Source organism: Cupriavidus sp. GW823-FHT06D04, assembly GCF_058795055.1.
Genome location: NZ_JBXAHL010000045.1, coordinates 1 through 51,138 on the forward strand (window position 1 = coordinate 1; position 51,138 = coordinate 51,138).

The 51,138-nt window shown below is 62.3% G+C and carries 41 protein-coding genes and 8 pseudogenes; 17 read left to right on the forward strand and 32 right to left on the reverse strand.

The window, feature by feature from the left end; genetic code table 11:
* Positions 1–362 precede the first annotated feature (362 nt).
* Genes AC1Q7H_RS34395 through AC1Q7H_RS34405 form a run of 3 tightly spaced genes read left to right on the forward strand, consistent with a single transcriptional unit; the run spans position 363 to position 3,209 of the window.
* Positions 363–1,337, forward strand: coding sequence for a Bug family tripartite tricarboxylate transporter substrate binding protein (locus AC1Q7H_RS34395; RefSeq protein ID WP_492382214.1), 975 nt, complete (start codon positions 363–365; stop codon positions 1,335–1,337).
* Between the two features lie 46 nt (positions 1,338–1,383).
* On the forward strand, positions 1,384–2,409 hold the full coding sequence (locus tag AC1Q7H_RS34400) for a zinc-binding dehydrogenase (RefSeq protein WP_492382215.1): 1,026 nt from the start codon (positions 1,384–1,386) through the stop codon (positions 2,407–2,409).
* Entirely contained in the window at positions 2,406–3,209 is an 804-nt protein-coding gene (locus tag AC1Q7H_RS34405; protein WP_492382216.1) for a TauD/TfdA dioxygenase family protein, read from the forward strand. Before AC1Q7H_RS34400 ends, AC1Q7H_RS34405 begins: the two co-directional genes overlap by 4 nt.
* Positions 3,210–3,524: 315 nt before the next feature.
* Here AC1Q7H_RS34405 and AC1Q7H_RS34410 read toward each other — a convergent pair whose 3' ends face one another.
* On the reverse strand, positions 3,525–3,683 hold the full coding sequence (locus tag AC1Q7H_RS34410) for a hypothetical protein (protein ID WP_492382217.1): 159 nt from the start codon (positions 3,681–3,683) through the stop codon (positions 3,525–3,527).
* A 177-nt stretch (positions 3,684–3,860) separates the two neighbouring features.
* Entirely contained in the window at positions 3,861–4,817 is a 957-nt protein-coding gene (locus AC1Q7H_RS34415) for a LysR family transcriptional regulator (protein ID WP_492382218.1), read from the reverse strand.
* A 51-nt stretch (positions 4,818–4,868) separates the two neighbouring features.
* On the opposite strand from AC1Q7H_RS34415, the gene glaH reads away from it, so the two are divergent.
* Together glaH and AC1Q7H_RS34425 are read left to right on the forward strand one after the other, a co-directional pair.
* On the forward strand, positions 4,869–5,798 hold the full coding sequence (gene glaH / locus AC1Q7H_RS34420; RefSeq protein ID WP_492382219.1) for a glutarate dioxygenase GlaH: 930 nt from the start codon (positions 4,869–4,871) through the stop codon (positions 5,796–5,798).
* Positions 5,799–5,861: 63 nt separating this feature from the next.
* Positions 5,862–7,136, forward strand: a complete 1,275-nt coding sequence (locus tag AC1Q7H_RS34425) for an alpha-hydroxy acid oxidase (RefSeq protein ID WP_492382220.1) — start codon at positions 5,862–5,864, stop codon at positions 7,134–7,136.
* Positions 7,137–7,486: 350 nt separating this feature from the next.
* Here the strand turns inward: AC1Q7H_RS34425 and AC1Q7H_RS34430 are convergent.
* From AC1Q7H_RS34430 to AC1Q7H_RS34480, 11 genes and pseudogenes are all read right to left on the reverse strand, one after another.
* A pseudogene (locus AC1Q7H_RS34430) lies at positions 7,487–8,392 on the reverse strand (quinone oxidoreductase family protein); the annotation flags it as partial.
* Positions 8,393–8,815: 423 nt separating this feature from the next.
* Positions 8,816–9,616, reverse strand: coding sequence for an SDR family NAD(P)-dependent oxidoreductase (locus AC1Q7H_RS34435; RefSeq protein ID WP_049800696.1), 801 nt, complete (start codon positions 9,614–9,616; stop codon positions 8,816–8,818).
* Between the two features lie 47 nt (positions 9,617–9,663).
* Positions 9,664–9,993 carry a Rieske (2Fe-2S) protein gene (locus AC1Q7H_RS34440; protein WP_080569622.1) on the reverse strand — a complete coding sequence of 110 codons (330 nt, stop codon included), beginning with the start codon at positions 9,991–9,993 and terminating at the stop codon, positions 9,664–9,666.
* On the reverse strand, positions 9,986–10,675 hold the full coding sequence (locus tag AC1Q7H_RS34445) for a DsbA family protein (RefSeq protein WP_492382221.1): 690 nt from the start codon (positions 10,673–10,675) through the stop codon (positions 9,986–9,988). The genes AC1Q7H_RS34440 and AC1Q7H_RS34445 overlap by 8 nt, the downstream gene beginning before the upstream one ends.
* A gap of 4 nt (positions 10,676–10,679) precedes the next feature.
* On the reverse strand, positions 10,680–10,895 hold the full coding sequence (locus AC1Q7H_RS34450; protein ID WP_492382222.1) for an alpha/beta hydrolase: 216 nt from the start codon (positions 10,893–10,895) through the stop codon (positions 10,680–10,682).
* 267 nt (positions 10,896–11,162) lie between these two features.
* On the reverse strand, positions 11,163–12,173 hold the full coding sequence (locus AC1Q7H_RS34455) for a zinc-dependent alcohol dehydrogenase family protein (RefSeq protein ID WP_492382223.1): 1,011 nt from the start codon (positions 12,171–12,173) through the stop codon (positions 11,163–11,165).
* A gap of 193 nt (positions 12,174–12,366) precedes the next feature.
* The gene (locus AC1Q7H_RS34460; RefSeq protein ID WP_492382242.1) at positions 12,367–13,638 is read right to left on the reverse strand and encodes an MFS transporter; all 1,272 of its coding nucleotides are present in this window, start codon (positions 13,636–13,638) and stop codon (positions 12,367–12,369) included.
* Between the two features lie 875 nt (positions 13,639–14,513).
* Positions 14,514–15,074 carry an RBBP9/YdeN family alpha/beta hydrolase gene (locus tag AC1Q7H_RS34465; protein WP_492382224.1) on the reverse strand — a complete coding sequence of 187 codons (561 nt, stop codon included), beginning with the start codon at positions 15,072–15,074 and terminating at the stop codon, positions 14,514–14,516.
* A gap of 9 nt (positions 15,075–15,083) precedes the next feature.
* Positions 15,084–15,995 (reverse strand): TauD/TfdA dioxygenase family protein, encoded by a 912-nt coding sequence (locus AC1Q7H_RS34470; RefSeq protein ID WP_211983081.1) that lies wholly within the window; start codon positions 15,993–15,995, stop codon positions 15,084–15,086.
* A gap of 217 nt (positions 15,996–16,212) precedes the next feature.
* The gene (locus tag AC1Q7H_RS34475; protein WP_492382243.1) at positions 16,213–16,749 is read right to left on the reverse strand and encodes a helix-turn-helix transcriptional regulator; all 537 of its coding nucleotides are present in this window, start codon (positions 16,747–16,749) and stop codon (positions 16,213–16,215) included.
* A pseudogene (locus AC1Q7H_RS34480) lies at positions 16,729–17,155 on the reverse strand (integrase/recombinase); the annotation flags it as partial. The gene AC1Q7H_RS34475 and the pseudogene AC1Q7H_RS34480, both read right to left, overlap by 21 nt.
* Before the next feature lie 65 nt (positions 17,156–17,220).
* Here AC1Q7H_RS34480 and AC1Q7H_RS34485 point away from each other — a divergent pair.
* Positions 17,221–18,290 (forward strand): annotated as a pseudogene (locus tag AC1Q7H_RS34485) (DNA-binding protein).
* Here AC1Q7H_RS34485 and AC1Q7H_RS34490 read toward each other — a convergent pair.
* Entirely contained in the window at positions 18,250–20,226 is a 1,977-nt protein-coding gene (locus AC1Q7H_RS34490; protein ID WP_492382225.1) for an aconitase family protein, read from the reverse strand. The pseudogene AC1Q7H_RS34485 and the gene AC1Q7H_RS34490 overlap by 41 nt on opposite strands.
* A 150-nt stretch (positions 20,227–20,376) precedes the next feature.
* On the opposite strand from AC1Q7H_RS34490, the gene AC1Q7H_RS34495 reads away from it, so the two are divergent.
* Together AC1Q7H_RS34495 and AC1Q7H_RS34500 are read left to right on the forward strand one after the other, a co-directional pair.
* Positions 20,377–21,267, forward strand: coding sequence for a LysR family transcriptional regulator (locus tag AC1Q7H_RS34495; protein WP_492382226.1), 891 nt, complete (start codon positions 20,377–20,379; stop codon positions 21,265–21,267).
* A gap of 128 nt (positions 21,268–21,395) precedes the next feature.
* Positions 21,396–22,376: a tripartite tricarboxylate transporter substrate binding protein gene (locus AC1Q7H_RS34500; protein ID WP_492382227.1), complete on the forward strand. Its 981-nt coding sequence runs from the start codon at positions 21,396–21,398 to the stop codon at positions 22,374–22,376.
* 367 nt (positions 22,377–22,743) lie between these two features.
* Here AC1Q7H_RS34500 and AC1Q7H_RS34505 read toward each other — a convergent pair.
* Both AC1Q7H_RS34505 and AC1Q7H_RS34510 read right to left on the reverse strand, forming a co-directional pair.
* Positions 22,744–23,887: pseudogene (locus AC1Q7H_RS34505) on the reverse strand (tyrosine-type recombinase/integrase).
* Positions 23,888–24,001: 114 nt separating this feature from the next.
* On the reverse strand, positions 24,002–25,462 hold the full coding sequence (locus AC1Q7H_RS34510) for an efflux transporter outer membrane subunit (protein ID WP_492382244.1): 1,461 nt from the start codon (positions 25,460–25,462) through the stop codon (positions 24,002–24,004).
* An 86-nt stretch (positions 25,463–25,548) separates the two neighbouring features.
* Here AC1Q7H_RS34510 and AC1Q7H_RS34515 point away from each other — a divergent pair, with 86 nt between their 5' ends.
* From AC1Q7H_RS34515 to AC1Q7H_RS34525, 3 genes are all read left to right on the forward strand, one after another.
* Positions 25,549–26,163, forward strand: coding sequence for a TetR/AcrR family transcriptional regulator (locus tag AC1Q7H_RS34515; protein WP_153954527.1), 615 nt, complete (start codon positions 25,549–25,551; stop codon positions 26,161–26,163).
* Positions 26,164–26,249: 86 nt separating this feature from the next.
* Positions 26,250–27,365, forward strand: a complete 1,116-nt coding sequence (locus AC1Q7H_RS34520; RefSeq protein WP_492379111.1) for an efflux RND transporter periplasmic adaptor subunit — start codon at positions 26,250–26,252, stop codon at positions 27,363–27,365.
* A complete protein-coding gene (locus AC1Q7H_RS34525; RefSeq protein WP_492382228.1) occupies positions 27,362–30,484 on the forward strand; it encodes an efflux RND transporter permease subunit in 3,123 nt (1,040 codons plus the stop codon). The genes AC1Q7H_RS34520 and AC1Q7H_RS34525 overlap by 4 nt, the downstream gene beginning before the upstream one ends.
* A 706-nt stretch (positions 30,485–31,190) precedes the next feature.
* Here AC1Q7H_RS34525 and catC read toward each other — a convergent pair.
* The 11 genes from catC to AC1Q7H_RS34580 all read right to left on the reverse strand — a co-directional run bounded on the left by catC (position 31,191) and on the right by AC1Q7H_RS34580 (position 41,306).
* Positions 31,191–31,466, reverse strand: coding sequence for a muconolactone Delta-isomerase (gene catC, locus AC1Q7H_RS34530; RefSeq protein ID WP_153957096.1), 276 nt, complete (start codon positions 31,464–31,466; stop codon positions 31,191–31,193).
* 89 nt (positions 31,467–31,555) lie between these two features.
* Entirely contained in the window at positions 31,556–31,900 is a 345-nt protein-coding gene (gene mmlI / locus AC1Q7H_RS34535; RefSeq protein ID WP_492382229.1) for a 4-carboxymethyl-4-methylbutenolide mutase MmlI, read from the reverse strand.
* Between the two features lie 69 nt (positions 31,901–31,969).
* A complete protein-coding gene (locus tag AC1Q7H_RS34540; protein WP_492382230.1) occupies positions 31,970–33,256 on the reverse strand; it encodes an MFS transporter in 1,287 nt (428 codons plus the stop codon).
* Between the two features lie 86 nt (positions 33,257–33,342).
* On the reverse strand, positions 33,343–34,005 hold the full coding sequence (locus AC1Q7H_RS34545) for a 3-oxoacid CoA-transferase subunit B (RefSeq protein ID WP_492382231.1): 663 nt from the start codon (positions 34,003–34,005) through the stop codon (positions 33,343–33,345).
* A 5-nt stretch (positions 34,006–34,010) separates the two neighbouring features.
* On the reverse strand, positions 34,011–34,706 hold the full coding sequence (locus AC1Q7H_RS34550) for a 3-oxoacid CoA-transferase subunit A (RefSeq protein ID WP_492382232.1): 696 nt from the start codon (positions 34,704–34,706) through the stop codon (positions 34,011–34,013).
* Positions 34,707–34,933: 227 nt separating this feature from the next.
* Complete coding sequence (locus tag AC1Q7H_RS34555; RefSeq protein WP_492382233.1) at positions 34,934–35,896, reverse strand: LysR family transcriptional regulator; 963 nt, start codon at positions 35,894–35,896, stop codon at positions 34,934–34,936.
* A 71-nt stretch (positions 35,897–35,967) separates the two neighbouring features.
* A complete protein-coding gene (locus AC1Q7H_RS34560) occupies positions 35,968–36,702 on the reverse strand; it encodes an MBL fold metallo-hydrolase (RefSeq protein ID WP_492382234.1) in 735 nt (244 codons plus the stop codon).
* 703 nt (positions 36,703–37,405) lie between these two features.
* Complete coding sequence (locus AC1Q7H_RS34565) at positions 37,406–38,323, reverse strand: LysR family transcriptional regulator (protein ID WP_492382235.1); 918 nt, start codon at positions 38,321–38,323, stop codon at positions 37,406–37,408.
* Between the two features lie 33 nt (positions 38,324–38,356).
* Positions 38,357–39,745, reverse strand: a complete 1,389-nt coding sequence (locus tag AC1Q7H_RS34570) for an iron-containing alcohol dehydrogenase (RefSeq protein ID WP_492382236.1) — start codon at positions 39,743–39,745, stop codon at positions 38,357–38,359.
* A gap of 43 nt (positions 39,746–39,788) precedes the next feature.
* Positions 39,789–39,995: a UTRA domain-containing protein gene (locus AC1Q7H_RS34575; RefSeq protein WP_080569680.1), complete on the reverse strand. Its 207-nt coding sequence runs from the start codon at positions 39,993–39,995 to the stop codon at positions 39,789–39,791.
* 447 nt (positions 39,996–40,442) lie between these two features.
* A complete protein-coding gene (locus AC1Q7H_RS34580; protein ID WP_492382237.1) occupies positions 40,443–41,306 on the reverse strand; it encodes a LysR family transcriptional regulator in 864 nt (287 codons plus the stop codon).
* Positions 41,307–41,500: 194 nt separating this feature from the next.
* Here AC1Q7H_RS34580 and AC1Q7H_RS34585 point away from each other — a divergent pair, with 194 nt between their 5' ends.
* The 3 genes and pseudogenes from AC1Q7H_RS34585 to AC1Q7H_RS34595 form a co-directional block, all read left to right on the forward strand.
* Positions 41,501–42,421: a DMT family transporter gene (locus tag AC1Q7H_RS34585; protein ID WP_211983105.1), complete on the forward strand. Its 921-nt coding sequence runs from the start codon at positions 41,501–41,503 to the stop codon at positions 42,419–42,421.
* A 420-nt stretch (positions 42,422–42,841) separates the two neighbouring features.
* Positions 42,842–43,807 carry a Bug family tripartite tricarboxylate transporter substrate binding protein gene (locus AC1Q7H_RS34590; RefSeq protein ID WP_013958763.1) on the forward strand — a complete coding sequence of 322 codons (966 nt, stop codon included), beginning with the start codon at positions 42,842–42,844 and terminating at the stop codon, positions 43,805–43,807.
* A gap of 196 nt (positions 43,808–44,003) precedes the next feature.
* Positions 44,004–44,240: pseudogene (locus tag AC1Q7H_RS34595) on the forward strand (transposase); the annotation flags it as partial.
* Between the two features lie 187 nt (positions 44,241–44,427).
* Here the strand turns inward: AC1Q7H_RS34595 and AC1Q7H_RS34600 are convergent.
* From AC1Q7H_RS34600 to AC1Q7H_RS34620, 5 genes and pseudogenes are all read right to left on the reverse strand, one after another.
* Positions 44,428–44,709: pseudogene (locus AC1Q7H_RS34600) on the reverse strand (short-chain dehydrogenase/reductase); the annotation flags it as partial.
* A 106-nt stretch (positions 44,710–44,815) separates the two neighbouring features.
* Positions 44,816–45,109: pseudogene (locus tag AC1Q7H_RS34605) on the reverse strand (IS4/Tn5 family transposase DNA-binding protein); the annotation flags it as partial.
* 119 nt (positions 45,110–45,228) lie between these two features.
* Positions 45,229–45,512, reverse strand: a pseudogene (locus tag AC1Q7H_RS34610) (tyrosine-type recombinase/integrase); the annotation flags it as partial.
* A gap of 22 nt (positions 45,513–45,534) precedes the next feature.
* Positions 45,535–45,939 (reverse strand): cupin domain-containing protein, encoded by a 405-nt coding sequence (locus AC1Q7H_RS34615; RefSeq protein WP_492382238.1) that lies wholly within the window; start codon positions 45,937–45,939, stop codon positions 45,535–45,537.
* A 4-nt stretch (positions 45,940–45,943) separates the two neighbouring features.
* Positions 45,944–46,696 (reverse strand): SDR family oxidoreductase, encoded by a 753-nt coding sequence (locus AC1Q7H_RS34620; protein WP_492382239.1) that lies wholly within the window; start codon positions 46,694–46,696, stop codon positions 45,944–45,946.
* A 186-nt stretch (positions 46,697–46,882) separates the two neighbouring features.
* Between AC1Q7H_RS34620 and pdxR the strand changes: the two genes are divergently transcribed.
* The 3 genes from pdxR (at position 46,883) to AC1Q7H_RS34635 (ending at position 50,784) form a co-directional block, all read left to right on the forward strand.
* Positions 46,883–48,400: a MocR-like pyridoxine biosynthesis transcription factor PdxR gene (gene pdxR, locus AC1Q7H_RS34625; RefSeq protein ID WP_492382240.1), complete on the forward strand. Its 1,518-nt coding sequence runs from the start codon at positions 46,883–46,885 to the stop codon at positions 48,398–48,400.
* A gap of 470 nt (positions 48,401–48,870) precedes the next feature.
* Positions 48,871–49,323 carry a hypothetical protein gene (locus AC1Q7H_RS34630; RefSeq protein WP_492379100.1) on the forward strand — a complete coding sequence of 151 codons (453 nt, stop codon included), beginning with the start codon at positions 48,871–48,873 and terminating at the stop codon, positions 49,321–49,323.
* A gap of 393 nt (positions 49,324–49,716) precedes the next feature.
* Complete coding sequence (locus tag AC1Q7H_RS34635) at positions 49,717–50,784, forward strand: porin (protein WP_492382241.1); 1,068 nt, start codon at positions 49,717–49,719, stop codon at positions 50,782–50,784.
* Positions 50,785–51,138: the final 354 nt, after the last annotated feature.

Sequence of the window (51,138 nt, forward strand, 5' to 3'; positions counted from 1 at the left end):
CTGGTGCGCATCTCGCACGAACTGGGACGGGGCGTCGCGTCGGCTCAGGAGGCGCGCGCAATCTTCAAGATCGGCACACAGTACCAGACGACCGAGCAGACGCTCGCCGAGTTGCGTTATCCCACCGCACGTCGTCCGATCAGGCCGGCACTGGCGGAACGCAAGGTGGCGCGATGAGCGACGCATGACAGTCCGCAGCACACTGCTGCTGGTTCCCGGTCTGCGTGACGAGGCACCGGGCCACTGGTCAGCCTACAGCGAACGAACTGGTCCGGCGAACTGGCGCAGGACGCGTCGATGCCTGGAATTAAATCGTCCGCAGAACACCCCGTCGTGTGAAAAAGAGAACCGAGGAGATATCCATGAAAGCTGCTAGCCTTGCGTCTTGTCGTTTCGCGCTCGGCGCGTTGTTGCTGGCCTGCTCATCGCTGGCCCAGGCCTGGCCCGATCGGGCCATCAAGATCATCGTCCCCGCGCCTGCCGGCGGGAACATGGACGCGCCGGCTCGCATCTTTGCCAGCTATTTGTCCAAGGAAGTTGGCCAACCTGTCATCGTTGAAAATAAGGCGGGCGCGGGGGGCTCCATCGGAGTGCAGGCCATGCTAAACGCGCCTGCCGACGGCCACGTCATCCTGTACACCAGCTCGAACGTGCTCACCGAAATACCGCACGTCATGAAGCCCCCCTACGACCCGATGAAGGACGTGCGGCCGGTGGCGGCGCTCACCCAGTACCGTTACGTGCTGGTCGTTGCGCAGGACTACCCCGCGAATGACCTGGCCGGCATGGTGCGGCATCTCAAGGCTGCGCCGGACAAGAGCAGCTTTGCGTCCCCGAGCCCCGGAACGATCGCGCAGCGCGGTGGTGAGATGCTTAATCTCAAACTCGGCGTGAACATGCAGCACGTGCCATATTCGGGTACTCCTCCCGCGCTGCTCGCGGTGATGTCCAATCAGGTCACGCTGTATCTGGACAGCGTCGTGACCTCGGGACCCCATCTGCAGAGCGGCAAGATCAAAGCGCTGGCCATCGCGGGCACCACCCGCTACCCCGGCATGCCGCAGGTTCCGACCTTCGCTGAACAGGGTTTTCCGGAGTTCAATGATTTCAGCAGCTGGCAGGGCATCGTGGTATCTCCCAAGGTACCGGCCGCCGTTGTCGAAAAGCTCTACGCCGTCACGCGCCGCATCGCCGGTCTGGCGCCGTTTCGCGACCATGTCGCCAAGCTGAGATTCGAGCCGATCATGCCCGATTCGCCGCAGCAATTCGCGCAGCGCCTGCAGTCCGACTACGACCACTTCGATGCGCTGAACCGCAAGTTGACCCTGAAGCAGTAAGACCTCACAAAACCTTGATGGAAATGATTCAGCTATGAAAGCAGCCATGATTATTTCGGCCCCGCAAGGCGGCCACCTGGAAATCCGGGAGATTCCCCGTCCGACGCCCGGTCCCGGCCAAGTAGTAGTGCAGGTGATGGCCTCGGGCCTGAACCGGGGCGAATTGGTCCGGGTGGGTGAAGCGAAAAGCGGCGGCCCGATACTGGCCGGCATTGAGTTCGCCGGCATTGTCAGCCAGGTCGGACCCGATGTGCGCGGCGTGCGTGAAGGCGAACGCGTCACCGGCCACGGCTGGGGCGGCCAGTCCGAGTATGTGCTAGCTGAGGCGCGCGCGCTGATCCCGATCCCGGCCACGCTGTCCTGGGTCGAGGCGGCCGCATTCCCCAATGTGTTCATCAGCGCGCACGACGCGCTGGTCACCAATGGCGAGTTCCGTGCCGGACAATCCGTGCTGGTGAATGCGGCCACCGGTGGCATGGGACTGGCCGCCGTCCAGCTGGCCGCCCAACTCGGCGCCAGCCAGGTCATCGCCATCTCGCGTTCGGCGGCCAAGCTGGCGCGGCTGCGTGAATACGGCGCGACCCACACCATCGATGTCTCGAAGCCGGATACCGTGCAGGCCGTGAAGGACGCCACCGACGGCCGCGGCGTGGACGTGATCATCGACTCGCTGGGCGGCGCGGTGTTTGACGCCAACCTGAAATGCCTGGCCGTGCGCGGCCGGCTAGTTATCATCGCGCGGATGAGCGGCGTCGATACCGCCCAGGTCGACATCAAGCACATGTGGGTCAATCGCCTGAAGGTGGTCGGGACCACCTTCCGCACCCGTACCGAGGAAGAGCGGCTCGCCTTGATCGAAGCGTGCGCGCGCGATGTGCTGCCGCTGCTGCGCGAGGGTCGCCTCAAGATGCCGGTCGACCGCCTATTCGCGCTCGACGACATCGCGGAGGCCCACGCCTACATGGCAACCAACCAGCACTTCGGAAAAATCGTCCTGGCCGTCCACAAGAGCGTGATGGCGGCCGCAGCGCCAATCACCATGTCGCAGACTGCGACGAAGGAGCCTGCATGAACGTAAACATCACACCACTCACCGGCTCGATCGGTGCCTCGATCGAAGGCATCTCGCTCTCGGAGCCCTTGACCGGCGAACTGTTCGAGCAACTGAGCAAGGCATTCCTGCAGCACTGCGTGCTAGTGTTCCGCGACCAGTCGCTCAAGCCCGCGGCTCAGCTGGATTTCATCCGTCACTGGGGCGAGCCGGTCGTTCCGGCCTTGCTGTCCAAGCTGCGGCTCGATGAGTATCCTGAAGTGGTCCAGATCCGAACGGTGCCGAAGGAGCTCATTTCGACCGAGGCCTGGCACTACGATGCGCCGCACACGCCCGTGCCGCCCAAGATCACCATGCTCAGCGCGCAGGTGGTGCCGGTGGGTGGCGACACGATGTGGTGCAACCAATACCTCGCCTACGAGAGGCTGACTCCCGTAATGCAACGCATGCTGCAAGGCCTGCGCGTCCAATTCCGCGCCGTGCGGCTGGCTCGCTCCCAAGGCGTGTGCGAGTCCGATGCGCCCGTCGCCGTGCATCCGATGGTGCGCACGCATCCGGAGACCGGCCGCAAGGCGCTCTACATTGGGCATCCGGACAACGTGATGGGCATCGAGGGCATGACGGAGGCCGAAGCCAGGCCCTTGCTGAACTTCCTGTATGAGCACAGCACGCAGCCGGACAACATCTACCGCCACATGTGGCGCGTCGGCGATGCGCTGATGTGGGACAACCGGTGCACCATGCACTATGCGGTCCACGACTACGGCAACCAGGAGCGCCTTTTGAACCGAGTCACCCTGGAGGGCGAAGTGCCCGCTTGAAAAGGGTTTTTGCCTGGCGGCGCGGCTGCTTTGGGTCAGCAAAACCCCAAGCAGCCGGTTTCGCCTTTTGGTTAAGGCGCTCGAGGCCGAGTCGACCGCGTGGATGGCATCCGGGACGTCAAGCATCCAGCGTGACAATCCCTCCTGCGCTATCCAGCGTATCTCGTAGGGCAACCCCGGCAGATAGAGTCCTTGCAGGCAGAGGTTCTTGCGAATCAGCGTGCAGCCGCTTGGGAACCTTGGCAATGCCTGCCGGCAGGTTCGTGCGCGGTGTCCTCGCTGGCTTGGCCCCACGCCCAACCGCGGTGTTCAGGCTTAGGCAGCCCAATCCGACGCTGCTGCTGGCAGGCCGACGGTAAATGGCGCTCGCGCCTCCCGGCCGATCTTGGCCAGCGTGTTGGGACAGACCAGGGTGAGGGCGTCGGAAGCGGAATCCGGCACGTCCAGCGCGGCCTCCACGGCCTCGGAATTCACGACAATGCTAACGGTCGCTTGGGGCGAGTCTACGCGCCCGGGCTAGCGCGGCGACGGTGGGCGCATGTAGAACGATGCGCAGGTCGTCGCTGTTGTCTTCCGTTTTCTCTCCTTGTGGTGGCCAGGTATCCGGCAGGGTTCGTCCTCCTTGATCAGGCGCTGGTGCAAATGGCGAGGCTAGGACGCCCGGCCATTGAACATCTGAGTTCCGAGTTGCACAAATGCGCGTACTGCTGGGGATATTTCCCGACGCCTGTGAGCCAGCACCAGTTGCACTGAGAATTTAAAGTCAGAGATCTGTGCGTAGAAGATTCCTGGCTGGGAGAAGTTCTGCATTGACTCAGGCACGATGGCCACTCCGTATCCCGCAGACGCAAGGCAAATTGCCGAGATGAAATCCTGGACCCGATATTCCAGATGCGGCGTGAACCCTCCGACTTCGCCCAGGGCGGATAACGCGGACCCGAATCCTTCCTCGTCTGCAAACTGAGGGACGATGAACGATTGATCTGCCAGCGCGCGCGCTGGAATTGTCGTTCGCCTTGCAAGGGGATGGCTTTCTGTCATGGCAGCCAGCAGACGTTCGGTCTGTACGACTTTGGTGACCACGCCAGCCGGATAGAGCCGCCTGGGCCTGACAATTCCCACATCAATCTGGCCATCGCTGAGCGCTTCAAGCTGCCTTGGCGTTTCCATTGGCACGACTTCGATCCGGACCATTTCGTGTGATTTCCGAAACTCGCTCAGCATCATGGACAACAGGCCGCTGCTTGCGCCAGATGCCACATAGCCGACACGGATGACGCCGGCCAATCCTCGGGCAGCCAGGCGTCCCACCTGGTCGGCGCGCTCAATGTGTCGCAATGCAGCGACAGCCTCGGCCTGGAACAGGTGCCCCGCGTCGGTAAGCGACACCGGCTTCCTTTTGTTTCGGTTCAGCAGCGTGACTCCCAGATCCTGCTCAAGGCGCTGGATCTGGGTGCTGAGCCCTGACTGTGCGACACCCAGGCGATCTGCCGCCTTCGCAAAGTGAAGTTCTTCCGCCACGGCGAGAAAGCACTGCAGCTGGCGAACGTCGATCATCGTTTTAATCTCGATTTCGGAACAAATATTACACACTTCTATCTGGATCATATCAAAGAATCCAGATGAAATAGCGCCATACCACATCCCTGAGAGCTATCGATGAATGCCCCGCTTCCCGCTGCAGTGCTTGCCAGCCAAGATGAGTGCCGCTTCCAGTTGTCTGCCCACCCTGATCACCATCGCATCCTGCATGTGACCGTTGAGCGCGATGCTCTTCTTGGGTTCCTGCATGACGTACGCAAGGTCGATGTCCAGAACCTGGAGTATGTCCCCTTCATGCGCTATGAGCTCGCGGACGTGCTCGCGAAGCATGTCGGGGAGGACTTCGCTACAACCATCAACAAGATTGTGAAGGACCGGCAGCACGGTGGCTTTACGGTAGGCCTCCAGGGACTGACGACGGACGCCGACGATTTCGTTCGCTTCGGCACTGCCATCGGGCACCTGCTGGGCCCCAGCAACCACGATTCGATGTCGGGCACTTACTATGCGCGCTTCGTGGTCAAGCATACGGACAATAGCGACTCCTATTTGCGCCAGGCCTATCGGCTCTTCACGATGCACACCGACGGCACCTTCGTTACCGAAGCGACGGACTGGCTGTTGATGATGAAGTTTGCAGAACAGAATGCAGTTGGCGGCGAGTCCCGGTTCCTGCATCTGGACGATTGGGAAGGGCGTGACCGCTTTGTCAGTCACCGTCTCGGGACGCAGCCTTTCCTCTACAAGGCGCCGGGGTCCAAGAATGTCAGCGACAAGGTCGAGCGCCCGCTCTTCTTCCAGAACGAGTCTGGGTTGTCGATGTCCTTCATCGATCAGTTTGTACAGCCTCGCAATCGCGAGGAGGCTGCATTCCTGAACGACCTGTCGACCTCCATGGAGGCTTCGCCGGGAACCAGGGAAGTGTCGCTGCCCGTCGGCGACCTGGTTGTCCTGAACAACTACTTCTACCTCCACGGGCGTGCGTCGTTCGAGAAGAGTGAGGCCCTGTTCCGTGAGCTGATGCGCCAGCGAGGCACGTTCGCCTAATTATCAATGTGATCCGGCGTGGCTGACAGTGACAGCGGTTGGGCCTGATAGAAGCTTCAAATCATGATGACATCTCAAACCGAAGTTGCAAGAAGCCAGGCCGTTCCGGGCGCCGGAACACCTGCCAAGCCTGCCTATGGCGTCAACCGTCAGCTTCCTCGACGACTGCGGCCGATCCTCTCGCTTGCCGATTTTGAGGTCGCGGCAAAGCGGGTGCTTCCGCGCCCCATCTTTGGCTATATTGCCGGCGCTGCGGAGGATGAAAAGTCGCTTGCCGCGAACAGGACCGCTTTCGACGAGGTCAGGTTTCGTCCAAAAGTCCTTGTCGACGTATCGGGAAGGTCGCAAGCGACCGAGATCTTCGGGCAACGTTACGCTGCTCCCTTTGGCGTGGCGCCCGTCGGAATCAGTGCGATTGCCGCTTACCGCGGCGATGTGGTCCTCGCCCAAACGGCACGGGAAGAGCAGATACCCGCAATCATGAGCGGTACGTCCCTGATTCCGATGGAAACCGTTCACGCGGCCGCGCCGGGCACGTGGTTCCAGGCGTACCTGCCAGGTGACGCCACACGCAGGGACGCGCTGATTGACCGGATTGAAGCGGCCGGGTTCAAAACGCTTGTCCTGACGGTTGATATTCCCGTTTGGGCCAACCGGGAGAATAACGTCCGTACGGGCTTCTCCTTGCCTCTGCGACCATCTGTGCGTCTGGCATTCGATGGCGTGTCCCGGCCGCGTTGGCTGGCCGGGACGTTCGCCAGGACGCTTATTTCGAGTGGGATGCCGCGTTTTGAGAATTCTTTTGCATCTCGCGGCGCACCGATCTTGTCGGCCTCCGCAATTCGCGATACGACGGGGCGGGATCACCTGAACTGGACGGATATCGAGCGAATCCGGAAAAGATGGCGCGGCAACCTCGTCATCAAGGGCATTTTGCATACGTCCGATGCCGAACGCGCTGTCGCCCTGGGCGCCGACGGCATCATTGTCTCGAATCACGGTGGGCGCCAGTTGGACGGCGCCGTGGAACCGCTTGCTGTCCTGCCGGAGATCTGTGAGGCAGTCGCGCATAAGATAACCGTGATGATGGACAGCGGTATCCGGCGAGGCGGTGATGTTCTGAAGGCGTTGGCACTGGGAGCCCGCTTTGTCTTCCTAGGGCGGCCCTTTGTTTACGCTGCGGCCATTGGAGGAGCCGAAGGCATTCGCCACGCCATCACGCTGTTGCGCGATGAGGTCGATCGCAACATGGCCATGCTTGGCGCGACGACCATCGCAGACGTGAACGATACCGTCATCGTCCAGGGCCACGGAACCGGCCGAGTTACGTCGGGGTAAGCCAACCCGGTCCGATGCGCGAATGTGCGCGACATTCTGACCGGCCTTGCTGCCTATCGGAATCGCGGAAGCTTAAAAAAACAAGGTTGTCGGCGATCAATGACTGCCGACACCCTTTGATCTCCTGATCTGTGCCGTAATGCAGCGCGCCACCAACCGGAAGCGTGCGCAAGGGCGCAGCCATGTCAGCACATTGCGCGATGGCGTGGAATATGCGGATCCCCGCGCCGCGTACAACGCAGAGCGCTACCGACAGCGGGTCCCGAACAACCTGGCCCGACTGCCAAATCACCGGGAGCCGTCTTGCCGGCCAGGCCTGACGGCTCCGGTTCCCCCAGGAGGGGGAGCGCTCAAATCACGAAGATGGACGAGCCCGTGGTCATTCGAGACTCCAGGTCCCGGTGTGCCTGCACTGCATCTTCCAGGGCATAGCGCTGATTGATCCCGATGCGGATGCGGCCAGCCGCCACGTGGCCGAACAGCTCGCCGACCAGTTCCGCCTTCTCGGCAGGATCGGCGATATAGTCGGCCAGGCCCGGGCGCGTCAGGAATGCCGAGCCTTTGCGGGCCAGAATTGCCGGATCGAACCCGGTGACCGGGCCGGAGGCGAACCCCACGCAAACCAGCAAGCCGCGGCGCTTGAGGGAGTCCAGCGAGGACATGAAGGTGTCCTTGCCCACGCTGTCGAAGATCACGTTCACGCCCACGCCGTCCGTCAGTTCCCGCACGCGCTTGGCCACGTCCTCATGGCTGTAGTTGATGGTGTGGTCACAGCCGTGGGCGCGCGCCACTTCGGCCTTGGCATCGGTGGAAACCGTGCCGATCACCGTCAGCCCCAGCAATTTGGCCCACTGCGAAACAATCAGGCCAACACCGCCTGCCGCGGCATGCAGCAGGATGGAGTCGCCCGCCTTGAAGGGGTAGATCCAGCGCATCAGGTAGGCCGCTGACAAGCCCCGCATCGTCATGGCCGCCGCGACTTCGCAACTGATTGCCTGCGGCAGCTTGATCAGAGGATCGCCACAGATCAGCCGCTCCGTGCTGTAGGCGCCCAGCGTGTTGGTAAATCCCGTATAGGTCACACGGTCGCCGACCGCCAGATGGGTGACGCCGGCACCGACGGCCTCGATCACGCCAGCAGCCTCGTTGCCGAGGCCGCTGGGCAGCGGAACCTTGTAAGTGCCGCTGCGGAAGTAGGTATCGGCAAAGTTCAGGCCTGCCGCCACGTGGCGGACGCGGACCTCTCCCGGTCCCGGTTTGTTGTCTCCTGTTCGGTATCAACTATCACAATACGCCCGCGGCTCGCCAAGGGACAAATCCATGTCGCGGCAAGCTGGTCAGGCGATAGAAAAATTGCCACAGGCGCCTTGCTCAAGCCGCCTGTGGCCTCTCCCGGGTAGCAGGGATGCTTGAGCGGGAACGGCTGTCCTTTGCGACGATTGAATCATCTGGCCTGGCGCCACTTCCCACTTTACCTTGCACGCATTGAGCTTTCCCTTTTATGACAGTCATCGGCTGGCGCAGGAGCACTGGACCATCGACTACCAAAGCAGGCGCATTGATGACGAAGTGAGAGTGCGTCGGGCACGCCGCGGCGGTTCGCCTCTCTCAGCACCTTCTCCAGATGGCTCAGCGACCGCTTCGATTGCAGCGTCACGAAATGGCCGGAGAGACCGGACTTAGCAGATGCTGAAGCCTTGCCCATCATCGACGACGAGCGTCGAGCCAGTCATGAATGCGCTGGCCGGCGAAGCGAGCGTCAGCAGCGCGCCATCGAGCGCCTCGGGCGTGCCGAGGCGCCGGCGAGGCAGGCCCTCGACGATCTTCCTGCCCGCGGGGCTCTGGAACATGGCGCGGTTGATGTCAGTCTCGATGTAGCCGGGACTGATGGCGTTGACGTTGATGCCGTGGCACGCCCATTCATGGGCCATCGTGCGGGTCAAGTGCTCCAGCGCTGCCTTGCTGGAGCCGTAGATGCCCAGGTGCGGCGAGTGCGTCTGCGCGGCCAGGGAGCATATGTTGATGATGCGTCCCGGCAACTGCCTGTCGATGAGCCGGCGTGCGAAGGCGGTAGACATCAGCAACGCGGCCTTCGTGTTCACGTCGAATACCCGGTCGAACATCTTCTCGTCCACGTCGAACAGCGCCGCGCGCCCGCCGACGCCCGCATTGTTCACAAGCGCCCATAGCGGCGGCATGCTTTGCTGGATGTCATCCAAGGCAAGCCGCACGGCTTCCTGGTCGGCAACATCGACGGGAACGGCCCGCGCTGTACCGCCGGCCTGTGCGATCAGTTTTGCAGTTTCCTGCAGCGGCTCCGGCCGCCTGCCCAGCAGGGCGATATGCGCGCCGGTGGCGGCCAGCGTCCTTGCCGCCTGCCGCCCGAGTCCCGAGCCAGCGCCGGTAACGATTGCCGTCAGTCCGCGCAGGCCGAAGCGCTCGGCGAAAAACTCCGTGTCAAAGCCATTGCTCATCTTCATTCCTTCTCATGTCACCGCGGAAGCAGTCGCCCTGTTTCAGGGAACTCTCAGCAATTGAGCCCTGGCGGGCGTAGCCAAAGTTGCTTGTCCTCCATCACGACTTCATAGGTGCGGATACGCAAGCTCGGAGATGCGGTGCACTGGCCGTTGCGAATGTCAAATCGCAAGCCGTGTGCAGGGCAGCTGATCATGTGCTCCACACACGAACCTCCTGCCAGGGAGGCTCCGGCATGGGGGCAACTGTTTTCCATGGCAAAGAATTGGCCGCCAAGGTTGAGCACGATTGCCGATTGACCGTCTGGCAAGAAGACCAGTTTGCGGGCGCCTGGAGCCAGTGACTCCGGAGGCCCGAGCAGAATCCATCCGGGATCAGGCATTGGATTTGCACTCGCTATGCAAACGCCCGGTCACCACGGCTTGCTGCATGACGCGAACCAACTCGCTGGCCGGTACGGCGCCAGTGACCGGCCACTGCCCATTGAAGACGAGATGAGGAACCCCTTCTGCAGGGTCGGCGCCCATTGAGGACTGGAGCGCAGAGGACGCCCTGGCGTCCCAACTGAACCCAGACGCTTGAGCCAGGGCCTGCAGTGTCTGCGCTGAACCGATGTCTTGCCCTTGAGAGAAGAAAGCGCAGTAGATGGACTCTACCAACTGGTACATGGCCTCCGGCATCAGCCTGGACTGGGCCGCATTGACCAAGGCACATGCCAGCGACGAATTCGGAAAGGTCGCGATGCTTTCGAAGTTCAACGACTCTGCCACGGCGCGAATCTGTGCGCGGCGCATCGCCACTGCCCGTTGGCCACCAAGCCGTGCCTCATAAAATGCCTGGTAGGGAATGCCTTGGGCAGGAATCTGCGGCAGCAGTGCATTGGCATGACATACCGTCTCCAGCGCCAATCCGGGGTGCTGCTGCCGCAGGCTTGCCCATGCCGAACGCAGATTTCGCAACCCAATCCAGCACCAGGGGCAAATCAGGTCAAGGTAAAAATCAACGCGCAGAGTTTGCGACGGTGCAGGGGCAGGGACCGCACCCGAAAGTTCAGAGCAATTCACGCAATCATTCCTTAGTGGTCGGCCAGGGGCCGTATTCGGATGCAAGGTCGAAGTGACCGACATGCCCATGGCCGACAAGCCGAGCACCCCGGTCCCCCGCCAATTGAATGCGCCGTCCGAACCTGGCCAGGGCTCCGTGACGGCTGGCTGCTATCAGGCTGAGAAATGGCGGCTTTGTCCCAGGCAGGCCGCGATGCCGCGCGCGACACATCTTATTCATCGATCCTGATCCCCGCGTCGTTGGCGATCTTCGTCCAGACTTGCAGATCGTTCTGGACGCCGCCTCGTGCTATCGTGAGCCCGATCATAGCAGTCGCATTTTTGGTGTCGACATCAATATATTAACGTCGTCGTGACGTTGCAGGAATCGACCAGCCACCGTAGACGGCGTTGTCACGTTGGCGGTTGAGGGCCGTCATCGCAGCGATACGCGCGACCGTCGAGTGTGGCGGCGGCCGGGGCCTTGGCCTGTCCGCTCGCCCAGGCATCAGATGCTCAGCACAATCTTGCCGAAGTGCCTCTGCGCCGCCTGGTAGCGGAAAGCGTCGGCGATCTCGTCCAGCGGAAAGTGCCGGTCAATAATGGGACGGATGGCGGTGGCATCCAGCGCCCGCACCATGTCGAGCTGGTGGCGCCGGCTGCCCACCAGCAGGCCGGTAATGCGTAGCTGCTTGCGCAGGATCTGCCTGACATTGAACGGCGAATCCGCGCCCGACAAGACGCCGATGATCGCCACGTGCCCTCCCGTGCGCGCGGCGGCAACGGACTGCTCCAGCGTTGCCGCGCCACCGACTTCAATGACGTGATCCACGCCGGCGCCGCCGGTCAGCGTGAGTACCGTATGGCCCCACCGTGGGTCGTCGCGATAGTTGATCACATGGTCCGCGCCCAGACTGCGCAGGCGCGCAAGCTTGTCGCCCGAGCCTGACGTCGCGATCACGGTGGCACCTGCCGCCTTGGCAAACTGGAGGGCGAACACCGAGACACCGCCCGTTCCCAGGATCAGCACGGTCTCTCCGGGCTTCAGCGCGCCATCGACAAACAGTGCCCGCCAGGCAGTCAGCCCCGCGGTCGTCAGCGTCGCCGCTTCCGCATGGCTGTAGGCAGCCGGCGCATGCGTGAAAGCCGTCACGGGCAGTGTCACGGTTTCGCGCGCAAAGCCGTCGATACCGTCGCCGGGAACCGTGGCGAAGTCGGACAGGCTCGGCTCACCGTCCAGCCACATCGGGAAGAACGTGCTGACCACATGGTCGCCGGCGGAGAACTCCTTCACCCCCGCACCCACTTCGGTGACGACCCCCGCACCATCTGACATCGGGATGCGCCGCACAGGCCCCACCCCGCGGCTGACGACACCGAAGTCGTGATAGTTCAGCGAGCTTGCATGGATGCGCACCGTGATCTCAGCGGGGCCGGGCGGGCGGGTTTCTAACGTCCCCGGGACCAGGCGGTCGAGCCCTCCGGGTGGTTCCAGATAGATGGCTTTCGATACGGTCAAGGGCGTTCCCTCCTGAGGGCATTGTCACGTTGGCGAGAATGATCGGCCGCCTGCCTGCACTATTGCGTCACGGTGCAGCCAAAAGCAGCACGGAACCAATGGCCGAAACTGTTCTGGCTTGAAGGTCCCATCAGGCGCGCGACCTCGCCGATCTTCAGGTCGCTCTCCTGCAGGTGACACGCGGGCAGCGCGCTCAGCCGCGTCGCGTTTCCGCGAGGTAACACCATCTGCCAATGAGGAACACGGTGAAGGGCAGAACTGCCGCGAGCGGTAGCCAGCGCAAGGCGACCTGAAGACCAACCGCGTCCGCTGCCATGCCGGTGATAAATGGGCCTGCTGCGAGGCCCAGTATGTTGTTGAACAACGTCAGGGTGGCAAATGCCGAGCCATGAATGGCTGGCGGTGTGGCACCGGCAATGATCGCGCTACAAGTGCCGAACGAGCTGGCAAGGAAGAACACCCCGGGCGCAAGGAGCGCGAGTTGCAGATTGCCCTGTGGCATGCGGAACGCGATCGCCAGCAGCGTGCCTAGCACGAGGCAATAGCCAATGGCCATGTTCCACCTCTTGAGCAACGAATCCGCGCTGATCCGATCGGTCATCACACCGCACAGGAGTTGGCCCAGGCCGCTGACAAGGACAAGGCCGGCAGCCAGTGCGGCCGCCTCGCTGACCGGCATGCCCCAGTAGCGGTTCAGGTAGCTGGGCAGCCACACGAAAAGAGTGCCCTGGACGAAGATCTGCAGGGCGCAGCCGAGGTACGCACAAAAGACAGAAGGGGACGGAAACAGGCCAGAGAAGAACGCACGCGGTGTCAGTTTCACATGCCCGTATGCCGGAGTTCTGTTCCCATTGTCCAGTCGGACACTTGCGAGTTTTTTTTCCGTAACCACGGAGCAGTAAATGATCACCAGCACAAAGCCAATGATCGCCATCAGAGCCATCGACCAGCGCCAGCCCAAGTGCGTCGCAATGAGGCCGGAAAGCGAGACACCGAGCACGGACCCAAAAGCAGCGGCAGATGTAAAGCCGCCGGCAATGGTAGACCGCATATGCTTTGGAAAGATGCTCACAAGCATAGCGAATCCGACACTGCCGTAGGCAGCCTCGCCGACGCCAACGAACAAGCGCGCGACGAACATCTCGTGGTAGTTAGCGGCGATAGCGCACCCGAGCGTGGCAACACTCCACACCGAAACCATTAGGGCAATGCTTTTGACGCGTCCCCAGCGGTCGGCGAGTATGGAGAACGGGAGGGTCAGTACGCCGACCATCAACGGCACCACGCTGCTAATCGAGCCGAGCTGTGTATCGGAAATCTGCCACTGCACCTTCAAGAGCGGAAACAAGGCATTGATCGCCTGCCGCGACATGTAGTCAGACAGTAACAGGCAGAACATCAATGAAAATACCACCCACGCGTAGGGGCGGGCGCCAGTGGTAGCCGCAGCCGGCTCAGCCGGCATCGCGTTACTTGTATACGTGCTCAATTCTGTCTCCTCTAATGATTCTTGAAACTCATGACTAGTAGTGCCGCCAGTTGTCGTGTGACCCCTGTGAGGCAAGGCCTTCAGGCAGGGCTGGCAGTGGTCATGAGAGGCCGTGGTCGCTGATGCCAGCTGCCGCGCCATGGCTTATCGTCTCGATTTCGCCATGCATCGGCGCACAGTTGCGGAACAAGCATCACAGGTCTGCTTGCGCAGAAAAAGGCGGGCAACCTCCAGGCAGGTGCGTGAACAGATCGCGGCCGACGAGTAAGGTTGCATCACGTTCGGCGACACGATCCCTGATATGGGACTCTTGCATCGGATCATCTAGCCTGGCGCGACATCCCGCTTTACCTTGCACGCCATGAACTTGGCCTTTTATGACAGTCATCCGCTGGCGCAGGGAGCACTGGATCACCTAGTGCCAAATTCAACACACCTCGAGGAGCCGGTTCTTACCCGTAATGTTGCAGCGCGGCTTGTTGCCGGATAACGCGGATAGGGGAGTTGCAAGCTATAGCAGACGTCCGCAACGCGCACGCTGCGGCGGTTCGGTGAGCAAGCGGTGCAGGTACGCATATGGCTCGACGTCACGGGCGCTGCGTGTGAGCATCACCCTTGCAAGGAGCCATGCCTGGTGACTATGGAAGCCCTTCCATAAGAGAAAGAGCTGGTTGGATACCAGTCCCGGTTTTCCGGGCTGACATCGCGATATTGTTTCAGCGTGTGCGCCGGTCGCCGGCGCTACGGTAGTCACCCGACCGGGTGTCTACCGTTACGGCACGTCCGTCAGGCAGTCATGCGGATCGTGCTCGTTGCGTCTTCCCGGCCGATGGCAATCGGCCGTGGTGCGGTCAGCAGAGTTCGCGAATGAAGGCTTCGGCCCGGGGCCATTCGCCATAGCCTGAAGCGGGATTCAGATGCCCGACTTCGCCGAGTTCGACGAAGCGACTGCCCCACGCCTGCGCCAGGTCGCGGGCGCGATCGAGACGCGTCAGCGGATCGTTGCTGCTTGCCGCAACGATGCTCGGAAACGGCAATGGCCCGCGCGGGATCGGCAGCCAGCCGTGGTCGCTCAGTGTGTCGGTTGTGGGGTAGCCTAGCGGCATGGGCGTCTCGAGGTCCGCCGGTGCTGCAAGCAGTGCGCCGAGGATCTCGCGGGTGGCGCCCCGGGCCGCCCAATGGGCGACCATCATCGCGCCAGCGCTGTGCGCCACGATGATCACTGGCCCCTCGATGGTGGCCAGGGCGCGATCGATCGCGTCGACGCGGGCCGCGCAACTCAGCTTGTCTTGCTCAAGCGGGGCGACGCTAACGACGCGAGGCAGCTTCGCCGCCAGCAGGGTCTGCCAGTGTTCCGGCACATGGTCACGCAGGCCAGGGACGATGAGGACGGTCGGTGCCGTAGCGGTCATATCGGTCTTTCAATAAGGTGCGTCACCGATGATGGCGGTGCGCTCCATCTTTCGGTGGCACGGGGGGTAATCCATCACTGCGTAGTGCTGGGTCGAACGGTTGTCCCAGAACGCAACACTGTTTTTCTTCCAGCGAAAACGCACCTGGTATTCGGGGATGGTGGCCTGGCTGACCAGGTAGCTAAGCAAATTGGCGGCACCCGGCGCCTTGTCGATGCCGAAGCGCACGTTGGCCGGCACGTTGTAATTGGTGAAGTGCGTCGTAAAGCTTCCGTTGACGAACAGGACCTTCTCTCCGGTTTCGGGATGGGTGCGCACAACGGGATGCTCGGCGTCCGGGAACTGAGCCTTCAGTGCAAGACGCTTTTCGATCGGCATGGCGGCACCGAAGCTGGCCTCGATGCCGTGGCGCGCGCGTAATGCGGCGATCTTCGTCTTGATCTCCTCGGGCAACTGGTTATAGGCCTCGACCATGTTGACCCACATCGTGTCGCCGCCCACGGGCGGGCACTCGATACAGCGCAGCACGCAGCCTAGCGGTGGCTTTTCGCGCCAGGTGGCATCGGTATGCCAGGAATTCTCGTTACGATCGGGAGGACTGTCCGGGGTTTTGTAGATCTGAACCAGTCCCGGGTAATCGGGATGGCTGCCCACCACCGGATGGTCCTCCAGCTCGCCAAAGCGGCGTGCAAAGGCCACGTGCTGCGCGCGCGTGATGTCCTGGTCGCGGAAGAACAGCACGCGATGCTTCAGGAGCAGGGCACGGATTTCCGCCATCTGTTGGTCGTCTTCGGCCGCCGCACCGAGGTTGACGTTGCTGAGCTCCGCACCGATCGTGCAAGTGACTTGCTCGACCTGGATCGAATTGCCCAGAGAGGTTGCGCGGACCACTGCGGGTGCCGCTTTGAGGCGCTGAATCATGAACCCTGTCTCCTATTGTCGATTAGGCCGATCGATCATTGAGAGTTTGGGCGTCGCGAGTTTCTCCCGCTTGTCAATACGTGACAGGCATTTATCATTCTATGTCAGTTGCCCGATGTGACTGGCACCCTCCGTATCGCGACGCGGTGCAGACCTCCCTGCCGGCTCTGCCGTTCCGAACTGACACGCCGAGCAGAATGCTCGGGGGGGCGGCTGCTCAGACAGAGGGCGCGCGGCCGCCGGTCCAGTCCTGGACCTTGTACCCGAACTCGTGCCTGAACCAGCGCGAGAATGAACTGGGGCCGCTGAAACCAAGGAGCAACGCAATTTCCGCATGCTTGCGCGACACCTCACTCAGGTATCGCACCACCAGATCCTTGCGTACCTCGTTCAGAAGCTCGTTGTACGACGTGCTTTCATCACCGAGCCGGCGCCGGATGGTCCGTACATCCACGCCGAGCAGGCCAGCAATACGGGCGAGGGAACATTCCCCCGAGGGCATCAACGCGACAATCATTCGACGCACTTTCTCGTCCGCCGTCTGCCCGCTGCGCGCGCTGACCGACTCGACATACTGCCGTGCATACTGATCCAGGCTGGAATAGGTGGAGAGGGGCGTTTGCAGGTGACTCTGGAAAAATACGATGCCATTGAATGCCGCGCCAAATTCCACCCGGTGCGAAAAGAGGCTCTGTCGCAGTAAGTGGGTCGAGAAGTGAAGAACCTCTGAGGTGCGGGTCCAGAACGTCCCCATGGGGGTGCCCGTCACCTCGGTGGCCCGCAACCCGCCCGGGTAGAGCACCGTCAGCACCCAGCGGCAGCGCGCCGGGTGCAGGCGTTCACGCTCGGTCGCGACCGGCATCGCCGCGACGGTCTCTTTGACCGCGTCCCACAAGTCGTGACTGAGGTAGCGCGTGATGCGCGGCCGGTTCGGCGCGCGCCGGCGGCGCGCCAGCGCGAGCGGATTGCCGGCCAGATAGCCGGCTTCGGTCAGCCAGGCGAAGAGGGCATTCAGAATGACCCAGCGCGTGCCGCACGCTGGCCGGCGACAGGGGCTCGGCAAAGGGGCGCCAGTCGCGGTGGCCGCGGCCGAGCTTCTTGCTGCCGGCGGCGCCGGAGAGCGCCGGCGGCAGCTGCAGGCGTTCGAGCGGGCTGGGCAGCGGGGCCGCCAAGCTTTCCAGGGGGTTGATCGGGAGCTCCGACCGGCGCCGCGCTGCAGGCCGACCTGGCTGAACTGCGCGGGCGCTTCTCCGAGACCCGCGCGCTGTATCGCGAGGTCTGCGGCCTGCTGTTCTTCCGCTATGGCGTCACGCCCACCGCCAACAAGCTCTACAGCCTGGGGCGCAAGGGCAGCATGGGCACGCCCGCCGAGGTGCTCCAGCAGTTCTGGCAGGAGCTGCGCGGGCGCACCCGCGTCACCATCGACCACCCCGATCTGCCGGATTCGTTGAAGGACATCGCGGCCGGGGCGGTCCAGACCATCTGGCTGGCGGCCAACGAGGCCGCCACCGCCGAACTCGCCACGCTGCGCGCCGAGGCGCGGCAATCCATCGAAGAAAACCAGGCGGACCTCGCCGCCGAGCGGCAGGCGCACGCCGCCACCCAGACCCGGCTGGAAGCGGGGCGGGCACAACTGAAGGCGGCGGGCCGCCAGTTGACGGAGCTGCGTACCCAATTCTCGACCGAGCTGGAGCGCGCCCGCGAGCAGGTGACCATTGCCCAGGAACGAGCCGACGCCAGCGAGCGGCGGGCACTACGCGGACTGGATGCGGAGCGCACCGCGCGCCAGAAGAGCGAGCGCGCACCGAAGAGTTGCGCGGCGAACTGGCAGCGGCACGCCAGGAGGCCCGCGACTCCGCAGTCGCGCAGGCCGAGGCCGGGCCCGACTCGAAGCCCAGGCGGCGGCGCTCACGGAGCGGCTCAACTAGCGGCTCGCGGCCGCCGAGGTGGCGCAACGCCAGGCCGCCGGCGAGCGGGACGCGGTGCAGACGGAACTCAGCACAGCGCCGGGCCGAGCGCGCCGAGGCGGAAGCCGTGCTGGCGCGCCAGCTGCTGGCAGAACTGCGCCTGCCGCGCGAGCAGGAACGGCGGCACAAATCCGGCGGCCCGGCATCGACCGATAGCGAAGCACCAAACGAAAAGCCGGCCGACGAGCACGGGGCGCCGACCGGGCACAACATACGTTCGGGCCTAATACTTTACCGTTACGAGATGGGCGACAGACTCCAGCACTTCGAGATCGTACTGTACGTGTTCAGTGAGATGAAGCGGGTTGGTTCAGCTGCAGCTCTTTGAACGAAACGAGCTTGCCTGCGATGGCGCTGGCAGCCACAGTAGGAGGGCTCGCCAGCCAGACTTGGCCAGGGCCCGAACGTCCAGGGAAGTTTCGGTTGATTGAGCTCACGGTTACCTGCTCAGGGCTCGTGGATGATCCCGGGCCGCAGTTTGCACATGCGCCGCATGAGGGCTGCAGAATGCGTGCACCTACCGCTTCAAAGGCCTTAAGGTAGCCTTTGTTCTGGCAATAGTCCCGCACGTCGGTCGTGCCGAACTGGAGATAGAGGGTCACGTGTTCGGGGATTCTCAGGCCACGTTCGGCGGCCCATTGGAATACCGCGTGATACTGGTCGAAGTCCTCGCGCTTACCTGCAGTGCAAGAGCCTCCATAGGCGATGTCGACTTTCACAGTCTCATCGAGTGTAGCGAGCGGCAAGCCGTTGCCAGGGTCGCCAGGACGTGCAACCATCGGAGACAGAACGCTGCAATCGACCTCAAGATTTGCGGCGTACTTCGCTCCTTCGTCACTGTGCATCCAGGGCTCGAGTTGGAACTCGACGCCACGCCGTTCCAGGAGGAAGCGAACAGTCTCGGCATCTGGCGCGACGATGCCAGTGAACCCACCCAATTCGGCGCACATGTTGGTAAGCGTTGCCCGTTCGTCCACGCTCATGGCGGAAACTACCGGGCCGGCGAATTCGAAGACCTTCCCAACGCCGGCACCCGCCTTGATTGCGGGCTGGGCCAGCAGTTGGAGAACAACGTCTTTGGCGGTGACGCCTGCCTGCAGCTTGCCACCGAGATGCACGCGGATCGACTCTGGCAGCGTCATGCGCACAGCACCGGTAACGAAGGCGTTGGCCATGTCGGTGGTGCCAACGCCGAAGGCTACGCAACCCAGGGCGCCGCTGTGAGGCGTATGAGAATCCGTGCCAACAACCACTTGACCGGGCAGGGCATACTGCTCGGCCATCATGGCGTGGGAGATGCCGGCGACGTTGTTTCCATCGTCCTTCGATAGCTCTTCATCCGTAAGGGTACGGTGAAACGTGAGCCCATAGGTCTTCACGAAGTCGCGCTGCGCGAATCGCATCTGCACGACGTTTTCGACAAGGCCATTGCGAACGTGAGCGGGGCTTTCTGTCACGTACGAAGTGTGGTCTTCGAAGACGACAATATGGTCAGCATGTTTCAACTTCACTGGCTTGCCGAATGTCGCGTGCAGCATATGAGCGCACATGCCGGTGTAATACTCGTGAATGAATCGCCAGTGGGCCTGAACAAAGATACCGTCGCCAGGCTTTGGGTCGGAAGACGTAACTGGCGTCGCCAGCAAGTTGCGTCGAACAATCTTTTCGAACAGTGTTTGGGGACGCTGTTCGTCGACCTTCGCGGCCGGCGTGACGTTGGTAAGGTACTGCTGGCCAAACTTGAGCAGGCCGCCATGCTTCAAAATGGAAGCTGCCAGCGCGTCTCGACCTCCCACGAGTTCATCAAGTGGAATTGCTTCCCCAGCTTCAAGGCGCGGAACCAGGCTGAAGTCCGTGGACGTGTAAAGACCAATGTTGTCCGCGTTCTGGCGATAAATCCGTTCGAAGCTTTTCGCGATGACTAGCCGGATGCCGGCGAGTTTTTCGGCCGCCGGGCTGTGTTCACGGGAGGAGCCTTTGCCGTAGCGATTGCCGGCGACGGTGATGTAGAACTTACCTTGCCGAACGGAATCGGGCTTAAACGGCAGCGTCGCACCGACCTTATATCCAGTGTACGGATACCGTCCTAGTGCGTCGTCGTAGTGGGTGAGAATGGGCACCGGCGTAATTTCGTCGGTGGAAACATCATTTCGAAGCGGCTCACGGTCGGCGGGAGTCAGTCTCTCCCCTTGCAGTTGCTTTTCCATTGCCGCCGTCGAGTGGACCAGATACAAGACGCGTCCATTCGGCTCGAGGACGTTCATGGGGATCTCCTGTGGGATTTCATTGGACTTTAAGTCGGTCTGTTCCCTAAGCCCAAGCGCTGATGTAGCATTCCCGGTATCGCGGCAGAATATATCGGGAAAACCCTAGCCGTGCACGGCTGTCCGACACTGCACTTGCGCTCACAAACAATGCACCGCATAGACCCTGTCAGTATTCAACTTTTCCTTTCCGTCGCGCGAGAAGGTTCCATCAAGCGTGCGGCGGAGCTCGAGCACATCGCCCAGTCGGCCCTGAGCCGACGAATTGCGGAACTGGAGCGCAACTTGGGGGTCGGGCTGTTTATCCGTTCCACCACCGGCGTGTCGCTTACAGACGCAGGGGAGCGTGCGCTGGAGTTGGGTAGGAAGCTCAATGCGGACATCGTTGCCTTCACTCGTGAGGTGCAGGACCTTGGGGACAAGGTCGCAGGCGTCGTAAGACTGTCTGCAAGTCCTTCGGCTATTATCGGTTTTCTTCCTGAGCGCTTGCATGGGTTCAAGCAGGCGCATCCGCTCGTCGAAATTGCGCTGTTTGAGCGATCGACGGCCGAGTCGATTCGCGCCTGTTTGGACGATGTCGTAGATGTGGGCATTGGCGTCGCAGCTAACGCTCCGCCTGGTTTAGAGTCGTGGCCTTTCGCCATTGACCCGCTCAACGTTGTAGTGCCGGTGAATCACTCGCTGGCAAAACGCAAGCGACTTCGGTATGCGGAGATTCTCGACCATCCTTTGGTAGTCGTGCAGCCTGGAGGTGCATTGGCGCAGGAACTCCGTGAACAGGCAACAAATCTTCGGGTGCCGTTTAACCAAAGCGTTGCTGTTTCCAGCTTTGAAGCCGGCTGTCGAATGGTGGAGGCCGGATTGGGCATAGCCGTGCTGCCAAATAGCGCCAGTGCGGCATATGCCGGCTCGGACAGATTCGTCAGAATACCGCTGCAAGAAACGTGGAGTAACCGCCGCTTACTTATCTACGCCCCCTATAAGAATCCGCGGCTCCGCGCGGTGTCAGCGTTGGTTGAGGCGCTGAAACAGCAAGGGTAACAGTGGATATGCTCGGGTGCGATAGCGGGTCTACCGCATTAGCACTCTGCTACGGCGGACTACCGCACTAAACTCCGTCCAATAGGTCATCGCGGACACGCGGTGCCACACAGTAGACGGAGACATAAATGCCCATCTCGCTTCTGAAGCAAGTGCGCAATGCATTTGTTGTGGTGACATCGTGTGCGCTCGTTACAGGGATCTTTTCTCCTGTAATTGCGCAAACACCCATCCGCTTGATTGTTCCTACACAGGCTGGTTCACAAGCAGATGCTGTTGCTCGCGCTATGAGCCCGTCACTGTCCAAGAATTTGGGTCACTCCGTTGTGATCGAGAATTTGCCTGGAGCCGGAGGCGTGCCGGGGACGCAGCAACTTGTTCGTGCGCCGAAAGACGGCTCGACGCTAGGATTGATCTCCTCGAACCACGTCATCAATCCGTTCATATACAAGAACGTGCCGTATGACGCGTTGAAGGACATAACTCCTATCACCGTCATCGGCACGTTGCCGCTGGTCCTTGTTGTGAATCCATCGGTACGCGCGAACAACACAAAGGAACTCATTGCAGTGCTGAAGTCCAACCCGGGCGAATACAACTATGGCTCGTCGGGTAACGGGACGGTTCTGCACCTTGCTGGGCAACTGTTCGCGAGCGAGGCAAAAGTCAATGTCAGCCACGTCCCGTACAAGGGGGCGGGCAACTATACGACTGATTTGGTCGGTGGTCAGGTTCAGTTCGGCTTCTTGACTCTTCAGACCGTCCTGCCTCTAGTTAAGAGCGGCAAGCTGAAGGCCATTGCAGTGTCGACGGCGCGGCGCGTGCCTGGCTTGCCCGACGTGCCGACGCTCGCAGAATCTGGACTGCCTCAGTACAACTTTGACGCCTGGCTTGCGATTGTGGGCCCGGCCGGCATGCAACCCCAAAACGTTACACAGTTGCAGTTGAAGATTAAGACGACTCTGCAAGAAAAGGACGTCCAGGAACAACTTGCGCAGCAGGGCGTGATCATCTCGACGTCGAGCGCTGAGGGTGCTCCCTCGTTCTTCAAGGCGGAATTAGATAAGCACGCCAAAATCGTGAAGCAGGCAGGTGCGACCCTTAACTGATTGACTATTCATTGGCGGGCGACGTCCAGATGTTGCTGAGTTCACACATGATTCCCTCCACCAGCGACTTGGCGAATAACAACCTGAGTCTTGTGCAGGGATTTTGCTCGCCGTTCATGAGCTATTGGCGGACGTCGAACCTGAGGCCGAATTGCGCGAGGCGATCAAGATCTGGTGCCCCGAGGACAGCGATGTACTGACGCAGAGCATCCTCATCCAACTCGATCCACGGATTCATCGGCTTCAGTATAAAACGGCAATATGCAATTTCATACTGAAACCCATTAAAGGTGCCCATGCGCCGGCGCGAGCCTCTTGCACGCTCGACACGCACGCGGGGAAGTTGGGGAATCAGCGGCCTTCCTTCTTATGAGCGGCCCCAACCGATGCGGTGCCGCGCCTGCGTGGCCTCGTGCCGGGCATCCTCCTCGCTGTGCAGGTAGCCGCTGGTCGTTGAGATCGACGCCAAAAATTGTCCCTGACATAGCGCAGGTCGACCTGATTGTCGGTCATGTGCGAGCCGGCGGTGTGGCGCAGCCAGTGAGCCGAGGCGCTCGCCAGGACATCGGCCTGCGCCGCCTACTCGGGCCCACGCGCCCGCAGCCGCGCGGCCGCCAGGCCGAACACCTCCTTCAGGATCAAGTGCAGCGCGCCGCGTGACAGGCCTTTTTCGTCGTGCTGCCGGTCCTTGCGGCCAATCACCGGCATCAGCAGCGGGCGCGTCTCGCCGGGTTGCGGGGTGGGCGCCAGCCCGTGGGCGCGGCGATAGCGTGCCAGTTCGGCGACCAGTTCGTCGGTGGCCGGCACCAGCCCGGTCTTGTCGCCCTTGCCGGTCACCTCCAGCCACCAGCGCTCGACGCCCTGGGCATCACGCCGGCAAAAGAACGCCCCCATCTCCGTGCCGGTGACTTCCGCCGCGCGCAATCCGCCCAGATAGAGCACGCTCAACAGCCAGCGGCAGCGCGCCGCATGCAGCCGCTCGCGCGCGGTGGCGGTGTCGGTCATACCCGGCATCGCTGCGACGGCGTCTTTGACGGGGTCCCACAACTCATGATTCAGGTAGCGCGTGATGCGTGGCTGCGTCGGCGCGCCAGCGCGAGCGGATTGCCGGCCAGGTAGCCGGCTTCGGTGAGCCAGGCGAACAGGGCGTTCAGGATCACCAGCGCGTGGCGCACGCTGGCCGGCGACAGGGGCCCAGCAAACGGCCGCCAGTCGGGGTGGCCGCGCGCAAGCTTCTTGCTGCCGGCGAGCACCAAGCGCGCCACGGGCTGCGGGTCGACGAGGAAGCGTTCATAAATGAGCAGGTCCTCGTGCGTCAACGACGAAAACGGCTTGCCCAGTTGCAGCACGGCCCACAGCAGCAGCCGCTCGACCTCGCGCCGGTAGGCGGCGAGGGTCGCGGCGCTGTCGGCATAGCGTGCGAGCCAGGCGGTGACGGCGGCGAGGTCGTCGCTCGCGGCGATGCGCGTGGCGGTGGCGCGACCGATGCCCGAAGACACACCGGTAATCACGACAACTTTGGAATTGGAAATGGCAGTTTCTTTCTGTATGGGTGAATTGGAACTGCGGTAAATCGGTCGTTGCGACGGAGGCACGCGGGATGCGCAGCCTCATCTGCGGGGCGACTATTTGCTGGCAACGGCGGTCGATTCGTCAGGCTGCCAGCCACCGCCAAGCGCCTTGAATGCCGCGACGGCAGCGCGCGCCGATTCCGTTTGCGCTTGGGCGCGCGCGTCTGACGCACGCAGCAGGCTTTCGTCGGCTTGCAGGACTTCAATCAGGCTGACGACGCCTTTCTGGTAGGCGGCAAACGAAGCATTTCGCGCGCGACTGAGCGAATCCACGCCTTGCGCGAGCACGGCCGCTTGCTCCTCGCGCTTGACCAGGGCAGAGAAAGCGTCTTCCACGTCCTCTGTTGCGCGCAGCACGGCGAGCCGGTACGCGGCGAGCATCTCAGCCTCTTGACCCTTGGCCTGATCGATTTGCGCGTTGATGCGGCCGAAGTCGAACAGGCGCCAGCGCAGACCGAGCACGCCGGCAAATTGACTTGCGCCGCTGCCGAACAGACTTCCGGCGCCCACCGACGTTGCGCTGCCAAGGAGCCCGCTGAGCGAGAACTTCGGGTAGTACTCCGCAATGGCGACGCCGATTCGTGCGTTGGAGGCCGCAAGGCGACGCTCGGCGATGATGAGGTCGGGACGGCGCCTCAGCAATTCGCCAGGGGATCCGCGGATCGCAATCTGCGGAGCGGCCGGGACATCACCGCCTTGCGCAAGCTCGGCTCGGTGCGTGCCAGGCAGCGAGCCCAGCATCACGTCTAGCGCGTTCATTGCCGCATCCAGGCCGGCTTCAAGCTGAGGGATCGACGCACGAACCTGAGCGAGCGCGCCTTCGGCCTGCCTGACTTGAAGTTCAGCGGCCAGGCCCTTGCCGTACAGCAGTTTGATGGTGGAGAGCAATTCCTCTTGCGTCTGTACCTGGTGGCGGGCCACCTTCAGGCGCGTCTGCAAGCCGCGGATGGTGATGTAGATATCGGCAGTCTGTGCGGCCACGGCCAGCCGTGTGGCGACTGCGCCCGCCTGGGAGGCTTGGTAATCGGCAAGTGCCGCCTCGCGGCCACGGCGCAGGCCGCCGAGTACGTCCAACTCCCAGCTTGCGTTGACATCGGCCTCAAATGCGCTGCCGTAGCGATCGAAGCCGGGCCTCGAATTCAACACGCGGCCCAAAGGGGTTTCGACGGACTGATACACACGCGCGGCCTGGCCAGTGATATTGCCGGAGGGCAGCAACGCGGCATTGGCAGCGCCCAAGCCCGCACGGGCTTGCGTGACGCGGGCGAAGGCCTGTGCAAGGTCCAGGTTCTGTTCCAGTGCGATCTGCACGAACAGCGTGAGTTGCGGATCCCCAAAGCCAGCCCACCATGCGGACAGATCGGCTTCGGCATTGGCAGTGCGCTGCTCAACGGCGGCCTGGCCCTGGAATCGTTCGGAAACCGGCACATCGGGCTTCACATAGTCGGGGCCGACGGCACAACCGGTTGCCAGGCTGGCAACAAAGAGGGCCGCAAGGGAGCGCTTTGGCAACATGGGTTCTTCCATCTGAATTTCAAGTGACTATAGTACAAAATGGTCACAAGTTGTTCAACTATCGCGACTCGCGTAAGCTGGAGCCCATGAAGACCACCCCTTACCCCGTTCCCGCCCGCGGCCCGGCGGACCATGACGTGCGAGACCAGATCGTCGCTGCCGCCACCGAGCACTTCAGCCGCTACGGCTACGAGAAGACCGCCGTTTCCGATCTGGCCAAGGCCATTGGTTATTCCAAGGCTTACATCTACAAGTTCTTCGAGTCCAAGCAGGCCATTGGCGAGATGATTTGCGCCAACTGCCTGCGCGAGATCGAGGCCGACGTGAGTGCCGCCCTGGCCGAAGCCGACTCCCCGCCAGAGAAGCTCCGGCGCATGTTCAAAGCCTTGACGGAGGCCAGCCTCCGGTTGTTTTCCCACGACCGCAAGCTGTACGAGATCGCCGCCTCGGCAGCGACTGAGCGCTGGCAAGCGGTGATCGCCTACGAAGAGCGCATCCAGAAGGCGCTGCGCGATGTGCTGCAGGAAGGTCGGGAGACGGGAGACTTCGAGCGCAAGACGCCGTTGGACGAGGCCACGACGGCCATCTACCTAGTCATGCGCCCGTACCTGAATCCGTTGCTTTTGCAGCACAGCTTTGACTACACGGAAAGTGCGCCCGGGCTGCTCTCCAGCCTCGTACTTCGGAGTCTTTCCCCCTGACGCGCGGATTTTTCTTTGTGACCATTGACTAAAATGGTCACGAGAACCAGAATGAAAGCCCAGATTATCCTGTCGATGGGGCTTTCATGCTTTCGCGTCGCTTTGTTACCTCTACCGTTATTTGTGCGTTGCCGCTCGCATTGAGCGCTTGCGGCGAAAAGGCCCCTGCCGATCCGCGCACCGAGGCGCCCTTGGTGCGGGCCGCGTTCGTCCAGCCAGTCGCTTCCGCATCGCGTTCATTCACTGGGGTCGTCGCTGCCAGGGTGCAGAGCGACCTCGGCTTCCGCGTGCCCGGCAAGGTGCTGGAGCGGCTTGTGGACGCGGGCCAAAGCGTCAAGCGCGGCCAGCCGCTCATGCGCATCGACCCTGTCGATCTGAAGCTCGCCGCGCATGCGCAGCAAGAAGCCGTGACCGCTGCACGGGCACGTGCGCAACAGACGGCGGAAGACGAAGCCCGCTACCGTGATCTGCGCGGAACGGGCGCGATTTCTGCCTCGGCCTATGACCAGGCCAAGGCCGCGGCGGACGCGGCCAAAGCCCAGTTGAGCGCGGCAGAAGCGCAGGCCGATGTTGCGCGTAACGCCAGCCGTTACGCCGAGCTTGTTGCCGATGGCGAAGGCGTGGTCATGGAAACGCTGGCCGAGCCCGGTCAGGTCGTCAACGCGGGGCAGGCGGTTGTGCGCCTGGCCCACGCTGGCCGCCGTGAGGCGGTGGTCCAGTTGCCGGAAACGTTGCGGCCAGCGATCGGCTCTCTCGCACAGGCCACGCTTTTCGGTGGGGAAAGCGCGCGCGTACCTGCCAAGCTGCGGCAGCTGTCAGATGCCGCCGATCGGCTTACCCGCACCTTCGAAGCACGCTTTGTGCTGGATGGGGAACTGGCCAATGCGCCGCTGGGCGCCACCGTGACGATCCAGATTCCCGATCGGCTTGCCATCGCGCAAGGCGATCTGCAGGTGCCGCTGGGCGCCGTGTTCGATGCGGGCAAGGGCCCCGGCGTGTGGGTCATCCAGGGGGATCCGGCCAAGGTGTCGTGGCGATCCGTCACCATCGTGCGCCTCGGCGACGAAGGGGCACGGGTTGCCGGCCAAGTCAAGCAAGGGGACCGGATTGTCGCGCTTGGCGCACAACTGCTGCGTGAAGGCCAACAAGTCCGTGTGGCAGGCCAGGGCGCCAGCACTGCCATCGCGGGGGTGCGCCCGTGAGCCAAGTTCGTTTTAACCTATCGGCACTCGCCGTGCGCGAGCGCGCCGTTACTCTGTTCCTCATCTGCCTGATCTCTCTGGCGGGACTCATTTCCTTCTTCAAGCTGGGCCGCGCGGAAGACCCGGCGTTTACGGTCAAGGTGATGACCATCATCACCGCGTGGCCTGGCGCCACCGCGCAGGAAATGCAGGACCAGGTGGCCGAGAAGATCGAAAAGCGCATGCAGGAGCTGCGCTGGTATGACCGCACGGAGACCTACACCCGGCCTGGACTGGCCTTCACAACGTTGACCTTGCTCGACAGCACGCCGCCGTCGGAAGTCCAGGAGGAGTTCTATCAAGCGCGCAAGAAAGTCAGCGATGAGGTGGCCAACCTTCCGCCCGGCGTGATCGGGCCGATGGTCAATGACGAATATGCAGACGTGACCTTTGCGCTGTTTGCGCTCAAGGCACAGGGCGAGCCGCAACGCGTGCTCGTGCGCGACGCGGAGACACTGCGCCAGCGGTTGCTGCACGTGCCCGGCGTCAAGAAGGTCAACATTATCGGCGAGCAGTCGGAGCGCATCTATGTCGAGTTTTCGCATGAGCGCCTCGCAACCCTTGGTTTGAGTCCGCAAGAGGTGTTTGCCGCGCTCAACAGCCAGAATGCCCTGACGGCGGCCGGCTCGGTAGAAACGAAAGGTCCGCAGGTCTTCATCCGTCTGGACGGTGCGTTCGACGAGCTACAGAAGATTCGTGATACGCCGGTTGTGTCGCAGGGCCGCACGTTGAAGCTGTCGGACATTGCCACGGTCAAACGCGGCTATGAAGACCCGGCCACGCTCATGGTGCGCAATGGTGGGCAGCCTGCCTTGCTGCTGGGCATCGTCATGCGCGAAGGCTGGAACGGTCTGGATCTGGGCAAGGCGCTCGACAAGGAGGTCGGCGCCGTCAATGCCGACATGCCGCTCGGCATGAGCCTGACCAAGGTGACGGACCAGGCAGTCAACATCAGTTCGGCCGTCGACGAGTTCATGCTCAAGTTCTTCGCCGCGCTCCTGGTTGTCATGCTGGTGAGCTTCGTCAGCATGGGCTGGCGCGCCGGCTTGGTGGTAGCCGCAGCCGTTCCGCTGACACTGGCGGTGGTCTTCGTGCTGATGGCCGCAACGGGCAAGAACTTCGACCGCATCACGCTGGGGTCCTTGATTCTGGCGCTGGGCCTGCTGGTGGACGACGCCATCATCGCCATCGAAATGATGGTGGTGAAGATGGAAGAGGGCTACAGCCGCGTGGCCGCTTCGGCCTACGCGTGGAGCCACACCGCCGCGCCCATGCTGTCGGGCACGCTGGTGACCGCCGTCGGCTTCATGCCCAACGGCTTTGCCCGCTCCACCGCGGGTGAATACACCAGCAACATGTTTTGGATTGTCGGCATTGCGCTGATCGCGTCGTGGGTTGTCGCGGTGGTGTTCACGCCTTACCTGGGCGTGAAGATGCTGCCCGACTTCAAGAAGGTCGAAGGCGGCCACGATGCGATTTACGACACCCCGCGCTACAACCGCTTCCGTGCGCTGCTCGGGCGCGTGATTGCGCGCAAATGGCTGGTCGCTGGCTCGGTGGTGGGGCTCTTCGCCTTGGCTATTCTCGGCATGGCGGTGGTCAAGAAACAGTTCTTCCCGATTTCGGATCGACCCGAAGTGCTGGTCGAAGTGCAGATGCCCTATGGCGCGTCGATCAACCAGACCAGCGCCGCCACGGCCAAGCTGGAAGCGTGGCTGGCCAAACAGAAGGAAGCCAGAATCGTGACGGCTTACGTTGGCCAGGGCGCGCCGCGCTTCTATCTGGCGATGGGGCCGGAACTGCCCGATCCGTCGTTCGCCAAGATCGTGATCCGTACGGATAGCCAGGAAGAGCGCGACGCGGTGAAGCAGCGCCTGCGCCAGGCCATTGCCGACGGTCTTGCCCCCGAGGCGCGCGTGCGGGTCACGCAACTCGTGTTCGGTCCATATTCGCCGTTCCCGGTTGCTTACCGCGTGAGCGGACCGGATGCGCAGACGTTGCGCCGCATCGCGGCCGATGTCCAGCAGGTGATGGACGCAAGCCCGATGATGCGCACCGTCAATACCGACTGGGGCATGCGTGTACCCACGCTGCACTTCACCTTGCAGCAGGATCGTTTGCAGGCCGTGGGGTTGGGCTCCAGCGCCGTCGCGCAACAACTGCAATTCCTGCTCAACGGCATTCCGGTGACGGCCGTGCGCGAGGACATCCGTACCGTGCAGGTGACGGCCCGCTCGGCTGGCGACGTTCGACTCGACCCCGCCAAGATTGGCGACTTCACGCTGGCAGGCGCCAACGGGCAACGCATTCCGCTCTCACAGGTGGGAAAGATCGATGTGCGCATGGAAGAGCCCATCATGCGCAGGCGCGACCGCATGCCGACCATCACGGTGCGCGGCGATATTGCCGATGGGCTGCAGCCGCCCGACGTGTCGACGGCGATCAGCAAGCAGCTTCAGCCCATCATCGAGAAACTGCCGAGCGGATATCGTATTGAGCAAGCGGGCTCCATTGAAGAGTCGGGCAAGGCGACGAAAGCCATGCTACCGCTGTTCCCGATCATGCTGGCGGTGACCCTGCTGATCCTCATCTTTCAGGTGCGGTCCATCCCGGCGATGGTGATGGTTTTCCTGACCAGCCCACTCGGCTTGATTGGCGTGGTGCCGACCTTGATTCTGTTTGGGCAGCCATTCGGCATCAACGCGTTGGTCGGCTTGATCGCCCTGTCGGGCATCTTGATGCGCAACACGTTGATCCTGATCGGGCAGATTCAGCACAACAAGGAGGAAGGGTTGGATCCGTTCAGGGCCGTCGTGGAAGCCACCGTCCAGCGTGCGCGTCCTGTGATTCTCACCGCATTGGCCGCCATCCTGGCTTTCATCCCGCTGACCCATTCGGTGTTCTGGGGGGCACTCGCTTACACGCTCATCGGCGGGACGTTTGCGGGGACGATCTTGACCCTGGTGTTCCTGCCGGCCATGTACTCCATCTGGTTCAGGATCCGGCCCGGCAACGCGGCCGATGCGCACCGCGATCGGCACGAGACCGCGCAGCCCGCCGCAGAACTGGTGCCCGAGTAATGGTGATCTGCAAGGGTATGTGCCCGCCACATTGCCGCTGGTTTCAATTCATTTGCATCGCGCCCACGCCGTAGCCGGATAGGAGCAGCAGCTTTTTTTTGTCACCCCCGCCTGCCCATTTCTACCTCCGTGTCTCCATACCTTAGGGCAGGCGGGTTTTTCTCTGTGCCGGAATGTCTGTTCATGACAGAGCGGTACTGCGCAAGATATACATCTACGGTTATCTCAACCGCGTGTAGCCGCGCCCACGCCAGGAGCGTAGGCGACGCGCCGTTCTCTACCTGCAGATCGCTAGATGTATACGCCGGCGTTATCCTGCCAATGCTCAATGGTTGACGCGGCCTTTGGTCAGGCGGTCCCATTTTCGGTGAGACTGAGTTCCCTCGACATCGCCTCGCGCATGACGAACTTCTGCACCTTCCCGCGATGGTCATCGGCATCTCGGCGACGAAGCAGATGTAGGGCGGGATTTTGTAATGCGCCATGACGCAGATTCGCAGGCAAGAGAATTCAACTTCCGGGTGATCGACCTGGGGCGATGAACATCGTCGGCACGTCGTGCAGGGCCGTGCAGCGTTCCTCGCGCACCGCCGACATGGTTGCAACGAGGTCGAACGCCTCGCCCGGGAAGACCGTATACGCACCTGTGGACGCGCGCGCCAATACGGCCACTACCATTCTGAAACAGTGGTAAAAAGCGCGGCGTTCAGATGGCAGACGGATGCTTCGCCAGCGGCGTTACCTGGATCGTCATATAGGGAAACAGCGGAAGCGATGAGAGCAATTCGTGCAATTCGTCGTTGCTCTCGACATCAAAAACGCTGACGTTGGAATAGCGCCCAACGATGCGCCAGAGGTGCGGCCACTTGCCCGCTTTCTGGATCTCGATGGCACGGGCTTTCTCTGCTGCCTTGAGGGTGTCGACCCGGTCTGCCGGGAGGGATTCAGGAATCTTTACGTCCATTTGAACACAGTAAAGCATGGTGTCTCCTTGTCTGTCGACTGTTGTGGCGAGGCCAGGCCGGTCCCCGAACAGGCCTGCTGTGGTGGCGCTTTCCGTCGGATCGGCGCTCAGCCAGCGACGTTGACGTCGCCGGAAACCGGCGCGGTACGGAAGGGTTTGAGCTGGCCGATGAAGGTCTTCCCATGCTCGAACCATTCCTTGCGGATGTCGGACGCAAGATAGCTTTCGTAAGCCGCTTCGTTCTCGAACCAGCATTCGCCAATGGCATCGACGTGCCCGATGTCGAAGAAGGGTACATGGGTGTCGGTTGGCTGCTCGGCGACAAGACGGACTTCATACTTGTGCAGGCCCGGCACTTCGCGCGACATTTCATCGTGGCGCAGGCATTCCGCGCGGAAGGTATCGTCGGACATGCCCTCTGGCTTGACCAGCAGGTACAGCATGCGAATCATGTTGGCTCCCCTGTCTCTGAATAGGCTGGTATCTTGGTTCTGCGTTTTCTACTGCGATAGCGCCGTACTTCAGGTTTGCGCCCGCACCGAGTGTGCCAGCGCTCCGGCCTCATAGTGATTGTCTTCTTCCCCGATGTTCTCGATGGCAATGCCGCGCGTCTCCGGCAGTAGCAGGATGCCGAACACCGCGAAAGTATAGGCAACCAGGCAGAATGCGCCCATGGCATTGGCCAAGCCGATGTGGGTAGACAGCACGCCGACACCGACGACGGATCCTGCGCCTACCGACTTGCCCACGTTGTAGGCAAAACCCATACACGTGGTGCGCACATGGGTGGGAAACAGTTCGCTGAGGAAGGGCCCCAGGGCAGCGAACATGCCAATCGCCGAGAAGCCGACCAGGAAGCCCAGGATGGCGGTGAGGGTGGAGTTCAGCGGCAGCAGCATATAGCTGACCGTAACGATCCATGCGCAGACCGATAGCAGAATCAGCGTGGGCCGCCGACCGATTCGATCGCAAAGATCGGCCGCCACTGCGAAACCGCAAAACGAGCCGAAGGCCATGATGAAGACCGTGACGATTTTCGATGCGGCAGCGACCTCCCGCTGGCTGAGCAAGGAAGGCAGCCAGATCAGGATGGCGTAGCAGCCTGCCTGCAGCCCGATCACCAGCACGCTCGACAGGATCAGTGAACGTGCGTACTTGCGGTTGAACACCGAGGCCAGCGAAGCGCGCGGTGCGCAGCTCCGCCGGGCGCGCTCGAACATCGGCGCGTCCTTGATATGGCGCCGGATGAACAGCACGATCGAGGCCGGAATGATGCCGCTCCAGAACGCTACGCGCCACGCCATTTCCGAGGGCAGCCACGCCAGCAGTAGGGTGGCCACGACGACTGATAGCGCCCAGCCCAGGGCAAAGCCCGATTGCACATAGCCCATAGCCTTGCCGCGATGCTTGGCATCGATCACCTCGGCCATCAGCGCCGCGCCCACCGCCCATTCACCGCCAAAGCCGAGGCCTTGCAGTGTGCGAGCGATCAGCAGCTGGTTATACGTCTGGGCGAAGCCCGCAAGCACGCCGAACAACGTGAACCAGATGATGGCCAGCACCAGGATGCGGGCGCGGCCGTATCGGTCGCTGAGGATGCCGGCGCCCCAGCCACCGATGGCCGTGACGATCAATGCCACGGTGCCGAGCACGCCAACTTCCGGCTTGGTCAGCCCCCACGCAATCGTCAGGGCGGGCAGCAGGAAACTGAACATCTGCATGTCGAACGAGTCCAGCGCCCAGCCCGAATAGCAGGCCCAGAACGTCTTTTTCTGCTGGGGTGTCCCAGTCTTGTACCAATCAAGCATACCTGTCTCCTTTGTCTGTCGAATATTGTGTGTGCTTTGCCAACGCTCGCTGGATCTGCGCCAGGACGGCAGTGGGATGTGAGAGGCTAGGCGTATTCGCCGATCACCATGGAGGTGAACTCGAGCTCCACGTCAGTGAGGGACTGAAGCGATTGCGGCGACATGTCGCCGACAATCTCGATGACCGAAACGCCGTGTGGGCCGATGGCGAAGGTGCCGAGTTCGGTGTACACGCGGCTCACGCAGGCGAGACCTGTCAACGGATAGCTGCACTCGCGGCGCAGCTTGCTCGTCCCGTCCTTGGTCAGATGGTCCATCATGACGAACACGCGCTTGGCCCCGATGGCTAGGTCCATCGCGCCGCCCACGGCGGGAATGGCATCCGGCGCGCCGGTGTGCCAGTTGGCCAGGTCGCCGCGCTCCGATACCTGAAATGCGCCAAGCACGCAGATGTCGAGATGGCCGCCGCGCATCATCCCGAACGCGTCGGCGTGGTGGAAGAATGCGGCGCCCTTGTCGAGGCGAATCGCCTCCTTTCCCGCGTTGATCAGGTCCCAGTCCTCCTGCCCGGGTTCGGCAGCCGACCATTGGCCGAGCACACCGTTCTCGCTGTGCAGGATGACTTCCCGGTATCGGGGCAGGTGGTTGGCCACCAGGGTGGGCAAACCAATACCGAGGTTCACATAGGACCCGTTCGGGATGTCGCGCGCCACGCGCGCGGCCAGCAGGCTTCTTGCCACGTGATCCATTACGCTCACCCTGCCAGCATGGCTTCAGCTTGTGCTACGGCGCCGCGCAGCACCACGCGGTTGACGAAGATTCCAGGCGTCACGACGTCCTCGGGGTCAAGCTCGCCCAGTTCGCAGATGCGAGCCACGGCGGCGATCGTCTGGCTTGCCGCCATCGCCATGACGGGCGCGAAGTTGCGCGCGGTCTTGTTATAGATGAGATTGCCCCAGCGGTCGGCCGCCGCAGCGTTGATTAGCGCGACATCGACATGGAGGGGGTGTTCGAGAACGTAGCCGCGACCGTCGATTTGGCGAGTCTCCTTGCCCTGCGCCAGCAGCGTGCCGTAGCCGGTGGGGGTGTAGAAGGCGCCGATGCCGCTGCCCGCGGCACGCAGGCGCTCCGCCAGGGTGCCTTGCGGCACGACTTCCAGTTCGATCTGGCCGGCGCGGTACAGTTCTTCAAATACGTACGCATCGCGTTGGCGCGGGAAGGAGCACAGCAGCTTGCGCACCCGGCGGGTCTTGAGCAGCGCCGCCAGCCCGGTGTCGCCATTGCCGGCGTTGTTGCTGACCACTGTCAGTTCCTTGGCGCCCTGTTCGATCAGGGCGTCAATCAGTTCGTCAGGCATGCCGGCGCCACCGAAGCCCCCGATCGCGATCGTGGCACCGTCTTGGACGTCGTCCATGGCATCGCGCGCCGTTGTGTAAAGCTTGTCGATCATGTTTCGCTCGATTGTTGTCTGGCGAAGCTAGATTGCCACGCAGCCTGTGGGCGCTCAATTTTGCCTTTTGCAAGCGCCCTTAGCGCTGGGTTAATTCGGGGGTGACCGCGGTCTCATTGAGTGATGAGACCAGCGCTCGTCGCTCTCTCATTGAGAGCGACAACATTGCTCATTCGATGCAGCAAGGTGAATCGGAGAAAGGGTAAGAGGGCAGAACGTGCACGGCTCTACGAGCCATCACCACCGGGGGCGTAGCGGCCGATCAGCCGGTTCGCAAACTCCCTTGCGAAGCTGGACAAGCCTTCAATGTCGCGCGCGCAGACCTGGAAGGTGCGAACGGCCCAGTCATCGCGCAGATTGCAGGCTCCGATGGGCTGGTTGCCTTTGAGGCGGGCGAACGCGGCCTTAGGCATGATGGCAATGCCGGCGTTGGCGGCTACCATGCGGCAGATGGCATCGTAGCTGGCCACATGGACGCGGATGGTCATGGGCTTGTGCAAGGCGCCTGCAGCGCGCGTCATGAATACCTGGAACGCGCTGCCTTCGAGCAGGGCGACAAAGGCATATTCCAGCGCTTGCTCGAACCAGACCTCTTCCTCTGCCAGCAAGGGATGCCCCAGCGGAGCGACCAGGATCAGCCCGCTCTTGACGAAGGGCACAGCCTGCAGCCCGGCGGTGGGCACATTGCCGGAGATGATGCCCAGGTCGGCACCGCCTTCGCGCACGAGGCGGACAATGTCGTCGCTGAGCCGCTCGCGCACGTCGATGCGTACGTCGGGGTGGGTCGCGAGATAGTCGCCGATAACTGGCGGCAGGTACTCAGTGATAGCCGTGGTATTGGCCACCAGCTTGAGCTGTCCGCTCAGGCCCGCCGTGAAAGGCTGGAGATTGCCGGTGAGCCGTTCCAGTTCTGCAAGCACCACGCGCGCATGCCGGAGATAGACGTCGCCGGCGGCCGTCAACGTTACGCCCTGGGGCGAGCGCTCCAGCAGGCGGACCCCCAGCGTATCCTCTAGGTTCTTGATGCGGTTGCTGACCGCCGGGACCGAGAGAAACGAACGCTCGGCGCCCCGGGTCAGGCTGTGCGTTTCCGCGACATTGACGAAAAGGCGGAAATCGGTGATGTCGAAGGGGACGGCCATGCTGCGGATCTCGCGGCGAGATGTTAGAGCCGCCATGGCAGGGCGCAACAGCGGCGGGGAAGCGGTCGGCCGAGACGGGCAGCGTCAAGCCGTGCCGCGGCACGGCCGCCCGCGGGCCGTTACCAGGTGGCGGGCTCAAAGAGGAAACCCTGGCCCTCTCGCCTGATGTAGCCGCAGTGGGGCTGGCCGAAATGCACCGGCAAGACCAGCGCTTCGCTGTCGGCGGCCTGATTGAGCAAGGCCAGCCGCGTGGTGCGCGCCAGGTCGGGACGGATGCAGTAGCCGGAGTTTACATCCGGGCGCACGATCTGCAACGGACTGTGCAGGATGTCGCCGCAGAACACCGCCTCCTCGCCCCGCGAGCGCACGCGGAAGGCTACCTGTCCCGGGCTGTGTCCCGCAGCCGGTTCTACCTGCAGGCACCCGGCGATTTCTTGCCCTGGCACGATCATCTCCGCCAGGCCTTCCTTGACGACCGGCATCACGCTGTCGAAAAACGCCTCGCCAAACACGTCCACCACGCCGGGCTCCTTGTTGCGCCCCGCGTCGCAGAAAACAAAGTCGTCCTTGGGGATGTAGTAGCGCGCATTGGGGAAGGTCGGCGCCCAGCGGCCGTCCTGCCAGGTGGTATTCCAGCCGACGTGGTCGGCATGCAGATGCGTCATCACCACATGGGTGACCTGCTCCGGTGCGGCGCCGGCCGCAATCATCCATTCACGCACCAGCGTGTTGAGCATGTGCATGCGCGCAATACCGGCGCGGGGCTTGAAGTTGCCCACGCCGGTATCGACGATGACGACGTTGTCGCCCGCATGCACGATCCAGAACTGGATCGTCACAATCAGCTTGTTCATGTGCGGGATCCAGTGGTGTGGCGCCATCAGGTCCACATTCGCATCGAGCACGGACCGGTCGAGGTCCGGAAAGAGAAAGGCCGGATCATGCGTCGGCCCAGCGTACTCGAGAATTCGGGTGATTTTTATGTCACCAAGGGTGCGTGATTGCATCATGTGCCTTGTCTCCCAGATATGGATGGCGAGCCCCGTTCGTGGCTCATACGGCATAGCCATCCCGGCGCCAGGCGCAAAGGATCGGCGATATCCGGCTTTGCGCCAATTTTGCGTTCTGAAAGAGGGCTTTCAAGCAGGTTTATAGAGCGGACCCGCTGCCATAATGCGCCTACCGGCGCGGCATCCGAAAGCCCGGACCCTGCTGGATCTGTCGTGAGCCGTTCCTGCCCGTTCGCTGCAGGCATACTTGGCCTCGGAGTATGTGCAGGCGATCCTTCTCGTGTCCAAGACCGATTAGGTCTTCTTCCATACCTACAAGGTATTCTTGACGGAATAGCAGACCGGATGTTTAGAAAATGCAATTAATCGCCAACAGCAGCCTACATCCATGATGCTGGGTTATCGCCACCTCGAGAAGGCGCGCGCTTTGAAACCAGCTGGTGGAAGCGAGCAAGGCGTAGATGATCGGCCCACAGAACCTGCATGGCTGGTCGGAATTGTGAGGCTCTGCTGCGCGCCGACCTTCCGGGTCTTTCTACCGACTTCACTAACTACCCGCTGCACCGACAATGGCTCGCGCTGACGGGCACAGGTGATCGACGAGTTGCCGTGCCGCGACGGGCAAGCCCTCATAGGACCGTATGCAAAGGTTCAACTTGCGATGCGCCCAGGGCGCATCGAATGCGATTACGCGAATGGCCAGTGTCTTGGCATAGCGCCGGGCCAGGCTGATGGGCAAGATGCCGATTCCCATATCAGCTTCCACCATCAGGCAGACGGCATCGTAGCTGTTGACCTGCATGCGGAATTTCACTGGGACGCCGTTCTCGCTGGCAAAGCGCAGCAATTGCATATTGATGTAGCTGCCGGTTTGCAGTCCGATCAGGTAGTGATCGAGTACCTCTGTTGTGGTCAGCTTCTTGCGCGAGGCTAACGCATGACGCCGCGACACTACCACGACGAGGTCGTCCTCGCGATACGGCAGCGTGATCACGCCTTGCGGCGACGTGCCGAGGTCCGCGAAGCAGCCGATGTCTGCCGCGTTCTCTGCGACGCCCCTCAGGATCGCGGTGCTGATGCGCTCCTCGAGCTGCAGTTGTACGTCAGGGTACTTCTCAATGAAGCCATGCAGATCCGCGGGCAGGAACTGGGCGATCGAGGAGACGTTGGCATAGATGCGAACCAGGCCGCGGGTGCCGGTGGCGTAGTCCTGCATCATCGTGGCGATATTCTCGAGGTCGTTGACGATGCCGCGCGACAGGTTCTGCAGGGCGATGCCGGCCGGCGTCGGCACGATGCCCTTGTTGCTGCGTTCGAGCAATTGTGTGCGCAAGGTATCCTCTAGATCGCTGATGCGCTTGCTGACTGCTGAGGCGGCGATATGCTCCCGTTCCGCGGCGGCCGCGATCGTACCGAGTTCGGAAACTGCAAGGAATAGCCGCAGCGAAACGGGGTCTATCTTCATGACGTCAGCGGACCGGGCGACAGATAGCTGGCATTATGCGCGCCACGCAAGTTCCAGGATAGCGCGCAGGTCGGCTTCGGTCGTGATTGGCCTGACGTTGTTGCGCGTCACCATCGGATGCTCGAGCGCAGGCCCGATCATGGCATCGACTTGTGCCCGCGTCAGGCCCAGATCGTCCAGCGTGGTTGGCATGCCCAGGCGAACCAGCAAGTTGTGAAGGATGGCATGAAACGGCATGCCTGGCTGGCCGATGGCGGCGGCCAGGCGCTCGTGCTGCGGCTTGATCCAACCCTCGAGCCATTTGGACTGGGCGAGCATCAGCACACATGCCGCATCGCTGTGCGCAATGCCACCATAGGGACCGATGATATGGACCATCCAGTGGCTGAAGCCGTGCGGCACGGACATCTGGCCCATGCCGGTGTACCAGGTGGCCAACTGGCACTGCGTGAAGGCTTCGGTCGCGCTCGCGTCGCCGAGCTTTGGCAGGTTTTGCACGTACAGCGCGATGGCTCGCTCGGCCAGCAGGCTCGTAAAGGGATGCGGCGACGACGAGCAGGCCGTGTTGATGGCGTGGTCCAGGCCGCGAATACCGGTAGACCACAACAGCCGCACCGGTGTCTGGTGCAACAGGTCCGGGTCATAGAGGACGGCCACGGGCGATCCGTCGGGCACCACGAAACGGGCTTTCAGCCGGGTTTCGTCGTCGATCGGCGTGCTGACCGGGGTCCATTCCGACGTAGCCAGTGTCGTCGGGATCGCGATCTGGCGGATGGCAGCAGGCGCCTGCGATGTCGTCAGCATCTCAGTGCCGTCCGCTGACACGACGAACTGCAGCTTGAGCAGGCTATCGCGGTCGTAGGCATTCTCCGAGATGCACAACTGCATCGCCTTACACATGTCCATGACCGAGCCGCCACCGACGGAGACAATGACATCCGCACGGGCGTCGCGTGCTTGTCTGGCAGCCCGCAGGACGTTGGACAGCGGAGAATGTTCGCCCACTTCGTCGGTCAGCCCGACGATCATCTCCCCAAGCCGCGCCTGCAACCGGTCGATAAATGCGGTCTTTGTCCGGATTGAGCGGGAACACACAACAAAGACGCGATGGTATCCGAACAGCGTCAAGACGTCAGGCAAGGCCTCGATGGCCGAAACATTGTGGATGACCCGCTCATGTCCGGTAAAGCGGTAGCGCTTGGGCTCGGTGTTTTCCATCTGGCATCCTCGTGAAGGGTAGGGAAGGTAGCCAGATGATGGCGCCGGAACCGCCGCCAGGAAATCAGTGAATCGAGAGCCTGCCATCGCCGATGGCGATGGCAGGGCGCGCGGCATTCGACCGACATGTCCGCCGACGATCAGGCTGTTGCGTCTTCGTCTCGAGGACACGATGTCGGGTTCGCATCCCATGGGCAAATGCACGCACCGGCAGCGGACGCTTCCATGATTGAGTCGAGCGCAGCCATCAAACTATGTTTCGCTTGAGTTGGAACGCCACGGATACGCGATCCGCCGGATAAATAGTGCCCGAAATCTCGAGAATCTTGCCGGCCCGTTTATAGTGACGAACCAGGTGCAGACCGGCTGATCTAGCTGCTACGCCAAGCCTATCGGCCAAAGGCTCTGAGATCACCACGGCAGTGACGATCTGTCGGATTTCATCGATTGCCATGCCGCGCTAGCTCTCGATGATTGCACTGACCAATGTGGTGGACTGACTGAGGATGATGGTGAGGGTGGGTCTGCATGCCCATCCGACTCGCTGCTGGGACCTATTGCATTGCGGTGCGCGAAGTCAGCTACTGGCTGCGGAGGCCCATGGCCAGTCATGTGGGTGATCACGAGTTCGAGAACTCCTCCGGGGGGACTGGCGAGTGGCAGTTCGTCGATCGTGTGCGAATGCAAAATCAGGATCCTGCGGGCCTGGGCGGATTCGTGGCGACGGGAAGCCCAGCGAAGTCGCATGCGTCGCTTACGAAAGCGCGCGCGGGGGCGCTCCTATCTAACGACATCACGCGCAATGCCAAGGAAGTCTCCACTGGGAACGCAGACACGCCGATAGCCGGGCTGTCCACGCCCTCTTGGGCGCCATGTTGATTGAACATCTTGGCGGCCGTCGCTACGCCAGGCTGGCGTTCTCCGTGAAGCATGATCCCAGGAACTGCATGACAGCCTGGATCCGCGGCGCACGTCGGATGTCAGCGTGCACGGCGAGCCAGATCTCGCGTTCGAAGCGCTTGCCCTTGCTCCTCACGCGCCGGAGACCATCGTCCCGGTCGCCCAGGAAGTACGGCAGCGCGGCGATGCCGACACCCGCGCGTGCCGCCGCGGCCTGGATTTCCAGTTCGTTGCTGACCATCACGATCGGCCGGGTTCCCGCCTGCTGCTTCAGCCAATTCTGCTGGGGCGAGCCCTCCATGCTGTCGTCGTAGGCGATAAAGCCATAGTCGGATGGCGTGGTGGCACTCAGGTAGCTGGCGGAGCTATAGAGTGAAAACACGACGACACCAAGCTTGCGCACCACCAGATCGCCTTCGCTGGGTCGAGTCAGCCGTACGGCCAGATCGGCCTCGCGCCGCGACAGCGAGGCCATGTGCGTGGTCCCCGTCAGGCAGATGCGCAGAGCCGGATGCTGTTCACGCAAGCGGCCTAGCTGGGGCGCGATCACCGCCGCGGCCATCGAAGGCGGCGCACTGATCGTGACATCGCCGCTGACGCCGGTCTGCCCGGCCGCCGCCGTACGCTCCACCGCGAACGATTCCTGCTCCATGCGGGCGCCCAGCGCGGCTACGCGTTCGCCTTCGCCGGTCAGCAGATAGGCACGCGGACGCCGGTCAACCAGCTTGAGGCAAAGCGCTGCCTCCAGCGCCGAGATGCGCCGGGCCACCGTGGCGTGGTCCACCTTAAGCCGCCGCGCCGCGCCGGACAGTGAGCCTTCCTGCGCAAAGACGCTGAAATGGCGAAGATCCTCCCAGTCGAACATGGTTAATTTTTCACAGATGATGTGAATAAATAGGGAATTCTACACAAGTTAGAAAACTCGCAAAATGGCACCCATGCCGTCGCGGGGCGGGAATTGCCAAGCGGTTCCTCCGCCTTGCCGCCGGCCATCGTCCACCATGCTTGCCCAGACCGGCCCGAGGCCTGCATGGCGCACGCAAAGACAAGGAGTCAGCCATGCGCAAGCCAGACAGCCTCGCCTACGTCGGCATCATTGTTTCGACCTTCTTCTGGGGTACCAACTTCAACGCCGGCGCATTGATCATCCGGCATATGACGCCAATCAGCGCATCGATCGAGCGCTTCCTGATCTCGACGACCCTGCTGTTGTTGATCTTCGGGCTGCAAGGCAAGCTTCGGCTCAGCGTGCTGCGCGAAAACTTGTGGGCATACGTGGGCCTCGGGCTGCTTGGCTTTACCGCCTTCAATCTCGCCACCTTCTTTGGCCTGCAAACGACCACGCCGATCAATGGAGCGCTGATTCTCGCCACTACGCCGCTGTGGACCATGCTTCTTGCCGTGGTCTTCGAGCGCGAGCGCATCGATACCGGGCGCGCCATCGGCTTGTTCTTCGGGCTACTCGGCGTGGGGTTGGTCATCACGCGCGGCGACGTACAGATGCTGCTCGCGCTCAAGGTGGCGCGGGGCGATGCGATCATCCTCGCCGGCAGTCTCGCGTGGGCCGCCAACATGGTGGGCACCCGGCGCTTCGTCAAGCAGGCCACGCCACTGGAAAACACCACGTTCTCGATGCTGTTCGGCACCATCGGCCTGATCGTCCTCGGCTTCATGTTCGAGCGTCCGCTGGCGAGCATTGCCGCAACACCCGGCAACATCCATGCCGCCGTGCTGTACCTCGCCGTTGGTGGATCGTTGCTGGCCTACCTGCTGTGGTTCCGCGGCATCCACCAGATCGGCGCGGCACGGACCTCGATCTTCTTCAATCTCGCCCCGGTCTTCACGATGCTGGTCTCGACCGTGCTGGGTGTACCTCCCAACGCATGGCAACTGGTCGGAGCGGTGGCGGTCATCCTGGGTGTGGTCTTCGCCTCGGGACTCGTGGGCATTCCGACCAGAGCCAGGGCCGCTCAAACGTGAGGCGGGAAGGCACGGAAGCACTCTTGGTCTCATCGCTCCCGGCACCAGAAGGCAGTTCAAAGCCAATTTCGATGCCGCGAAGAGTTGCTCTGGTGGCGCGGTATGGGGATAGGACGCGGCCGAGCGCGCCAAGCCGGCTCAATGCAACTTCATGCCGCCTGCTGCGGGCATGACCTACGTCTGGGCCGGCGAAGGCTAGCTGTACTGGCCCTCGTGCCCGATGTGTTCAATCGCGAATTCAGTAGCGCAGTTTCCGGCCGATGGCATCTGACGTACAAGCTAGCCATCTGAATTCGCGATGGTGGAATCGCGAAATGCTGTTTTGCGACAGCCTGCCAGTCAGTCACCATCAAAGAAGGCGTTCAGGTATGCCGTATGACGGTACAACCGGTGACCATTTCCATGAAAGGAGACAAAAAAATGGCAGTCAGACAACTCTTGCAAACCTTCCTTGCGTTCAGTGTGGCAACGGCAGCGGTTGCGCAGGAATCATATCCGTCTAAGCCGGTGACCGTGGTGGTTCCCCAGGCGCCAGGCGGAGCCAACGATGCCATCGCCCGCATCGTCACCCAAAAGCTGTCCGGACAATTCGGGCGGCAGTTCGTCGTCGAGAACCGGCCGGGCGCCGGCGGCAACATCGGCACGGCCTACGTGGGTAAGTCGGCCGCCGATGGCTACACGCTGTTGTTCACCGTTAGTAGCGCCCATGTCATCAATCCTGCTCTCTACAAACGCACGGGCTTTGACCCCGTACGAGATTTCGCGCCGGTGGGCAGCGTTGCGACCGCGGGGTACGTACTCGTCGCCAATCCTTCGTTCGGGCCGAACAATGTCAAGGAACTGGTTGACGCGGCGCGCGCGAAGCCGGACACGATCATGTATGCGTCGGCAGGCAACGGCACCCTCAATCATCTGATCGGTGAAATGCTACAGCACAGCGCCGGCATCCGGCTCGTCCACATTCCTTACAAAGGCGCCTCCGCTGCCGTGGCGGATGTCGTGGGCGGTCAGGTGCCCTTGTCGGTGCAGAGCCTTCCATCCGCACTTTCCTTCATTCGAGCAGGCAAACTGAAGGTGCTTGCGGTGACCAACGAGAAGCGCCTGGCCTCCATGCCGGAGGTGCCGACTGTGGGAGAGACGCTCCGCGGCTTTGGCGCCACGCCTTGGTATGGACTCTTCGCGCCCGCTGGAACGCCACCCGCCGTGGTGTCCCGCCTGCAGGCCGCATTGAGTAAGGTACTTGACAGTCCAGATGTGCGCGACACCCTTGCACGCCAGGGATGTCAACCGTTTCCGTCCGGCGCCCCGCAGTTCGAGGCGCTAATTCGTGACGAGTTGCCGCGCTGGTCGGCAATCGTCAAGGCGGCCGGCGCCACCGTCGACTAGTCCGGGCGCGGGCTGGCGGAGCTTGCCGCCGTACGGGCCGATGGGCACACGTGGTCGACGAGCAGCCGTGCCACTACCGGCAGGCTGTCGTAGGACCGAAAGAACAGCTTGAGCTTGCGCCACGCCCAAGACTCCTGAGTCCGACCGGCCGGATCCTGAGCAGACCCACTCGGCAACCTTCGAGGCCAAGTTGGCCATGGCCGCGCTCAAGGGCGACAAGACTCTGGCGGAGCTGGCCTGCAGTATGACGTGCACCCGAGCCAGATCACGGAGTGGAAGCAGCAGTTGGCGGCGCATGCCGCGGCCGTGTTCGGCGGGCGGCAAAATCAAGACTGCGGTCGAGTCGCCGGTGGACCTGAAGGCGCTACATGCAAAGATAGGCCAGCCGACGCTGGAGAATGATTTCGTTACGGTCGCCGCGCACAACACGGGGAGCCACGGCACGTCCGGCAATGACTCTCAGTGCATTGTTGGCGAAATTCGCCGGAAGTGACATATGCGGATGCCCGACTTGGTGCAATGCCTGACGCAGGATAGGCTGCAAGTGGTGAGGCCGGCGCTTGGCCGGCCCGGCTTGCCTGCAACTGCACCAAACCGTGCGCTGGTGCATTGCAGCAAGATCAGTGGCGCACGTCGTCGTGGTCGGTCGACACCGCCAGCGCCTGCCACGCGGCCAGTTCGCTTTCTACCTGGCGGTTCTTCTCGGTGATGCGGTAGACCGTGTCCGAGCCCAGCGGCAGGCGCACCGGCGGGGTTTCGCTGTCGGCCAGGGTCAGCAGGGCCGTAGCCAGCTTGGCAGGATCGCCGGGCTGCTGGTGGTTGGCCGAAGCCATGTGCTCGCGCATTGCCCCGACCGGATCGGCGTACGCCGCGATCTCGGTGCGGACGCGCACCAGCGAGCTCGGTCGTATCGGCGATGCACAACACCACCGGGAATTGGCCTGCCCTGACCGCAGTGCGCTCCCAATGAGGCTGCATCACGTCTGTCCACTCGATCTCTTCGTAACCCAGAAATCTATACGCCGCAATGGTCTCCGACCATCCATCGCATGCGCCTGGTATGCTGGCCGTCGGCTTGGCCGCAAACCGCTTGAGCAATTCCTTCGCCCGCCGGTCCCGCCTCGGATCGCCAAGATCCTGCCCCTCGAATTGGCGCGATCCAGTCGGTGCAAGTGCGACGCAGGTAGGGGGTAGCGCCTGCCTGCCAGCGAGTGTTGCGCCGTGGAAGGGGTCATTTTGGGAAGGCACTTCGCTGAGATGGAGCGTCCGACTGAACTGGAGGGACCTTGGAAAATGCTGCACTTGGCGGTCTGCCAGCGCGCAAGCCGATTCCCTCTAACCCGTCGATCTGGGGCGGTTGTCACTGTGGAGTGAGGCGGCGTTCATTAGCTGAAGCCCGTGAATAAGCCGCGGGTCGCGCCTTACGTCTTGCTGGCCCAGCGGATCCGATGCCGCTCCGGCTTCGTGCCGAGCATCCTCCTCGCTGCGCGGGTACACGCTCGTCGAAATCGACGAATGCCCAAAATTATCCCTGACATAGCGCAAATCCACCTGCCGGTCGGTCATGTGCGAGCCGGCGGTGTGGCGCAGCCAGTGGGCCGAGGCACCGGCCAGGACATCGGCCTGCGCCGCCCACTCGGGCCCGCGCGCGCAGGCGTGCGGCCGCCAGGCCGAACACTTCCTTCAGGATCAGATGCAGCGCGCCGAGCAGCGGTGGGCCAGCTGTCTCACTTCACGGGAGTCGGAATTGGTGCTCCCTTATTCTTGATCAGGAACACAACAAACCTGGCCGGCTGTGTGGAACTGGCATTGCGCCCGACGGTATGGATGTCATTGGTGCCTTCGTGGAAGGTATCCCCGGCCTTGAGTGTCACCTCTTTGCCACCCTTGACCGCCATGACAATGCTCCCCTCGAGCACATAGACAAAGGCGTGTGCATCATGTCGATGCACAGGGTCGACCGAGCCGGGCGGATATTCCACGATGATCATCTGAACTTCCTTGCCCGGATACTCAGGCAACGGTTCCGTCCGCAGCGGCGTGACTTTCGCTTCCGGTGCGGCCACCGCAGGCTGCGCCGCCATCAGGCACGACAGCATCAGCGCCGCCACAAATGACACGATTGCTTTCATGGCATTACTCCACATTGGCTTGCGAGAGCCACTGGCCGAGGCTGATGCGACCGATCCGCGCGTCGCCGAGCGGTACGAGCGACAGTTCTTCGACGTGGCCGCCATAGTACAGGGCGTCGCGGTCCGTCACGACCGAGCGGGCGTCGCCTGTCGACTTCAGATAGCGCGCAACGATCTCCGCGAACGGGGCGCGGTCCGGGCCGGCAATCTCGATGGTGCCGTTCCGCGGTGCTTCCAGTGCGACTTGCGCAAGGAATGCCGCGACGTCTTGCGAAGCGATCGGCTGAAACAGCCCATCGCCCATGCGCACGGTGGTGCCGTCCGTGCCAAAGTCCGCGATACCGCCGAGAAACTCCATAAACTGGGTGGCGCGCACGATCGTGTACGGCACGCCGGCAGCTTCTATCGCCTCTTCCTGGGCGACCTTGGCCGTGAAATATGCATTCCCCGGCATGCGGTCGGTGCCGACGATTGATAGCGCGACATGATGGCGCACGCCCGCGGCCACTTCGGCCTTTCCGAGATTGCGCGCGGAGGTGCGGAAGAAATCGAGTACCGCCTGTGGCTCCCAGGATGGTGCGTTCGCCACATCCACAACGACGTCTGCGTCCTTGAGCGCCAGATCCAATCCTTCGCCCGTCACGCTGTTCACGCCGGTACGCGGAGACGCCGCGACCGCCGCATGGCCAGCATTGGTGAGCAGCGCGACAAGTTGGGAGCCGATCAGGCCGGAACCACCGATTACAACGATCTTCATGGCAGATTCTCCAGATGAGAGTAGTGAAATGCGCGGTGCGGCTGGTCGGGCGGCATCGCATGTAGGTGCCTGTCCCTGTCGCATCGTGTGAGACCATTGTGAAACAATCATGCCCCAGGGATAAGGGCCAAGAATTGTCGAAATGACTAGGCCAAGTCCTTTCTGCCGACATTGCCCGAACTCATCATGACCGCACTGACTTCCCCATTGGCCATCGAAATCGATCGCCAGAACCGCTTGCCGATCTATCTGCAGATTTGCGAGCGGTTCAGGACAGCGATCGCGGCCGGGCACCTGCGTCCCGGCGATCGGGTGCCCGCGCTTCGGGGGCTCGCCACGCAATTGAATACGGCCCGGGGTACGGTCGAAATGGCCTATACCATCCTTGTCGATGAGGGCTACCTGCAGATGCGCGGTGCGGCCGGGACGTTCGTATCCGCCTCGCTACCGGCGGCGGTGACGCGTTCTGCAAGTGGACAGGATCGGGAGCACATGCGTGCGAGGGAGGGGGGCGCGTCCGCGGTGTCTGATGCATCGCGCAGTCGGCAGCCGGCGCCGCGTCAGCTGGCAATCGCGGTGGCGATGAGCGGGGAGCCGAAGGCGTTGCAACCCGGGCTGCCGGCACTGGACGCGTTCCCGCGCAAGCTTTGGAACCGGCTCGTTTCGCGTTGCGCGCGCAGCGGTCAACGCGCGATGCTCGCCTACCCGGACCCGGTTGGTTATCGGGCGCTGCGCGAACACATTGCCACCTATCTTGGCTTGTCGCGGGGCGTCGCGTGCCTGCCGGAACAGGTATTCATTACCGCTGGCTACCGCGCGACGCTGGAACTCTTGTTGCGCAGTCTCGCGAGCCCCAGCGACCGCATGTGGTTCGAAGACCCCGGCTATCTGCTCGCGCGCAGCTTTCTGGCCGAAGCCGGTGTTCAACTGGTACCGGTGCCAATCGATAGCGAAGGCATCGATGTCGAGCGCGGCATCGCGCTGGACCGGCAGGCGCGTTTTGCACTGGTTACCCCATCGCATCAGGCCCCGCTCGGGCACACGTTGTCGCTCGCCCGGCGCATGGCGCTGCTGGATTGGGCGTCGAAAGGGTCTCGCTGGATCATCGAAGACGACTACGACAGCGAATTTCGATATGTGGGCCGGCCACTGCCGGCTTTGAAAAGCCTCGACAAGCACGATCGCGTGATTTATTGCGGCACGTTCAGCAAGGTGATGTTTCCCGGGCTGCGGCTGGCGTATGCCGTGGTGCCGGAGCGCGCTGTCGAACGCGTCGGGCGCGTGGCGTGCAGCATGAATGCCGGCTCTCCGATGCTATTGCAGGCGGCCGTGGCGGACTTCATCGAACAGGGGCATTTTGCGCGGCACGTGAAGCGGATGCGTGCGTTGTACGGACAGCGACGCATGCTGATTGCGCATGCGCTGGACCAGGCGTTCGGGGAGCGCATGATTGTCGCCTTGCCGCACGGCGGAATCCAGTTCGCGGTCCAGTTTGCCGAAGGCCCCGATGGTCCCGTCGACGACGTGGCCTTTGCCTCGCGCGCACGCGACGCGGGGCTCGCGGTGCTGCCGCTGTCGATCTGGTACGCGCACGCACGCACGCGGCGCACCCCACGCGGCCTGGTATTGGGCTTCGCGAACGTCACCGATGCGAGGGAAGCGTCTCGTCTCGCGCGAACGTTGCACGGATGCCTCGACGGCTAGGCCAGCGCCGAGCTGAAGAAGCGCACCGACACCGCGCTGCCGGGCGTCGGCGCGAACTGCGCGTCGCTGAGCACGCTCGCCATCCCGTCTGCATTCCCCAGTTGCACGAGCGCTGGGCGCCAGTGCGGGTACCCGTCTGAATTCGGACCGCGCCAGCGTATTGCCCCACAGGAGCCACGCAGATGCCCTTCGGGAGGCGTATCTCCACCGCGCCGCTGGCCCGGGAGGGCATCTCGGCGTTTAATTTGGCTTGCGGACGCTTAAAGATCCCGCTATTTCTTGATTATCGTTTAAACGACACTTTGTTGTTGACATTGAACGCTTTGGGGATGCATGCCTGGGCCCGGAAGCGCATGCCTTGGCTTGGGCAAGCGGCGGCGCAGGCGGCCAACGTTGCAGGGGTGCGTAAGGGCGCGCCGCGATCGGGTCGGCTATCGATCTCAGTTGCCTCGCACGATTGACGTAGCCTCATGGCAGCCAGTGACGCCATACATTTTGACGTCATGGCTTCGAGGCGTCCCTTGCGGGAGGAGACCGGTGATCACTCGCCGCGCAACTGGGTGCACGATCCGGCGAAACCCCTTACCTTGAAACTTGCGCGGGCAGTCTTTGGAGAACCGAATGCGCCTTGGAGTCGGGCGCATGCCGCAAGGATGCTCAATCTTTCACTGCAAGACCTCGGTGCGTGGATGCTCAGAGAGGGGGCAGCACTGACAAGCCTGGTTTGCGAGCAGCGTCTGATGCGAGCATTGATCGAGGTCTCGCAAGGCAAGGGCCAACATGGCAGGTATGGCTTTGTATCGCGCGAGCGCCGTGATACCGCCTTCTTTGAACGCTTCGGTGTATGCGTAAAACAGGCTGCCGTGATCGGCCGAGTCGGTACGGTGACTTGGTCCGGTGACTTGGTCCTGGAACCCGGTTGACGCGGGTCGGTGGCAGGGCCGTCGGTCTTCATCGACGGTCAGGCGCAATCGTGCCCCGGCATGCCCCACGGTCTCGTCGGTCATGCAACTGCCAAGCGTTCATAACCGGGAAATCGGGGGACAGGATTGGGGCAGACCGACACAAATTCGTCAAAAATCTGTCACTCACGTCAGAGAGATATCGGCGCGCCCCGGCGATGGAGTTTAGCTGCCGGACGTGCACATATTGTTCTTCCTTTTGAAATGATTGTGCGAATCTCTGCATAATTGTTGACTCATTACTGTCACATTCCTGTCGCACTATCTGGCGGCCGCGTCGGTGGGTGGTTTTCGGCTCGCATGCAAGCCGTGACGCCACCGGCTGGACCCTCCGCCAAATACCTGGAATTGACAGTGAAAAAAGCTCTCTTCGCAGTGGCAGCCGCAGCGTGCGCCATGTCCGGCTCTGCCTTTGCCCAATCGTCGTCCAATGTGACGCTCTATGGCATCGCTGATGCCGGTATCAGTTTCCAAAACCACGTCAATGGTGGCGCCAACGGTAGTGGTTCGGTCGTTGGCGTAACTTCCGGCGGCCTCTCAGGTTCGCGCTGGGGGCTGCGCGGGGTCGAGGACCTCGGCAGCAACCTGAAGGGCATCTTCGTGCTGGAAAGCGGCTTCGATATCGATAGCGGTAAATCCGCGCAGGGTGGCCGGCTGTTCGGTCGCCAGGCCTATGTTGGCCTGCAAGGTAATTTCGGTGCCGTCACGCTCGGCAGACAGCAGAATTCGCTGTATGACCTGTTCGGAGCCTACGACCCCATGGCGGCGGGCCCAATGTACTCGCTGAATTCGGTCGACAATCAATTTAACGGTCGCGCCGACAACGCCATCAAGTACACCGGCAAGTTCGGCGGCTTGACGGCAACCGGCTTCTACAGCTTCGGCCGTGACGTCAACGCTGGTCTCGGCGGCGAAATGCCGGGCCACTTCAAGGTCGGCACCAACTTTGGCGGTGGTTTGGCCTACGCGAACGGGCCATTCTCGGTGGGCGTCGCGTACGACCAGTTCCAGGGCAGCAGCCTGGCTTCCGCGGACCTCGCCGCGAAGCGTGCTGCGATTGGTACGTCGTATGCTTTTGGAGCGGCCAAGGTGTTTGGCGGCTACCGCTGGATGCGTGACGAAGTCACGACTGGTACGGCCCGTCACGACAACCTGTACTGGCTCGGCGCCAACTACAAGTTCACTCCCGCTTTCACGTTGACTGGTGCGGCTTACTACACCGACGCCCGCACCGACAGCAAGGACTCGTGGATGTTCGTGCTGAACGCCGACTACGCCTTGTCCAAGCGCACTGACGCGTATCTGTCGCTCGGCTACGTGAACAACAAAGGCAATGCGACTTTCGGTGTGACCGGTACGCCCAATACGATGTCAGGCCAAAATCAGACCGGCGCAATGCTCGGCATGCGCCATCGCTTCTAATTTCCTGCAGGCAGGACGAGGCGCGCTTCCGGGCGTGCCGGCGACAACTTCATATCGGCCTTCTCTCACTGTTAAGGTCGTTTGGCCGGCAGAAATGCCGGCCATTTTTTAATCCGAAGTTTGACTCGGATACCAAGCTAACCTGTTGAAGCGCCGAGAGCTTTTCAAGCGGCAGGGGGTTGGCTACTGGGAACAGCCGGGGTCGATGCCGAGCAGCGCAAAGGCTTTGCGCTGCAACGGCGTGGGGCGGGTCGTGATGACGATCTTGGTCTGTGGATTGACCAGGTGCGCGGCAAGCCTCGGCCTTTAGGCCGGAGAAGGATAGCGCGGACGCCGTCGGCGTCCTTTCGGCGG

Coding starts and splice junctions, on each gene's coding strand:
- AC1Q7H_RS34400 (WP_492382215.1), top strand. CDS start 1,384: ATGATTATTTCGGCCCCGCAAGGCGGCCACCTGGAAATCCGGGAGATT.
- glaH (WP_492382219.1), top strand. CDS start 4,869: ATGAATGCCCCGCTTCCCGCTGCAGTGCTTGCCAGCCAAGATGAGTGC.
- AC1Q7H_RS34545 (WP_492382231.1), bottom strand. CDS start 34,005: ATGGATCACGTGGCAAGAAGCCTGCTGGCCGCGCGCGTGGCGCGCGAC.
- catC (WP_153957096.1), bottom strand. CDS start 31,466: ATGCTTTACTGTGTTCAAATGGACGTAAAGATTCCTGAATCCCTCCCG.
- AC1Q7H_RS34495 (WP_492382226.1), top strand. CDS start 20,377: ATGCACCGCATAGACCCTGTCAGTATTCAACTTTTCCTTTCCGTCGCG.
- AC1Q7H_RS34620 (WP_492382239.1), bottom strand. CDS start 46,696: ATGAAGATCGTTGTAATCGGTGGTTCCGGCCTGATCGGCTCCCAACTT.
- AC1Q7H_RS34435 (WP_049800696.1), bottom strand. CDS start 9,616: ATGAAGATGAGCAATGGCTTTGACACGGAGTTTTTCGCCGAGCGCTTC.
- AC1Q7H_RS34450 (WP_492382222.1), bottom strand. CDS start 10,895: ATGAATAAGATGTGTCGCGCGCGGCATCGCGGCCTGCCTGGGACAAAG.
- AC1Q7H_RS34515 (WP_153954527.1), top strand. CDS start 25,549: ATGAAGACCACCCCTTACCCCGTTCCCGCCCGCGGCCCGGCGGACCAT.
- pdxR (WP_492382240.1), top strand. CDS start 46,883: ATGACCGCACTGACTTCCCCATTGGCCATCGAAATCGATCGCCAGAAC.
- AC1Q7H_RS34540 (WP_492382230.1), bottom strand. CDS start 33,256: ATGCTTGATTGGTACAAGACTGGGACACCCCAGCAGAAAAAGACGTTC.
- AC1Q7H_RS34395 (WP_492382214.1), top strand. CDS start 363: ATGAAAGCTGCTAGCCTTGCGTCTTGTCGTTTCGCGCTCGGCGCGTTG.
- AC1Q7H_RS34405 (WP_492382216.1), top strand. CDS start 2,406: ATGAACGTAAACATCACACCACTCACCGGCTCGATCGGTGCCTCGATC.
- AC1Q7H_RS34500 (WP_492382227.1), top strand. CDS start 21,396: ATGCCCATCTCGCTTCTGAAGCAAGTGCGCAATGCATTTGTTGTGGTG.
- AC1Q7H_RS34630 (WP_492379100.1), top strand. CDS start 48,871: ATGGCAGCCAGTGACGCCATACATTTTGACGTCATGGCTTCGAGGCGT.
- AC1Q7H_RS34560 (WP_492382234.1), bottom strand. CDS start 36,702: ATGAACAAGCTGATTGTGACGATCCAGTTCTGGATCGTGCATGCGGGC.
- AC1Q7H_RS34580 (WP_492382237.1), bottom strand. CDS start 41,306: ATGTTCGACTGGGAGGATCTTCGCCATTTCAGCGTCTTTGCGCAGGAA.
- AC1Q7H_RS34490 (WP_492382225.1), bottom strand. CDS start 20,226: ATGAACGTCCTCGAGCCGAATGGACGCGTCTTGTATCTGGTCCACTCG.
- mmlI (WP_492382229.1), bottom strand. CDS start 31,900: ATGATTCGCATGCTGTACCTGCTGGTCAAGCCAGAGGGCATGTCCGAC.
- AC1Q7H_RS34470 (WP_211983081.1), bottom strand. CDS start 15,995: ATGATTCAGCGCCTCAAAGCGGCACCCGCAGTGGTCCGCGCAACCTCT.
- AC1Q7H_RS34565 (WP_492382235.1), bottom strand. CDS start 38,323: ATGAAGATAGACCCCGTTTCGCTGCGGCTATTCCTTGCAGTTTCCGAA.
- AC1Q7H_RS34590 (WP_013958763.1), top strand. CDS start 42,842: ATGGCAGTCAGACAACTCTTGCAAACCTTCCTTGCGTTCAGTGTGGCA.
- AC1Q7H_RS34510 (WP_492382244.1), bottom strand. CDS start 25,462: ATGTTGCCAAAGCGCTCCCTTGCGGCCCTCTTTGTTGCCAGCCTGGCA.
- AC1Q7H_RS34575 (WP_080569680.1), bottom strand. CDS start 39,995: ATGGCAATCGATGAAATCCGACAGATCGTCACTGCCGTGGTGATCTCA.
- AC1Q7H_RS34475 (WP_492382243.1), bottom strand. CDS start 16,749: ATGGGGACGTTCTGGACCCGCACCTCAGAGGTTCTTCACTTCTCGACC.
- AC1Q7H_RS34465 (WP_492382224.1), bottom strand. CDS start 15,074: ATGACCGCTACGGCACCGACCGTCCTCATCGTCCCTGGCCTGCGTGAC.
- AC1Q7H_RS34550 (WP_492382232.1), bottom strand. CDS start 34,706: ATGATCGACAAGCTTTACACAACGGCGCGCGATGCCATGGACGACGTC.
- AC1Q7H_RS34520 (WP_492379111.1), top strand. CDS start 26,250: ATGCTTTCGCGTCGCTTTGTTACCTCTACCGTTATTTGTGCGTTGCCG.
- AC1Q7H_RS34460 (WP_492382242.1), bottom strand. CDS start 13,638: ATGCCGGCTGAGCCGGCTGCGGCTACCACTGGCGCCCGCCCCTACGCG.
- AC1Q7H_RS34425 (WP_492382220.1), top strand. CDS start 5,862: ATGATGACATCTCAAACCGAAGTTGCAAGAAGCCAGGCCGTTCCGGGC.
- AC1Q7H_RS34440 (WP_080569622.1), bottom strand. CDS start 9,993: ATGCCTGATCCCGGATGGATTCTGCTCGGGCCTCCGGAGTCACTGGCT.
- AC1Q7H_RS34415 (WP_492382218.1), bottom strand. CDS start 4,817: ATGATCCAGATAGAAGTGTGTAATATTTGTTCCGAAATCGAGATTAAA.
- AC1Q7H_RS34585 (WP_211983105.1), top strand. CDS start 41,501: ATGCGCAAGCCAGACAGCCTCGCCTACGTCGGCATCATTGTTTCGACC.
- AC1Q7H_RS34615 (WP_492382238.1), bottom strand. CDS start 45,939: ATGAAAGCAATCGTGTCATTTGTGGCGGCGCTGATGCTGTCGTGCCTG.